This window comes from Ruegeria sp. CL6 (assembly GCF_056536465.1).
On sequence record NZ_JBQFPR010000005.1, the window covers coordinates 287,948 to 344,733 of the forward strand.

Annotated in this window: 54 protein-coding genes (1 of these 54 cut by a window edge); 30 read left to right on the forward strand and 24 right to left on the reverse strand. The window is 56.9% G+C overall.

Annotation, left to right across the window (positions count from 1 at the left end):
- The 6 genes in view from ACR0LH_RS15875 to nqrF are tightly spaced (at most 10 nt apart) and all read left to right on the forward strand, a layout consistent with a single transcriptional unit that may run on beyond the window.
- Positions 1–281, forward strand: the final stretch of a protein-coding gene (locus tag ACR0LH_RS15875; protein ID WP_480721675.1) for a Na(+)-translocating NADH-quinone reductase subunit A. 1,063 nt of this gene lie to the left of the window's left edge; only the last 281 of its 1,344 coding nucleotides appear in the window; its start codon lies beyond the left edge, outside the window; its stop codon occupies positions 279–281.
- Between the two features lie 5 nt (positions 282–286).
- Complete coding sequence (locus ACR0LH_RS15880; protein WP_170389340.1) at positions 287–1,495, forward strand: NADH:ubiquinone reductase (Na(+)-transporting) subunit B; 1,209 nt, start codon at positions 287–289, stop codon at positions 1,493–1,495.
- Positions 1,488–2,303: a Na(+)-translocating NADH-quinone reductase subunit C gene (locus tag ACR0LH_RS15885; RefSeq protein WP_170417135.1), complete on the forward strand. Its 816-nt coding sequence runs from the start codon at positions 1,488–1,490 to the stop codon at positions 2,301–2,303. The genes ACR0LH_RS15880 and ACR0LH_RS15885 overlap by 8 nt, the downstream gene beginning before the upstream one ends.
- Positions 2,303–2,956 (forward strand): NADH:ubiquinone reductase (Na(+)-transporting) subunit D, encoded by a 654-nt coding sequence (locus tag ACR0LH_RS15890; protein ID WP_170417133.1) that lies wholly within the window; start codon positions 2,303–2,305, stop codon positions 2,954–2,956. Before ACR0LH_RS15885 ends, ACR0LH_RS15890 begins: the two co-directional genes overlap by 1 nt.
- On the forward strand, positions 2,956–3,564 hold the full coding sequence (gene nqrE, locus ACR0LH_RS15895; protein WP_170389343.1) for an NADH:ubiquinone reductase (Na(+)-transporting) subunit E: 609 nt from the start codon (positions 2,956–2,958) through the stop codon (positions 3,562–3,564). The genes ACR0LH_RS15890 and nqrE overlap by 1 nt, the downstream gene beginning before the upstream one ends.
- Positions 3,565–3,574: 10 nt before the next feature.
- Positions 3,575–4,798, forward strand: a complete 1,224-nt coding sequence (gene nqrF / locus ACR0LH_RS15900) for an NADH:ubiquinone reductase (Na(+)-transporting) subunit F (protein ID WP_170417131.1) — start codon at positions 3,575–3,577, stop codon at positions 4,796–4,798.
- Between the two features lie 36 nt (positions 4,799–4,834).
- On the opposite strand, the gene tviB is transcribed toward nqrF, so the two are convergent.
- The 3 genes from tviB to ACR0LH_RS15915 form a co-directional block, all read right to left on the reverse strand.
- Complete coding sequence (gene tviB, locus ACR0LH_RS15905) at positions 4,835–6,118, reverse strand: Vi polysaccharide biosynthesis UDP-N-acetylglucosamine C-6 dehydrogenase TviB (protein WP_170417275.1); 1,284 nt, start codon at positions 6,116–6,118, stop codon at positions 4,835–4,837.
- A gap of 5 nt (positions 6,119–6,123) precedes the next feature.
- Positions 6,124–7,137, reverse strand: coding sequence for an NAD-dependent epimerase/dehydratase family protein (locus ACR0LH_RS15910; protein ID WP_170417129.1), 1,014 nt, complete (start codon positions 7,135–7,137; stop codon positions 6,124–6,126).
- 71 nt (positions 7,138–7,208) lie between these two features.
- A complete protein-coding gene (locus tag ACR0LH_RS15915; RefSeq protein WP_170417127.1) occupies positions 7,209–7,733 on the reverse strand; it encodes a CBS domain-containing protein in 525 nt (174 codons plus the stop codon).
- 110 nt (positions 7,734–7,843) lie between these two features.
- On the opposite strand from ACR0LH_RS15915, the gene ACR0LH_RS15920 reads away from it, so the two are divergent.
- The 7 genes from ACR0LH_RS15920 (at position 7,844) to ACR0LH_RS15950 (ending at position 15,213) form a co-directional block, all read left to right on the forward strand.
- On the forward strand, positions 7,844–8,029 hold the full coding sequence (locus tag ACR0LH_RS15920) for a hypothetical protein (RefSeq protein ID WP_170389425.1): 186 nt from the start codon (positions 7,844–7,846) through the stop codon (positions 8,027–8,029).
- Positions 8,030–8,096: 67 nt separating this feature from the next.
- Positions 8,097–9,122 (forward strand): FAD:protein FMN transferase, encoded by a 1,026-nt coding sequence (locus tag ACR0LH_RS15925; RefSeq protein ID WP_480721654.1) that lies wholly within the window; start codon positions 8,097–8,099, stop codon positions 9,120–9,122.
- Positions 9,123–9,137: 15 nt separating this feature from the next.
- Positions 9,138–9,380, forward strand: coding sequence for a (Na+)-NQR maturation NqrM (gene nqrM / locus ACR0LH_RS15930; protein WP_480721655.1), 243 nt, complete (start codon positions 9,138–9,140; stop codon positions 9,378–9,380).
- 65 nt (positions 9,381–9,445) lie between these two features.
- On the forward strand, positions 9,446–11,119 hold the full coding sequence (locus ACR0LH_RS15935) for a sulfatase-like hydrolase/transferase (RefSeq protein WP_480721656.1): 1,674 nt from the start codon (positions 9,446–9,448) through the stop codon (positions 11,117–11,119).
- Positions 11,120–11,221: 102 nt separating this feature from the next.
- A complete protein-coding gene (gpmI, locus tag ACR0LH_RS15940) occupies positions 11,222–12,739 on the forward strand; it encodes a 2,3-bisphosphoglycerate-independent phosphoglycerate mutase (RefSeq protein ID WP_480721657.1) in 1,518 nt (505 codons plus the stop codon).
- Positions 12,736–13,866: a peptidoglycan DD-metalloendopeptidase family protein gene (locus ACR0LH_RS15945; protein ID WP_170417120.1), complete on the forward strand. Its 1,131-nt coding sequence runs from the start codon at positions 12,736–12,738 to the stop codon at positions 13,864–13,866. The genes gpmI and ACR0LH_RS15945 overlap by 4 nt, the downstream gene beginning before the upstream one ends.
- 6 nt (positions 13,867–13,872) lie before the next feature.
- The gene (locus tag ACR0LH_RS15950; protein WP_170417118.1) at positions 13,873–15,213 is read left to right on the forward strand and encodes a S41 family peptidase; all 1,341 of its coding nucleotides are present in this window, start codon (positions 13,873–13,875) and stop codon (positions 15,211–15,213) included.
- 38 nt (positions 15,214–15,251) lie between these two features.
- On the opposite strand, the gene ACR0LH_RS15955 is transcribed toward ACR0LH_RS15950, so the two are convergent.
- The 4 genes from ACR0LH_RS15955 to ACR0LH_RS15970 form a co-directional block, all read right to left on the reverse strand.
- The gene (locus tag ACR0LH_RS15955; RefSeq protein WP_480721658.1) at positions 15,252–15,542 is read right to left on the reverse strand and encodes a hypothetical protein; all 291 of its coding nucleotides are present in this window, start codon (positions 15,540–15,542) and stop codon (positions 15,252–15,254) included.
- 33 nt (positions 15,543–15,575) lie between these two features.
- Positions 15,576–16,778 (reverse strand): MFS transporter, encoded by a 1,203-nt coding sequence (locus tag ACR0LH_RS15960; protein WP_480721659.1) that lies wholly within the window; start codon positions 16,776–16,778, stop codon positions 15,576–15,578.
- Positions 16,779–16,866: 88 nt separating this feature from the next.
- Positions 16,867–17,226, reverse strand: coding sequence for a hypothetical protein (locus ACR0LH_RS15965; RefSeq protein WP_170417115.1), 360 nt, complete (start codon positions 17,224–17,226; stop codon positions 16,867–16,869).
- A gap of 11 nt (positions 17,227–17,237) precedes the next feature.
- The gene (locus tag ACR0LH_RS15970; RefSeq protein ID WP_170552698.1) at positions 17,238–17,999 is read right to left on the reverse strand and encodes a DUF6478 family protein; all 762 of its coding nucleotides are present in this window, start codon (positions 17,997–17,999) and stop codon (positions 17,238–17,240) included.
- A 246-nt stretch (positions 18,000–18,245) separates the two neighbouring features.
- Here ACR0LH_RS15970 and ACR0LH_RS15975 point away from each other — a divergent pair, with 246 nt between their 5' ends.
- The 4 genes from ACR0LH_RS15975 to ACR0LH_RS15990 are packed head-to-tail and all read left to right on the forward strand — an operon-like array spanning position 18,246 to position 24,496.
- Entirely contained in the window at positions 18,246–21,344 is a 3,099-nt protein-coding gene (locus ACR0LH_RS15975) for an ABC transporter transmembrane domain-containing protein (protein WP_170417272.1), read from the forward strand.
- Positions 21,325–22,233 carry a CPBP family intramembrane glutamic endopeptidase gene (locus ACR0LH_RS15980; protein ID WP_480681581.1) on the forward strand — a complete coding sequence of 303 codons (909 nt, stop codon included), beginning with the start codon at positions 21,325–21,327 and terminating at the stop codon, positions 22,231–22,233. The genes ACR0LH_RS15975 and ACR0LH_RS15980 overlap by 20 nt, the downstream gene beginning before the upstream one ends.
- 59 nt (positions 22,234–22,292) lie before the next feature.
- A complete protein-coding gene (gene accD / locus ACR0LH_RS15985) occupies positions 22,293–23,225 on the forward strand; it encodes an acetyl-CoA carboxylase, carboxyltransferase subunit beta (RefSeq protein ID WP_170417111.1) in 933 nt (310 codons plus the stop codon).
- Positions 23,222–24,496: a bifunctional folylpolyglutamate synthase/dihydrofolate synthase gene (locus ACR0LH_RS15990; protein ID WP_170417109.1), complete on the forward strand. Its 1,275-nt coding sequence runs from the start codon at positions 23,222–23,224 to the stop codon at positions 24,494–24,496. Before accD ends, ACR0LH_RS15990 begins: the two co-directional genes overlap by 4 nt.
- A gap of 63 nt (positions 24,497–24,559) precedes the next feature.
- Here ACR0LH_RS15990 and zapE read toward each other — a convergent pair whose 3' ends face one another.
- Positions 24,560–25,618, reverse strand: coding sequence for a cell division protein ZapE (zapE, locus tag ACR0LH_RS15995; protein WP_480721661.1), 1,059 nt, complete (start codon positions 25,616–25,618; stop codon positions 24,560–24,562).
- 146 nt (positions 25,619–25,764) lie between these two features.
- Between zapE and ACR0LH_RS16000 the strand changes: the two genes are divergently transcribed.
- Positions 25,765–27,000 (forward strand): MFS transporter, encoded by a 1,236-nt coding sequence (locus tag ACR0LH_RS16000; RefSeq protein ID WP_170417105.1) that lies wholly within the window; start codon positions 25,765–25,767, stop codon positions 26,998–27,000.
- Between the two features lies 1 nt (position 27,001).
- On the opposite strand, the gene ACR0LH_RS16005 is transcribed toward ACR0LH_RS16000, so the two are convergent.
- From ACR0LH_RS16005 to ACR0LH_RS16025, 5 genes are all read right to left on the reverse strand, one after another.
- Positions 27,002–27,622: an HAD family hydrolase gene (locus ACR0LH_RS16005; RefSeq protein WP_170417103.1), complete on the reverse strand. Its 621-nt coding sequence runs from the start codon at positions 27,620–27,622 to the stop codon at positions 27,002–27,004.
- A 142-nt stretch (positions 27,623–27,764) separates the two neighbouring features.
- Positions 27,765–28,220 carry a YaiI/YqxD family protein gene (locus ACR0LH_RS16010; RefSeq protein WP_480721662.1) on the reverse strand — a complete coding sequence of 152 codons (456 nt, stop codon included), beginning with the start codon at positions 28,218–28,220 and terminating at the stop codon, positions 27,765–27,767.
- A complete protein-coding gene (gene sthA, locus ACR0LH_RS16015) occupies positions 28,217–29,665 on the reverse strand; it encodes a Si-specific NAD(P)(+) transhydrogenase (protein WP_170417099.1) in 1,449 nt (482 codons plus the stop codon). The genes ACR0LH_RS16010 and sthA overlap by 4 nt, the downstream gene beginning before the upstream one ends.
- 3 nt (positions 29,666–29,668) lie before the next feature.
- Positions 29,669–30,502 carry an S-formylglutathione hydrolase gene (gene fghA, locus ACR0LH_RS16020; protein ID WP_170417097.1) on the reverse strand — a complete coding sequence of 278 codons (834 nt, stop codon included), beginning with the start codon at positions 30,500–30,502 and terminating at the stop codon, positions 29,669–29,671.
- 105 nt (positions 30,503–30,607) lie between these two features.
- Entirely contained in the window at positions 30,608–31,537 is a 930-nt protein-coding gene (locus tag ACR0LH_RS16025; RefSeq protein WP_170560287.1) for an AEC family transporter, read from the reverse strand.
- Positions 31,538–31,738: 201 nt separating this feature from the next.
- On the opposite strand from ACR0LH_RS16025, the gene ACR0LH_RS16030 reads away from it, so the two are divergent.
- Both ACR0LH_RS16030 and ACR0LH_RS16035 read left to right on the forward strand, forming a co-directional pair.
- Complete coding sequence (locus tag ACR0LH_RS16030; protein ID WP_170417093.1) at positions 31,739–32,356, forward strand: TetR/AcrR family transcriptional regulator; 618 nt, start codon at positions 31,739–31,741, stop codon at positions 32,354–32,356.
- A 132-nt stretch (positions 32,357–32,488) separates the two neighbouring features.
- Entirely contained in the window at positions 32,489–34,234 is a 1,746-nt protein-coding gene (locus tag ACR0LH_RS16035; RefSeq protein ID WP_480721664.1) for a sugar phosphorylase, read from the forward strand.
- Here ACR0LH_RS16035 and ACR0LH_RS16040 read toward each other — a convergent pair.
- Positions 34,218–35,447: a glycosyltransferase family protein gene (locus ACR0LH_RS16040; protein WP_170417089.1), complete on the reverse strand. Its 1,230-nt coding sequence runs from the start codon at positions 35,445–35,447 to the stop codon at positions 34,218–34,220. The two genes, ACR0LH_RS16035 and ACR0LH_RS16040, sit on opposite strands and share 17 nt — an antisense overlap.
- Positions 35,448–35,465: 18 nt before the next feature.
- Positions 35,466–36,227, reverse strand: coding sequence for an HAD-IIB family hydrolase (locus ACR0LH_RS16045; RefSeq protein WP_170417087.1), 762 nt, complete (start codon positions 36,225–36,227; stop codon positions 35,466–35,468).
- A 490-nt stretch (positions 36,228–36,717) separates the two neighbouring features.
- On the opposite strand from ACR0LH_RS16045, the gene ACR0LH_RS16050 reads away from it, so the two are divergent.
- The 6 genes from ACR0LH_RS16050 to ACR0LH_RS16075 all read left to right on the forward strand — a co-directional run bounded on the left by ACR0LH_RS16050 (position 36,718) and on the right by ACR0LH_RS16075 (position 43,309).
- Positions 36,718–38,301, forward strand: a complete 1,584-nt coding sequence (locus ACR0LH_RS16050) for an ABC transporter substrate-binding protein (protein ID WP_170417085.1) — start codon at positions 36,718–36,720, stop codon at positions 38,299–38,301.
- 69 nt (positions 38,302–38,370) lie between these two features.
- Positions 38,371–39,465 carry a M24 family metallopeptidase gene (locus ACR0LH_RS16055; protein ID WP_170417083.1) on the forward strand — a complete coding sequence of 365 codons (1,095 nt, stop codon included), beginning with the start codon at positions 38,371–38,373 and terminating at the stop codon, positions 39,463–39,465.
- Positions 39,465–40,472: an ABC transporter permease subunit gene (locus ACR0LH_RS16060; RefSeq protein WP_170389381.1), complete on the forward strand. Its 1,008-nt coding sequence runs from the start codon at positions 39,465–39,467 to the stop codon at positions 40,470–40,472. The genes ACR0LH_RS16055 and ACR0LH_RS16060 overlap by 1 nt, the downstream gene beginning before the upstream one ends.
- Positions 40,472–41,374, forward strand: coding sequence for an ABC transporter permease subunit (locus tag ACR0LH_RS16065; protein WP_170417081.1), 903 nt, complete (start codon positions 40,472–40,474; stop codon positions 41,372–41,374). Before ACR0LH_RS16060 ends, ACR0LH_RS16065 begins: the two co-directional genes overlap by 1 nt.
- A gap of 4 nt (positions 41,375–41,378) precedes the next feature.
- Positions 41,379–42,356 carry an ABC transporter ATP-binding protein gene (locus ACR0LH_RS16070; RefSeq protein ID WP_170417079.1) on the forward strand — a complete coding sequence of 326 codons (978 nt, stop codon included), beginning with the start codon at positions 41,379–41,381 and terminating at the stop codon, positions 42,354–42,356.
- The gene (locus ACR0LH_RS16075; protein WP_170486196.1) at positions 42,353–43,309 is read left to right on the forward strand and encodes a dipeptide ABC transporter ATP-binding protein; all 957 of its coding nucleotides are present in this window, start codon (positions 42,353–42,355) and stop codon (positions 43,307–43,309) included. Before ACR0LH_RS16070 ends, ACR0LH_RS16075 begins: the two co-directional genes overlap by 4 nt.
- A 9-nt stretch (positions 43,310–43,318) precedes the next feature.
- Here the strand turns inward: ACR0LH_RS16075 and ACR0LH_RS16080 are convergent, their stop codons facing one another.
- Positions 43,319–43,996: a GntR family transcriptional regulator gene (locus tag ACR0LH_RS16080; protein ID WP_170417075.1), complete on the reverse strand. Its 678-nt coding sequence runs from the start codon at positions 43,994–43,996 to the stop codon at positions 43,319–43,321.
- A 151-nt stretch (positions 43,997–44,147) separates the two neighbouring features.
- Here ACR0LH_RS16080 and ACR0LH_RS16085 point away from each other — a divergent pair, with 151 nt between their 5' ends.
- A complete protein-coding gene (locus ACR0LH_RS16085; protein WP_170486195.1) occupies positions 44,148–45,155 on the forward strand; it encodes a GlxA family transcriptional regulator in 1,008 nt (335 codons plus the stop codon).
- A 114-nt stretch (positions 45,156–45,269) separates the two neighbouring features.
- Here ACR0LH_RS16085 and ACR0LH_RS16090 read toward each other — a convergent pair whose 3' ends face one another.
- From ACR0LH_RS16090 to ACR0LH_RS16125, 8 genes are read right to left on the reverse strand one after another with little or no spacing between them, the layout of a single operon-like run.
- Positions 45,270–46,112, reverse strand: a complete 843-nt coding sequence (locus ACR0LH_RS16090) for a fumarylacetoacetate hydrolase family protein (RefSeq protein WP_480721665.1) — start codon at positions 46,110–46,112, stop codon at positions 45,270–45,272.
- Positions 46,113–46,130: 18 nt separating this feature from the next.
- The gene (locus ACR0LH_RS16095; RefSeq protein ID WP_170417069.1) at positions 46,131–46,886 is read right to left on the reverse strand and encodes an SDR family oxidoreductase; all 756 of its coding nucleotides are present in this window, start codon (positions 46,884–46,886) and stop codon (positions 46,131–46,133) included.
- A gap of 8 nt (positions 46,887–46,894) precedes the next feature.
- Complete coding sequence (locus tag ACR0LH_RS16100) at positions 46,895–48,397, reverse strand: aldehyde dehydrogenase (NADP(+)) (protein WP_170417068.1); 1,503 nt, start codon at positions 48,395–48,397, stop codon at positions 46,895–46,897.
- Positions 48,398–48,410: 13 nt separating this feature from the next.
- Positions 48,411–49,523, reverse strand: a complete 1,113-nt coding sequence (locus ACR0LH_RS16105) for a fumarylacetoacetate hydrolase family protein (RefSeq protein ID WP_170417066.1) — start codon at positions 49,521–49,523, stop codon at positions 48,411–48,413.
- A 1-nt stretch (position 49,524) separates the two neighbouring features.
- Positions 49,525–50,355 carry an amidohydrolase family protein gene (locus ACR0LH_RS16110; RefSeq protein WP_170417064.1) on the reverse strand — a complete coding sequence of 277 codons (831 nt, stop codon included), beginning with the start codon at positions 50,353–50,355 and terminating at the stop codon, positions 49,525–49,527.
- Positions 50,352–50,780, reverse strand: a complete 429-nt coding sequence (locus ACR0LH_RS16115; RefSeq protein WP_170417063.1) for an RbsD/FucU domain-containing protein — start codon at positions 50,778–50,780, stop codon at positions 50,352–50,354. The genes ACR0LH_RS16110 and ACR0LH_RS16115 overlap by 4 nt, the downstream gene beginning before the upstream one ends.
- On the reverse strand, positions 50,770–51,822 hold the full coding sequence (locus ACR0LH_RS16120; protein ID WP_170417061.1) for an aldo/keto reductase: 1,053 nt from the start codon (positions 51,820–51,822) through the stop codon (positions 50,770–50,772). The genes ACR0LH_RS16115 and ACR0LH_RS16120 overlap by 11 nt, the downstream gene beginning before the upstream one ends.
- A complete protein-coding gene (locus ACR0LH_RS16125) occupies positions 51,819–52,556 on the reverse strand; it encodes a GntR family transcriptional regulator (protein ID WP_480681596.1) in 738 nt (245 codons plus the stop codon). The genes ACR0LH_RS16120 and ACR0LH_RS16125 overlap by 4 nt, the downstream gene beginning before the upstream one ends.
- Positions 52,557–52,639: 83 nt before the next feature.
- On the opposite strand from ACR0LH_RS16125, the gene ACR0LH_RS16130 reads away from it, so the two are divergent.
- The 3 genes from ACR0LH_RS16130 to ACR0LH_RS16140 are packed head-to-tail and all read left to right on the forward strand — an operon-like array spanning position 52,640 to position 56,766.
- Positions 52,640–54,193: an altronate dehydratase family protein gene (locus ACR0LH_RS16130; protein WP_170417059.1), complete on the forward strand. Its 1,554-nt coding sequence runs from the start codon at positions 52,640–52,642 to the stop codon at positions 54,191–54,193.
- 42 nt (positions 54,194–54,235) lie between these two features.
- Positions 54,236–55,762, forward strand: coding sequence for a sugar ABC transporter ATP-binding protein (locus ACR0LH_RS16135; RefSeq protein WP_480721666.1), 1,527 nt, complete (start codon positions 54,236–54,238; stop codon positions 55,760–55,762).
- Positions 55,759–56,766 (forward strand): ABC transporter permease, encoded by a 1,008-nt coding sequence (locus tag ACR0LH_RS16140; RefSeq protein ID WP_170389408.1) that lies wholly within the window; start codon positions 55,759–55,761, stop codon positions 56,764–56,766. Before ACR0LH_RS16135 ends, ACR0LH_RS16140 begins: the two co-directional genes overlap by 4 nt.
- Positions 56,767–56,786 lie beyond the last annotated feature (20 nt).

The window sequence follows — 56,786 nt, forward strand, 5'->3', positions numbered from 1 at the left end:
CGGCCTTTGCCAAGAAACTGTTTGCTTTCACCTCTAACCTGAATGGCGGCCGTCGTGCGATGGTGCCAACGGGGACGTTTGAAGAACTGATGCCGCAGGATTACCTGCCGACACAGTTGCTGCGATCGCTGCTGGTGATGGACACGGACACGGCACAGGCGCTTGGGGCGCTGGAGCTTGACGAAGAAGATCTGGGCCTGGTCGGTTTTGCCTGCCCAGCGAAATATGAATATGGGCTGGCGCTGCGCGACTGCCTGACCAAGATTGAAAAGGAGGGCTGAGCCGAATGGGTTTGCGCAGCTTCTTTGATCGGATTGAGCCGAACTTTACCAAAGGCGGCAAGTACGAGAAGTATTTCCCCATCTATGAGATGGTCGAAAGCTTCATCTACACTCCGAAAACCGTAACCACCGCCGCACCACACGCGCGGTCTTACGTGGATATGAAACGGATCATGACATATGTCGTGATCGCGACCATCCCCTGTATTCTTTGGGGGATGTGGAACACGGGCTATCAGGCGAATTCGGCAATTGCCACGCTTGGCCCGGACGCCGCGACTGGATGGCGGATTGCCCTGCTGCAGATGTTCGGCATCTCGCTGGATCCCTCCAGCATCTTTGCCAATGTATTGCACGGGTTGCTTTATTTCCTGCCGATCTACATCACGACACTTGTCGCGGGCGGTATTTTCGAGGTCATCTTCGCCACCGTGCGCGGCCACGAGGTGAACGAAGGCTTTCTTGTCACCTCGATGCTGTACACGCTGATCCTGCCCGCAACCACACCGCTGTGGCAGGTGGCTTTGGGGATCATCTTCGGCGTCGTTATCGGCAAAGAGGTGTTTGGCGGCACCGGTAAGAACTTCCTCAACCCTGCATTGGTGGGGCGGGCGTTTTTGTACTTCGCGTACCCTGCGCAGATGTCAGGGGATTCGGTTTGGACGCCGGTAGACGGGTTTTCCGGGGCAACCGCGCTGGGTATCACCGCAGCCGAAGGCGTTCAGGCGCTGGCCGCTGACGGGATCACTTGGGCCAACGCGTTCTTCGGCACCATTCAGGGCAGCTTTGGCGAGACATCGACCCTGGCCTGTATGATCGGTCTGGCCTTCCTTCTGACAACGAAGATTGCCAACTATCGCCTGATCGTGGGCTGTCTGGCGGGTACGATCGGCTTTACCCTGCTGCTGAACCTGATCGGGTCGGACACCAATCCGATGTTTGCAATGCCCTGGTACTGGCATTTGGTGCTGGGTGGATACGCATTCGGCCTGGCTTTCATGGTCACGGAACCCGTTTCCGCCAGCCACACCAATATGGGCCGCTATATCTATGGCGCGCTGATCGGCGTCATGGTTGTGATGATCCGCGTGATCAACCCGGCTTTCCCCGAGGGTATGATGCTGGCCATCCTGTTCGGAAACGTCTTTGCACCTCTGATCGACTATTTCGTCGTTCAGGCAAACATCAAACGGAGGGCGCGTCGCCATGTCTGATACGCAATCCCCAGAGCCGAAAGGCGCGATTGCCAAGTTCCTTGCGGCCTCGCCTGATACAGTCGGTAAAACGATCTTTGTCGCGGTTGCCGTGTGTCTGGTGGCGTCAATGGTCGTGTCCGCCGCCGCTGTCAGCCTGCGCCCGGTGCAGGAAAGCAACCGCCTGAAAGACAAGCAGGTCAACGTTCTGCAGGTTGCGGGCGTCTATGAGCCCGGTATCGACGTGACCGAAGCATTCGCGGCGTTTGAACCGCACGTGCTGGAGCTGTCGACCGGCGAGTTCGTCGATGATCAGTTCGACGCGGCGACGTTTGACGATATCGCCGCGGCCAGTGATCCCGAGCTGAGCGTTGCTTTGGATGATGACCCAGCGGGTATTGGGCGCAAGTCCAAGTACCGGGTGATTTACCTGCTGCGCGATGATGCGGGCGATCTCGACAAGGTGATCCTGCCGCTGCATGGCTATGGTCTGTGGTCCACGCTCTATGGCTTTATCGCGCTGGAGAATAACGGCAACGATATCTACGGCCTGCAATTCTATCAGCATGGTGAGACGCCGGGTCTTGGGGCCGAGGTCGACAATCCGCGCTGGAAAGCCCTATGGAATGGTAAGAAACTGCGCGACGACGCGGGTGATCTTCAGATCACCGTCGCAAAATCGCAACCTGCGGCGGGACCTGACTTTTATGTCGATGCGCTGGCCGGTGCCACGCTGACATCGGTCGGTGTCGATAACCTTGTGAAATTCTGGATGGGCGACGCGGGCTACGCTCCGTTCCTGGCCAAACTGCAAGCAGGAGAGCTCTGATGTCCCAGACCAAGAAAGAGATGCTGGTCGATCCGCTTGTCGACAACAACCCGATCACACTTCAGGTGCTGGGCATCTGTTCGGCGCTGGCGGTGACCTCGTCGCTGCAGGTGTCGATCGTGATGGCGATGGCGGTGATCTTCGTGACGTCGTTTTCGTCCTTTTTCATCTCATGCCTGCGCAACCAGATCCCCGGCTCGATCCGGATCATTGTGCAGATGGTGATTATCGCCTCACTGGTGATCCTGGTGGACCAGATACTGAAAGCCTACGCTTTCGAGATATCGAAAACCCTGTCCGTCTTCGTCGGCCTGATCATCACCAACTGTATCGTGATGGGCCGCGCCGAGGCGTTTGCGATGAAGAACCCTCCGGTTGCGTCGTTCATCGACGGCATGGGCAACGGAATGGGTTATGGCCTGATCCTGCTGCTGGTTGGCTTCATCCGCGAGTTGTTCGGCGCGGGATCGCTGTTCGGCGTCACCATTCTGCAGACCGTCAACAATGGTGGCTGGTACGTGCCCAACGGCATGCTGCTGCTGCCGCCCTCGGCGTTCTTCATCATCGGTCTGATCATCTGGGCCTTCCGCACGTGGAAGCCGAACCAGGTGGAAGAACGTGAATACAAAATTCAGCAGGTAGAGGCCCACTGATGGAAGGTCTGATTTCACTGGCTGTAAAGGCCATTTTTGTCGAAAACCTTGCGCTTAGCTTCTTTCTGGGGATGTGTACCTTCATCGCCGTCTCCAAGAAGATTTCGACCGCGCTGGGTCTGGGGATTTCGGTCATGGTCGTGCAAGCGATCACCGTGCCCACCAACAACCTGCTGTTGAACTATCTGCTAAAGCCGGGCGCGCTGTCCTGGGCCGGGTTCCCGGATGTGGACCTGACCTTCCTTGGTCTGATCTCGTATATCGGCGTCATCGCGGCGATGGTTCAGATTCTGGAAATGATCCTCGATAAGTACTTCCCACCGCTTTACAACGCGCTTGGGATCTTCCTGCCGCTGATTACGGTGAACTGCGCCATTCTTGGTGGCTCGCTGTTCATGGTTGAGCGCGACTACAACTTTGCCGAGGCAGCGACCTATGGTCTGTCTTCCGGCTTTGGCTGGGCGCTGGCAATCACCGCGATGGCAGGTGTTCGGGAAAAGCTGAAATACTCGGATATTCCCGACGGCCTGCAAGGTCTGGGGATCACCTTCATCACCGCGGGACTGATGGCGATGGCCTTCATGTCCTTCTCGGGCGTGAAACTGTAAGGAGGGCGCAATGGAAACTTTTACCTTAGGCGTCATTCTTTTCACCCTGATCGTTGTCGCGCTGGTGACGGTCATTCTGGCGGCGCGCTCGAAACTGGTGTCGACCGGGGACGTGAACATCACCATCAACGGTGAGAAAACCATCTCGGTCCCCGCCGGTGGCAAGCTGCTGCAAACGCTGGCGGCAGAAAAACTGTTCGTCCCTTCTGCCTGTGGCGGCGGCGGAACCTGTGCGCAGTGCCGGGTGAGGGTGCATTCGGGGGGCGGGTCGATCTTGCCGACCGAAGAAAGCCATATCACCAAGCGCGAGGCCGCCTGTGGCGACCGCCTGTCCTGTCAGGTGGCTGTAAAGCAGGACATGGATATCGAGGTTCCGGAAGAAGTCTTTGGCGTCAAGAAATGGGAATGTACCGTTCGGTCGAACGAGAACGTGGCGACCTTCATCAAGGCTCTGACGCTGGACCTGCCGGAAGGCGAAGATGTGAATTTCCGCGCTGGTGGATACATTCAGATCGAAGCCCCTGCGCATGCGTTGAAATACACCGATTTCGACGTGGAAGAGGAATACCGCGAGGATTGGGATAAATTCAATCTGTGGCAGTATGAATCCGTTGTGGCCGAACCGATCGAGCGCGCCTATTCGATGGCAAACTACCCGGACGAGAAAGGCATGATCATGCTGAACGTCCGCGTGGCCTCGCCGCCTCCGGGTGCCGAAGGTATTCCGCCGGGCCAGATGTCGTCTTACATCTTTAACCTCAAGCCGGGCGACAAGGTCACAATCTCGGGTCCGTTTGGCGAGTTCTTCGCCCGCGACACGCAGAAAGAGATGGTCTTTATCGGTGGTGGTGCAGGCATGGCGCCAATGCGCAGCCACATCTTCGACCAGCTCAAGCGACTGGAGAACCGCGACCGCAAGATCAGCTTCTGGTATGGCGCACGGTCCAAGAAAGAGATGTTCTTTGTTGAAGATTTCGATCAGCTGGCCGAAGAATTCGACAATTTTGAATGGCATGTCGCCCTGTCGGACGCCCAACCCGAGGATGACTGGAAAGGCTATACCGGCTTCATCCACAATGTGCTGTTCGAGGAATACCTCAAGAACCACCCAGCCCCCGAGGACTGTGAGTTCTACATGTGTGGCCCGCCAATCATGAACCAGTCGGTCATCAACATGCTGCTGGATCTGGGCGTGGACCGCGAAGACATCATGCTGGACGATTTCGGCGGATAAGAATTGAAAAACCGGCGCAGCGAGCGCCGGTTTTTTTTACAGCCGCAGGTCGCTGGCCTCGGGCGGCAGGCAGGATTTGACGTCGAACAGCACGCTTTGATCCTTGCCAAAGCCGCGCACCTGCGCCGGGTCGAGCGCCAGAAACTCTCGATGTGCAACCGCCAGAACGACGCCGTCATACGCACCGGTTTCCGGCTGTTCTATCAATGAAATTCCGTATTCCTGTTGTGCGGCGGCGGCATTGGCATGAGGATCATAGACGTCAACCGTAACACCATAATCCTGCAACTCGCTGATAATATCGACCACGCGGGTATTGCGCAGATCGGGGCAGTTTTCCTTGAAGGTCAGCCCCATTACCAGCACGCGGGCGGCGGCAACATTGATCCCGTCGCGCATCATCCGCTTGACCAGTTGCGAGACCACATAGCCGCCCATGCTGTCATTCAACCGCCGTCCGGCCAGAATGATTTGCGGGTGATGGCCGACGGCCTCGGCCTTGTGGGTCAGGTAATAGGGGTCCACACCGATGCAATGCCCGCCCACCAGACCGGGGCGGAAGGGCAGGAAGTTCCACTTAGTCCCTGCCGCGCGCAGAACCGCATCGGTGTCGATCTCCATCCGACCAAAGATCATCGCCAGTTCATTTACCAAGGCAATGTTCAGATCGCGCTGCGTGTTTTCGATCACCTTTGCAGCCTCGGCCACGCGGATGCTCTCGGCCTTGTGGGTGCCTGCCGTGATGATCCGGGCGTAAAGCGCATCGACCAGATCGGCCACTTCGGGGGTCGAGCCGGATGTAACTTTGCAGATGTCCGCGATCCGATGGGTCTTGTCACCGGGATTGATCCGCTCGGGGCTGTAGCCTGCAAAGAAATCGCGGTTGAAGGTCAGACCTGAGATACGCTCAAGAACCGGTACGCAGTCTTCCTCGGTCGCGCCGGGGTAGACCGTGGATTCATAGATCACCAGATCGCCGGGTTTCAGCACATGGCCTACGGTTTCCGACGCGCGCAGCAGTGGAGTCAGATCAGGCTGCTTGCCTGCGGTGATCGGCGTGGGAACGGTAACGATATAGGTGTCGCACGCCGCAATCTCTGACGGATCAGAGGTAAAAGTCAGGCCAGTTGCGGCTTTTAGGTCATCGGGTTCGACCTCTTGCGTGGAATCATGCCCGGCACGCAATGCGCCAATCCGGTCGGGGTTAATATCAAACCCAACCACCGAAGCCAGCTTCCCGAACGCCACGGCCAGTGGCAGGCCAACATAGCCCAGTCCGATCACGGCAATTCTGCGCGAGTTTGGGTCGGTTTCAAGCATATGCGTCATTTTCCATGATAATCCCGGAACCACTCGACAAAGCGCGCAATCCCGTCTTTGAAATCTGTTTGCGGCCGATAACCCGTCAACTCCTGCAACAGATCGTTGTTCGCCCAGGTTGCCGGGACATCCCCCATCTGCATCGGCATGTAGTTGCGAATGGCCTTCTTGCCGACGGCTTCCTCGATGGCTTCGATAAAATCCATCAGCCGCACCTTGTCGCCATTCCCGATATTGACCACGCGCCACGGCGCGGCGGGGGACAGGCTGTCGCCCTCGGCAATATCTTCGGCGCTGTCCGGACGCACGGGGGGCACGTCGATCAGCAGCCGAATACCGCGTACCAGATCGTCCACATAGGTGAAGTCGCGATACATGTCGCCGTGGTTGTAGATGTCGATCGGGCGGTCATCCAAAATCGCGTCCACGAATTTGTACAGCGCCAAATCGGGCCGCCCCCAACTGCCGTAGACGGTGAAAAACCGGAACATCGTCGTCGGCAGGTTCCATAGGTGGGCGTAGGAATGACCCATCGCCTCGTTCGCCTTTTTGGTGGCGGCATAGATGGTCAGGGGGGTATCGGCCTTTTCAACCTCGCTAAATGGCATCTCTTCGTTCGCACCATAGACAGACGACGTCGACGCCATCAGCAGGTGTTCGACCTTGTGCTGGCGCGCCACCTCCATGACGTTGAACGTGCCCACCACATTCGAGTTGATATAGCTTCGCGGGTCCTCGAGGCTGTAGCGCACCCCGGCTTGCGCGGCGAGGTGCACGATGACTTCAGGCTGAAACTCGTCCGCGATCTGCACAAGACGGTCGTGGTTTTCCAGCAGGTCTTCGGTGGTCGAGAAACCTGGCGTTTGCAGCAGCATCTGATGGCGGCGCTGCTTGAGAGTCACGTCGTAGTAATCGGTCATCCCGTCATAGCCGTGTACCCGAAACCCTTCGGATAACAGCAGCTTTGCCAGATGAAACCCGATGAATCCCGCCGTGCCGGTGACCAGAACCCGTTTCATGCAACCCTCGAACCTATCGCAAACTTTGTCGCATCAGGGATACTGTCGCTGGTCCGAGGTCAAGGGGTTTCTCAGCCCACAATCATTTGCTTCATGCGTAATGCTTCGTATTCCAGCTCTTTCAAGCGAAAGTGGACGACGTCACCGATGGTAATGACACCGCGCAAATTCCCATCGCTCAGAACTGGCATGTGGCGGAATCGGCCTTCGGTCATGGTTTTCAATACGTCGTTCAACATGTCATCCGGGGCGCAGGTTTTGACCTCGCGGGTCATCAGGTCTTCGACGGATTGCGGGAGTGTTTGACCGGGGGTATCTGCCATCCGGCGCACGATGTCGCGCTCGGACAGAATGCCGTGCAGTTTCCCGTTCTGATCGGTCACGACGACAGCCCCGATCCGCTTTTCCTTGAGGATGTTTACAACCGAGTGGATCGTATCATTCGGGCGCACTGCGAAAACGGCGTCGCCTTTGCCCTCCATCAACTTCGCAACAGTCGTCTGGGAATGGGACAGGTTGGATTCCACGGACTGGCTGCGCGTTGCGGTTTCGGCCTTGTCGCCGCGCGTTGGGGGCTGATAAGAGCTTGGTGCCATGGGAAATCTCCTCTTCCTTTGTAGTTTACCTTACCGCAGCTTTGCGACCTGTATAGGGTTCAATTGCGTCAAGCGTGAAAAACCGCCTAACACACGGGATATTCTATCTTTTGTCTGACCTTTACCTGACACCTCCTGTTGCTGTGTTGATCTTCTTCGTTGTGGTCGTGTGTGGCCATAATTTCCGTATGGCGTGGAAACAACAGGCACCGGGCTGGCGAAAGAAGGCTTGGCTGTTCGGCGTTCCGGCAGGAATTGGCCTGCTTGTGCTGGGGTTTATGCCTTTGAAGCTGTAAGGCTGGTTTGACTCTGGCAAAGGCCACTGGCATACGCCGATCACGCTTTTCCACAGGAGATTCCCGCATGCGTCTTTTGCCTGTTCTGGCTGTTGCGACACTTCTTTCTGCTTGTTTGTTCGACAAAGAGCCGGAAGTCGTGCGTTTGTCTGGTGAGACGATGGGAACGACCTTCAACATCACGGCGATTGGTGTGGATGTCGACGAAGAAGCCCTGGCCGTTGCGGTTGAGGAAACCTTGGCAGACGTAAACGCCAAGATGTCCAATTGGGACAAGAATTCAGAGGTTTCCCAGTTCTCCAAGTCGCAGAGCACCGAGCCGACGCAGGTTTCAGAGGAATTTGCCCTGGTCATCGCGGCAGCCAATGACGTCCATGAAAAATCTGGCGGCACGTTCGATGTAACGCTTGGGCCGCTGATTGAACTCTGGGGATTCGGACCGCGCAAACCCGAAGACCCGGTGCCATCGGATGAGGACATTCAGGCGGCATTGAACAGTGTCGGGCAGGCGCGTCTGCTGACACTGGATCGCGAGGCTGGAACTTTGGCCAAGTCGGATGCCGGTGTCGGGATCAACTTGTCGGCCATCGCAAAGGGCTATGGAATTGATGCCGTCGCAGACACCCTGCGGGATGCAGGGATCGAAGATTACATGGTCGAGATCGGCGGCGATCTGGTCACGATGGGTGAAAACGACAAGGGTGAGGCTTGGCGGATCGGGATCGAGAAGCCCGAAGCAGGGTCGCAGAACTTGCAGCTGATCGTGCAACTCGACGATTTGGGCATGGCAACGTCCGGCGACTACAAGAATTTCTTTGAACAGGACGGTGTGCGCTATTCGCATATCATCGATCCGATCACCGGGCGGCCAATCACGCACCGGACCACATCGGTGACCGTTCTGGCCGAAAATGCAATGATGGCAGACGCGTGGGCGACTGCGATGCTGGCATTGGGTCAGGAAAAAGGTCTGGAACTGGCCGATAAGCATAAACTTGCCGTGTATTTCATCTCGCGGGATGTGACAGGCGGCGAAGATGCCTATATCACGGTACACAGCACCGCGTTCAAAGACGCCTTGGGCACCAACTGACAAGCAGGGACTGATATGAGTACCTTTATTCTGGCATTTATCCTGTTGGCCCTTGTGATGGTGGGCATGTCGCTGGGCGTCATGCTGATGGGAAAGACCATCAAGGGCAGCTGCGGTGGTCTGAATGCAATCTCGGGCGCGGATAAATGCGTGGTTTGCAAAAAAGACGTCGATCTGAACAGCCCTCTGCGCGATCAGTTGCAGTGCAAACGCGCCAAGAAAATGCTGGAACAGATGGAACGCGAAGCGCAGGCGTAATTTCCGCTTAACCGGGCGGCAGGGGTTGGCTAGTCTGCGACCCTGACGATCGGGGAGGCATCGGGTTGGGCAAAGCCAAAAACATTCTGTTCATCATGTTTGACCAGCTCCGCTGGGATTACCTGAGTTGCTACGGCCACCCACACCTGCACACCCCAAATATTGACCGATTGGCGGCCCGTGGGGTGCGGTTTGATCGTGCTTATATCCAGTCGCCGATCTGCGGGTCGTCGCGCATGTCCACCTATACCGGGCGCTATGTGCATTCGCACGGCGCGTCATGGAACGGCATTCCGCTCAAGGTGGGTGAAATCACAATGGGGGATCATCTGCGCAAAGCCGGGATGGAGTGCTGGCTAGTCGGAAAGACCCATATGCGGGCAGATGCCGAGGGTATGGCACGGTTGGGTTTGGAGCCCGACAGTCTGATCGGCGCGCGTGTCGCAGAATGCGGTTTCGACGTGTTTGAACGCGACGACGGGATGCTTCCAGAGGGACCGGATGGTTATTACGACCCTCACGGAGCGAAGGAATACAACAAGTTTCTGACCGCTAAGGGTTATGAGAGTGACAATCCTTGGCATGACTTCGCCAATTCCGGTTTGGATGCGGACGGCAATGTCCTGTCGGGTTGGTTCCTGAAAAACGCGGCCGCGCCTGCCAACATCGCCGAGGAGGACAGCGAAACGCCGTACCTGACCGGGCGGGGGATCGCGTTCATGGACTCTCATGACGGTCCTTGGTGCTGCCATCTGAGTTTCATTAAACCCCACTGGCCTTACATTGTGCCGGAACCTTACGCCTCGATGTACGGGCCTGAACATGTGCTTCCCGTTGTTCGCTCTGAAGCCGAGCGGCAAAATGCCCATCCGGTCCTCAGGGCATTCATGGGCACCAAGGTTGGGCAAGCCTTTTCACGTGAGGACGTGCGGGACGCGGTGATCCCGGCCTATATGGGGTTGATCAAACAGGCAGACGATCAGATGGGCCGTTTGTTTGAGTGGATGGAAAAAACCGGCCGGATGGACGATACCATGATCGTGCTGACCTCGGACCACGGGGATTTTCTGGGCGACCACTGGATGGGTGAAAAGACATTCTTCCACGACGCCTCGACCAAGGTTCCGCTGATCATTTACGACCCTTCACCCGAAGCTGACAGCACGCGCGGGACTGTTTGCGATGCTCTGGTCGAGTCCATCGACCTTGCCCCAACTTTCGTTGACGCAACGGGCCATAAGGTTTCGGATCACATTCTGGAAGGTCATTCACTGCTGCCCATACTACATAGCCTGCGCACCGACACGCCGCGGGATGTGGTGATCTGCGAATACGACTATTCTGCCTCTCCGATTGCGGAAAAGCTGAATGCGTCGGTGCGGGATGCCGTGATGTTCATGGTCGCCGACAAAAAGTGGAAGCTGATCCACTGTGAAGGCGGGCATCGCCCATTGTTGTTCGATCTGGAGAATGACCCGAATGAGCTGAACGATCTGGGCGACTCTGCCGCGCATGAAGACGTGATCGCGGTCATGTATTCTCATCTTTTCAAATGGACGCGTCGTCAATCGCAGCGCACCACCCGGTCCGAGCAGCAGTTGATTGAAATGCGCACCAAGAGCCGTGGGCGCGGAGTCGTGGTTGGGGTTTACGATGAAAACGACGCTCCGCTGGAGCTGACTGTGAAATACCGGGGTCGGACAACGCGGCCCTACAGCGATTTCACCGGCAAAGACTAGCGTGCCGGATGAATTCTTGGGTTTGGCGGAATAAAGGCGGTTCACCCGCCGCTGGCCAGACGATACAAGACCACGCAAGAGCAGATAATCCGGAGAGCCGAAATGACCGCCCCCAAACCAGTTGTCCTTTGTATTCTTGATGGTTGGGGACTGTCAGAGGACACGACCGCCAATGCTCCCTTGCTGGCAAACACGCCAACCTTTGACGCGATCATGGCCAACGGGCCGCATGCGACCCTGATCACGCACGGCCCGGATGTCGGGCTGCCCAGCGGTCAGATGGGTAACTCTGAGGTCGGGCACACGAATATCGGCGCCGGGCGCGTTGTGGCGATGGATTTGGGGCAAATTGATCTGGCGATTGAAGATGGCTCATTCTTTGAAAACGAGGAGCTGCAAGCATTCATTGCCAAGGTGAAAGCGTCAGGCGGCACGGCGCATCTGATGGGTCTTGTGTCAGATGGCGGTGTCCATGGGCACTTGAACCATATCGTTGCGGCAGCCAAGGCAATCACGGATGCCGGTGTTCCGGTGGCTCTGCACGCTGTGACCGACGGCCGAGATGTTGCCCCAAAATCCGCGTTTACTTACGTTGCCGAACTGGAAGACCGTTTGCCGGAAGGTGCGCGGGTTGTGACTGTCAGCGGTCGTTACTTCGCCATGGACCGGGATAACCGTTGGGAGCGCGTCAGCGAAGCCTATAACGCGATGATCAAAGGGCAGGGGCGCACGGCAGCTACGGCCCACGGTGCAATTGACCATGCATACAACCAGTCGGAAACCGACGAATTCATTGTGCCGACGGTGTTGGCTGGCTTTGACGGCATCAAGGATGGCGACGGGTTTTTTTGTCTGAATTTCCGCGCCGACCGCGCGCGCGAGATATTGCGCGCGATCGGAGAACCCGGCTTCAGTGACTTTGATACGGTTCCGCGCCCGCAGCTATCTGCGCTTTTGGGCATGGTCGAATATTCCGACGGCCACAACGCATACATGACAACGGTATTTCCGAAACGGGATATCGTGAACACGTTAGGCGAGTGGGTCGCAAAACAAGGCTTACGCCAGTTCCGTCTGGCCGAGACCGAGAAATACCCGCACGTTACGTTTTTCCTGAACGGCGGCAAGGAAGTCCCGGAGGAAGGCGAGGATCGCTTCATGCCGAAATCTCCCAAAGTTGCGACTTATGATTTGCAGCCCGAAATGTCGTCGGTCGATGTCACCGCCAAGTTCGTCGACGCGATTGAAGAAGGTTATGACCTGATCGTAACCAACTATGCCAACCCGGATATGGTCGGGCACACAGGCGATCTGCAGGCCGCGATCAAGGCGTGTGAGGCGGTGGATCAGGGGCTGGCAAAGGTTGTTGCCGCACTTGAAAAGGCAGGCGGGGCGATGATCGTGACGGCTGATCACGGAAATTGCGAGGTGATGGTCGACCCCGAAACCGGTGGCCCGCACACAGCACACACGCTGAACCCGGTCCCGGTCGCTTTGGTTGGTGGTCCTGAAAATGCATCGTTGCGCGATGGCCGCCTATCTGATCTAGCGCCTACTTTGCTGGATTTGATGGGCCTTGATCAGCCCGAGGAAATGACCGGCCAGAGCCTTTTGTCATGATACTACGCGCGCTCATTTTGGCGATGTTTTTTGCATCGCCTTCCAGCGCACAAACCAGCCCGTCTACGGCGGCCCTGAATGCGGCGCGCAAGCTGGAACAAGCCTCGATTGCTTTAAGCGAGGCCGACAGCGCACGTGACCGAGTGCGCGCTTTGACCGTGACAATACAGGCTTATGAGGAAGGGCTTGCGGCAATGCGGGATGGCTTGCGCAAAGCCGCCACGCGAGAAGCACAGCTAACAGCGGAGTTGCGCGCGCGGGAAAAGGATGTCGGGCAGTTGCTTGGCGTGTTGCAGACGATAGAAACAACTACGCCACCGGTTCTTATGTTGCATCCGTCAGGCCCGCTTGGGTCCGCGCGTGCGGGGATGATGCTGTCGGAGGTCACCCCGGGCCTCAATGCACGCGCGCAGGCGCTGGCCGAGAACCTGCAAGAGGTTCGGACGCTGCGCCAACTACAGCAGAACGCCTCGGAAACCCTGACAGAAGGATTAATGGGTGTGCAGACTGCGCGCACCAAGCTGAGCGAAGCGATTGCTGACCGCACAGACTTGCCCCGCCGCTTTGACGAAGATCCGATACGCACGGCCATCCTGATCTCGTCAACCGAGACTCTGGAAGGGTTCGCCAGCGGATTGTCAGAGATTTCAGAAGGAGAGATCGCGGAAACCGACGCGGATGTATCGGCCCGTAAAGGTCAGATTGCGTTGCCGACCTGGGGAGTCATACTGCATCGCGCCGGTGAGACGGATGCGGCCGGAGTTACCCGACCGGGCATAGTGGTCGCCACCCGACCACGTGCGATCGTTACATCACCCACGGCGGCCACTATTCGCTACCGAGGGCCGCTGCTGGAACTTGGGAATCTGGTGATTTTGGAACCTCAGCCGGGGCTATTGTTCGTTTTTGCTGGCTTGCAAGAGGTCTATGGCGAAACGGGTCAGGTGATCCCCGAAGGGTCTCCGATCGGTTTGATGCCCGGTGAAACGCCGGAAATAGGCGCTATTTTGTCAACAAGCGGTGATGGCACTGGAACTGACCGGTCAGAAACGCTCTATATAGAGGTAAGACAGGATAACAGCCCCGTGGACCCGGAATCGTGGTTTCGGACCGACAAGGATGGATAAACGAGTATGAAGAAATTTGTGATGGCCGGTCTTGCCGGAACTTTGGCAGGTATAATCGCAACCACTCAGGTCGCCGGCCCCTTGCTGGCGCAAGAGGCTGACCGCAAGGCCAGCGTTTACGAGCAGCTTGACCTGTTCGGGGATATTTTTGAACGCATTCGCGCGCAATACGTAGAGGAAGTCGAGCCCGAGGATCTGATCGAGGCCGCTATTGATGGCATGCTGACCTCTCTGGACCCGCACTCAAGCTATCTGTCGCCGGACGATGCCGAGCAGATGCGGGTACAGACCCGCGGTGAATTTGGCGGCTTGGGCATCGAAGTCACGCAAGAGGAAGGCTTTGTCAAAGTTGTGTCACCGATCGACGGCACTCCGGCGGATGAGGCGGGGATCGAGGCTGGGGATTTCATCACCCATGTTGACGGCGAAAGCATTCTTGGACTGACGCTGGACAAGGCGGTTGACTTGATGCGCGGGCCGGTTGGATCCGAGATTATCATTACCGTCGTGCGCGAAGGCGAATCTGATCCGTTTGATGTCACAATCATCCGCGACACCATCAAGCTGACGGCCGTCCGTGCCCGGACGGAAGGCACAAGCGTTGTATTGCGCGTGACCACGTTCAACGACCAGACATTCCCCAACCTTGAGGAAGGTCTGAATGAACAGATCGAAGAAATTGGTGGATTGGACAAGGTGAACGGAGTTGTTCTGGATCTCAGAAACAACCCCGGCGGATTGCTGACTCAGGCGATCAAAGTGTCCGATGCCTTCCTGAATGAGGGCGAGATTGTTTCGACCCGCGGCCGCGATCCCAGCGATGGTGAGCGGTTCAATGCCACACCCGGCGACCTTGCCGAAGGAAAACCCATCGTCGTGCTGATCAATGGTGGATCGGCGTCGGCGTCCGAGATTGTGGCAGGTGCCCTTCAGGATCACCGCCGTGCGATTGTCGTGGGGACAAAGAGCTTTGGTAAAGGGTCGGTTCAGACCGTCATGCCTTTGCGGGGCGATGGTGCCATGCGGTTGACCACATCGCGCTATTACACACCGTCGGGCCGCTCGATTCAGTCACTTGGGGTTAGCCCTGACATTATCGTAGAGCAGCCGCGCTCGACACCTCCGACAGACGAGGAGGAAGACGATGCGCGCACACGGTCCGAAGCTGATCTGCGCGGCAGCCTCAACAACGACAGTCTGAGCGAGGATGAAGTTCGCCAGATCGAGGAGGACCGCGCCAAGGCCGAAGCAACGGCTGAATTGCGGGAAGAGGATTATCAGTTGGCTTACGCCATCGACATCCTCAAGGGGCTGTCCGCGTTCAATCCGAACGGTCCATCCCAGTAACGGATGAGGGTCGCCAGAGGCGGCTCTTTTTCTTTGGTTCAGCTTTCGACTTTGCGCAGCTTTTCTTCGTCCAGAAGCAACGCCAGAACGACGCCCACTGATACGGATATAGCCGCAAAAACAAATGCGGTATTCATACCTGCGTCAAAGGCGGTGGCGATGGCGGCCTTTACCTTTTCCGTTTCGCCCGAGTTGAGCTTTGCCATAACTGATTTCGCGGACTCTGTCGTGAGGGTCCCGCCATTGATTGTTCTCTGATCGGCCTCGGACATGGTAATTCCTTCAGCCGCAAGTTGCTTGCCAAGGCTGGACAGGCTGGTGACATACATAAGAGCGGTTGCGCAGGCGACCGAGATTGCACCTTAGACCAAGTGGGTCATGAAACTTAGCCCTCCGACCAGTCCCGCGCGTTCGGGTTTTACGGCACAGACGGCAGCTGTTCCTGACGGTCCAACCGTCAGTGTAGCGCCGAGCCCGATCATGGCCATGCCGGGTAGGATCTGAAAATATCCAAAGCCACTCGGCATCACGACAATGCTGATCGCGCCGATCGTGGCGATCAGGTAGCCCCAGAACAGCAGACGTTTCGGACCGAAGTCATTGTACAGCGTGCCAGACACTATTGACCCGACGGCCAGAAGAACCGTCAGCGGGGCAAGGCCAAGCGCCGAGTGGAAGACCGACCATCCCAGAACTTTTTGCATGTACTGAGGGAAATACAGCAATCCTACAAAGGCCGCCGACACATTGAACATGTTCAGCCCCAGCGTGATCCGAAATTCCCGGTTCTGCATCATCTGGGGCAGCAGCAAGGGTTCCTTCACGCGCTTTTCGACTTTGGGAAATGCGAAGAACAGGACCGCGCTGACGAAGAACAGCATCAGCAAGGGGGCCGAGCCCCAGCCCCAATCTGCTCCAACGTCCAACCCGTAAAGCAGCAGCAAGACCGCAAAGGACAGGATGCCCATGCCTGCAAAGTCCAGGTGCTCGCCCTTTTTGTGTTGGGTTTCGCGCTCCATCAGGATGAGCGCGGTCAGCATAGAAATCGTTGAAAATACAACATTTGCCAGAAAGAACAGTCTCCAATCCCCAGAGCTTACGGCCCACCCGCTGATAAGAGGGCCAAAAACATTGCCGCTGGTGACTCCGGCAAGGATCAGCCCCATGATCATGGCCCTATGCTCCGGTTTTGAAACCTTCGTGGCACCGAAGGCCAGGGTGCAGGGCCACACACATCCAGCGCCAACCCCTTGCAAGGCGCGCGCTGCGATCAGGAAGTCCAGGCTGGGGGAAACGAAACACATCACCGAGGAAAACAGGAAAATCGAAAGGCCGATCAGCATCATCTTGCGATGGCCAAACATGTCGCCCATGCGACCGCCCGCGACCATGGTCATGGCAAAAAACAGGGCATAGATATTCAGCACCCATTGCGTGCTGGTAATGTCGGCGTCAAAACTGTTCTCGATGGCCGGCACCAATATCAGAGCACCAGTAAAGTCGATGCCGATACCAAAACCAGTCACCATCAACGCGATGACCTTGATTATGCTGGCGCGATCCATACGCTCATCCTGATTGCCTGGAACGGCAACAATGATGCATGGATTTCAATCGAAAGATAGGGGCGCGTGGGGCTTTGACTTGGGCTGGTTACTCGTCAGCTACCTGCGCGCGCCGAAAGGCTTGCTTCAACATATCCAGTTCGGCACGCAGCAGGTCGACTTCTGCCCGCAGGTCATCCGCGGCTGGGACACCGGCTATAACCGTGAAGTCGGCGAGTTTTCGGGACGTTTCCGCATCCACAATCAAGAAGCTGTGAACCCCGTCCGACAAAGCCGCGACGGGGACGGGAACGCTCAGATCCCACCCGCCATTACTTGGCGAGAGGACTACACCATCCAATGTCTGATCCAGATAACGCACCTCGATCCGGGGCTCGTTCTGTGCTGACAGATGCCCGTGCCAGATGCCGTTTTCCAAACGAAGAGGTGTCAGAGTCGGGTGCGTCATGTTTTCAAAGCTCACAAATCAGCGCGGTAGTGGCGGCAAAAGGTCAGGTCGCGCAGCGTGACGCGGTTCATCCTTGGGCTTTCCAGGATCAGGTCCATCCAGACCTTATCGATGCGCCGTTCGTTCAGTGGCAAATGCGCCAGGTCGAAATCGACCACGTTAGTGGTATTGGTCGGATCAAGCGCCCGCAGAACCTGATCGGTGTTGGGGCCGTGCTGGATGTTCAGTCGCGCCAATATGTTCAGCGGACGCTCAGTTTCGGTATGAATATCTGTTCGGATCAGGTGCTGCTTGGTCAACCCTTGCGTAACCTCGACCGGCAGATCGACGGTCAGGGACAGGAAAGATCCATTGAACCCGAACACTTCGATCCCCAGCCCGAACGCCGCCAAGTCTTTGTCACGGGCGTTTCGCGTTTGACGCAAGCCGATTTCGGACAGGGTACAGTCATGGAACAAGGTCACATGCGAATCCATGACGGCCTTGCGAGGCGCCGACGCAACACCTGACCTTGGCAGGGGGGTGCGCCAGAGGTCGGGCCGCCAGCACCAATCTGTGCCGAGTGGCTTGGGAAATTGGGTTGATCCGATCAACGGCCGCATCAAGCGGCCATCGGCTTCATGTATCAACTTGTCCAGATGGGCGCGCAGTCTGCGCGCTTCGTCGCGTTGCTTGCGCAAATTCGACGGAGTCGCATCCGGCGCGTCCTGCGCTGCCTGACGCCATCGCGCAATGACCTTGCGGTGAATATAGCGATCCAGAAGTCTGCCCATGATCCTATCGTCTGAACTCTGTCCTTCTTTAGTCAAATACGGTGATCGGGATAAAGCGGAATTCGCGTCTTGCGGGATTAATTTTCCGTCTTCAAGGATACGGTTATGGCTGGGCAGCTCTGCCCGGCTCTGGTAGGGCAGGTGCCGTTCTTGCAATCACCCGAGTCTGTGCTTACCGTCCGGCACCTGATTGCTGTGGATCATCCGCAAAACCGCATACCCAAATTCTCGATACAAGGCCGGGGCATGGAACCCACTCTATTTTCATTCATCTGGAAGTATTCAAAGAAACAACAGCTTGTGCTGCTGGTCCTGACCGTTCTTTCATTTCCGTTCCTGTACGCCTCGCTCGAATTGCCCAAGCAGATCATCAACGATGCCATCGGCGCACCGGGTGATAGCGTTACAGTGATGGGGATCACGTTTACCCAGGTCCAGTATTTGCTGATCCTGTGTTTTGCTTTTCTGGCAACCGTGATTGCCAGCGGGTTGATGAAGATGCGGATCAACACGATGAAGGGCGTGCTGGCCGAGCGGATGCTGCGCCGCCTGCGCTTTACGCTGATCCATCGTACCATGCGGTTTCCCAAGTCTTATTTTGCCACCACCAGTCAGGGTGAGTTGGTGTCCATGATCACCTCTGAGGCCGAGCCGATGGGCGGGCTGATGGGCGACGCGATTGCCCAGCCGGTGTTTCAGTTTGGTCAGATGATGACAATCGTCACCTTCCTGTTCATGCAAAGCGTCTGGTTCGGGCTGGCCAGCATCGCCTTGATCCCGCTGCAGGCATGGTTGATCCCCAAGCTGCAGCGCCAGATCAACCTGCTGAACAAAGATCGCATTCAAGAGGTGCGGAGTCTCAGTTCGGAAATCGGCGAAAGCGCGGCGGGGATCAGTGACCTGCGCGCAAATGGCGGCTGGCGATATCGTCTGGCGCAGTTCAGCCACCGTTTGGGAACCTTGTTCGAGATCCGCTTCAAGATCTACAACAAGAAGTTCTTCATGAAGTTCCTCAATAACCTGATCACACAGATCACGCCGTTCCTGTTCTATTCGGTCGGCGGCTATCTTGCGATCAAGGGTGAGGTCACGGTTGGGGCGCTTGTCGCTGCGCTTGGTGCCTACAAGGACCTAAGCGGCCCGTGGAAGGATTTGCTGACCTACTACAATCAGGTTCAGGACATGTCCCTGAGGTGGGAAATCGTGACCGAGCGGTTCGCCCCAGACAACATGATCCCAGAAGACCTGTTCGTGGGTGAACCCGAAACAATCCCGCACCTGACCGGTGATATCCAGTTGCACAACATCACGGTTCGTGACGATGACGGCAAAACGATACTTGAGGATATCGACCTGACTATTCCAAAAGGCGCGCGCGTGGCGATTCAATCGTCAAACGCTGCCGAACGCAGCGCCCTGGCGCAGTTGCTGACGCGAGAGATTTTACCTGTGCAAGGAGAGGTCATCGTTGCTGGGCACGATCTGCAGGAATTGCATCAGGCCGTCATCGCGGCCCGGATCGGGTACGCCTATTCTCGTCCTTACCTGTTTGATGGGACACTGGGCGACAACCTGTTGATGCCGCTTCGGACACATCCGCAAAGCCAGGAGGAAACGCAACAGGCACCCACCCGCTGGCAGATTGAGGCCGAGCGTGCCGGAAACCCCGTGGATTCACTGTCTGAGGAATGGATAGACCCGGGCTTGGCCGGTTTGGAGGACATCGACGACATCCGTGACTGGTGGTTCCAACTGGTCGAGGCGATGGGCATTGACGAGTTCATGTTCCGCCGCACGTTGCGAAGTCAGTTCGACCCAGTACAACACCCCGCGCTGGCGCGGGACATTGTGGGGCTTCGTGGACTGATTGCCGAGCGGCTCAGGGAAAAGGGGCTAGACCGTTATGTCTACCGTTTTGATCCGGAACTGTTCAATCCGACTGTTCCGCTAGGCGGGAACTTGCTTTACGCCGCGCCGTCGCGGGATATTTCGCCGGATATTCTGGCCGGTGACGGGCGGTTCATGTCGATGTTGCGCGCCCATGATCTGGATGATGACGCGATGGGCATTTCAAGCGCTGTATTGAAAACCCTGAACCAGACGTTTGGGCGTGATGGCACGGACCACCCGCTGTTCCTGCGGCTGGGTATGACCAAGGACATGTATTACCGGCTGCTGGACATCGAGGAACGACGCACGGCCAAGGGTGACGACGCGATCAGCGAACGCGAACGGGCTCTGCTTTTGACTGTCCCCTTCCTATTGACGGCCGAACAGATCGGCCCGGATTTCCCTGATGAATACAAGGATAAAATCCTCTCGATCCGAAGCGGTCAGGCGGAAAGGCTGCGTGCCTCGATGAACGGAATGTTTATCCCGGTTGATCCCGACGCCTATATCGAGCGGATGACGGCAATGGAAAACGCGTTGTTCGGGCGTATCTCGCTGACGGCCGGTGCGCATGCGGACGAAATTGAGGATGTTGTCGCCGAGGCAATGAATGAGGCGGGACTGCGCCGTCGCGCGGCTGCCATAATCTATGACCTCCCCTCGGGGCTGGGTGGAAACAACCTGCCGACGGTTTTCCAGGAAAGGGCTGCGTTCTCGCGCGCGGGTATCAAGCGGCCTGATGTGCTGATCCTCGACAAGGCGCTGGCCAGCCACGATTCGGAAAGCCGCCTGCGCACCCGGCTGAAACTGCGCGAATTGCTACCAGACTCCATTATGATTTTCATGGAGGATCACTTCGCGCATCCAGAGGCATATGACCTGTTTGTCGAAATCAAGGATGGGCGCATCGACGGTGTCTCGAAAACGCTCATCGAGGACGAAGCGGGCGCGATCGCCGATCTGAGCCGCAAGCTGAAGATCATATCTTCGACCGAATTGTTCTCGGGTATTGATGGTAAAAACCAACGTCTTCTGGCGTTTTCGGCGCAGTGGTACGAAGTCGCTGCGGGTCAGGTGATTTTCTCGCGGGGTCAGGCACCGGATGCCGCCTATCTTTGCATCTCGGGTGAAGCCAGTCTGGAATGGCCCGAGGACGGCGGAGGTTCCAGATCGATCTCGACGGTCGAGCCCGGTCGCCTGATCGGGGACTTGTCGATCATCACAGGTGATCCAAGACAGTTGAACCTGGTTGCGATCAGCGATTGTTCGTTCCTTCGGATCGGCGCTGAGGAATTGCGCGCGGTGGTGGAAAGCGATGCGAGTGTCGCGGTTCAACTGCTGGAAACGGTTGCAGGTTATCTGACTACGCTTGCGGATCGAATAAACGCATCCAAAGATTCGACCGTATTCTTCGACGAGTCGGAGCAGACAGAAAGTGAAAGCGAACGTGCCTGAATCCCGCCCCGCCTCATACGCTGCTCACGAAGGTCTTGTCTCTGGCGTCCGGGCAAGGCCCGAGCTTTGGCGGCTGCTTGTTGGTCTCGGTATTGTCGCGGCAGTCGTGACTGTCCTGAACCTTGTTCTTTTCAGCGTTGTGGTCGGTTTTGCGTCCCATGAGTGGACCGAAGCGTTTCTAACGGGTTCTTCACCCTTCGCGATGCTGATTCTACTATCCAGCTTTTGTTTTGTTACCTTGGGTGTCTGGCTGGCGGTCCGACGACTTCAGCGAAGAACCCTGAGTTCGGTTCTGGGACCATTTCGCGAAACTGTTGCGCAGTTCTGGCTCGTTTTCAGGGCACTTTTGATTCTTGGCGTCGCGGTTGTTGTTTTGCCGCCCTATGACATGGGCGCGGCGCTGACACCAAACGTGGAATTAACGACTTGGATCCTTCTTCTTCCTCTATCGCTGATCGCCGTGCTGATTCAGACCAGTGCCGAAGAAGTGCTGTTTCGGGGCTATATACAGCAAAGCCTCGCCGCACGTTTCCGATCTCCGATCATTTGGATGGGCCTTCCGTCGCTTTTGTTTGCTCTTGGTCACTACGCGCCCGCCGCAGCCGGTGAAAACGCAGGTTTAATCGCGCTTTGGTCCTGTGTGTTCGGGCTTTTTGCGGCTGACTTGACAGCTCGGTCCGGCACGTTGGGTCCGGCTATCGCCATGCATTTCTTCAATAATATGGTGGCTTTGCTGATTATTTCCCTGCCAGACAACCTAAGCGGTTTGGCACTGTTTATTTTGCCCTATGATATGTCGAATACCAGTGCGCTGCGGGCGTGGTTGTATGTGGACTTCGCGGTTATGCTTGTTAGCTGGCTGACTGCGCGCCTTGCGCTCAGGCGCTGATTGCATTTCTTTCCGTAGCGTCTTATTTGACCTCCAAGCCGCACTAGCAAGGTTCCGATATGAACTGGATCACAAATTACGTCCGCCCCCGGATCAACTCGATCTTCTCGCGTCGGGAAGTGCCCGAAAACCTTTGGCACAAATGCAATGAGTGCGGGACGATGCTGTTTCACCGCGAGCTGGCGGAGAACCAGAATGTCTGTACCCAGTGTGACCATCACATGGCCATCACACCGCGGGACCGATTCCAGCATTTGTTTGATGGCGGAATCTTCACCGAAGTAGACGTTCCCGCCCCAAAGGACGACCCGCTGCAATTCCGGGATCAGAAAAAATACCCGGACCGCATGAAGGCGGCTCAGAAAAAGACCGGCGAAAAAGAAGCGATGCTTGTCGCCAAGGGTGAAATCGGGCGCACGCCGATCGTTGCTGCGGCACAGGACTTTTCTTTCATGGGCGGGTCGATGGGCATGTATGTCGGCAACGCCATCATTGCCGCCGCTCAAGAAGCGGTAAAGCTCAAGCGGCCGTTGATCCTGTTCTCGGCTGCAGGTGGCGCACGGATGCAGGAAGGTATTCTAAGCCTGATGCAAATGCCGCGTACCACGGTGGCGGTTGAAATGCTAAAGGAAGCCAACCTGCCTTACATCGTCGTCCTGACCCACCCGACCACAGGCGGGGTCACGGCGTCATACGCGATGCTTGGCGACGTGCATATCTCGGAACCCAACGCTCTGATCTGCTTTGCCGGGCCGCGCGTGATTGAACAAACCATCCGCGAGAAACTGCCCGAAGGGTTCCAACGCGCGGAATACCTGTTGGATCACGGGATGTTGGATCGGGTGACCAAGCGTACAGAAATGCGTGAGGAACTGATCACCATCACGCGGATGTTGATGAACCAGCCTCCTGCTGTCAAAGGTGATCTTCCAGCTCCCAAACCTGAAGAAGCCCAGCCTGATAATTCGGCTGACACTGCGGAAGATAAATGACTCCTCAGTCCTCGGACCTCATCCTCGAACGGATGATGGCGCTTCATCCCAAGATCATTGACCTGACCTTGGATCGCGTCTGGCGTTTGCTTGGTGCTTTGGACAATCCGCAGGAAAAACTGCCGCCCGTCATCCATATTGCTGGAACAAACGGCAAAGGGTCGACGCAAGCCATGATCCGAGCCGGGTTGGAAGGGGCCGGGCTGAAGGCTCATGCCTATACTTCACCCCACTTGGCGCGGTTTCACGAACGGATTCGTCTCGCCGGAGAGCTGATTTCCGAACCCGCACTGACCGAAGTGCTGGACGAGTGTTACGCCGCGAATAACGGTGAAAACATCACGTATTTTGAGATCACAACATGTGCCGCGCTTCTGGCCTTTTCGCGCTCGGCTGCGGACTACACCCTGCTCGAAGTCGGGCTGGGCGGACGTCTGGATGCGACAAATGTTGTGCACGAACCCGCGGTGACAGTGATCACGCCAATATCCATCGACCATGAACAATTTCTGGGGAATACCCTTGGAAAGATCGCGGCCGAGAAAGCGGGCATCATCAAACCCGGAGTCCCGTGTATCGTTGGGCCGCAACAGGATGAAGCGCTGGAGGTGATTGAATACACCGCCGCACGCTTTGGCGCGCCCCTGTTGGTTCACGGCCAACACTGGCATGTCGTCGAAGAAAACGGGCGTCTGGTGTATCAGGACGAAACAGGCCTGCGTGACCTGCCGCTGCCGAATCTTCTGGGCGCACACCAGATTCAGAACGCAGGCGCTGCCCTTGCCGTTCTGCGGCATCTGGAACTGGGCGACGACGCGTACGAAGCTGCGGTCACAAAGGCCGAGTGGCCCGCCCGGATGCAACGCTTGAAATCCGGCCCTTTGGTCGAGCAAGCCCAAGATGCTGAACTATGGCTGGACGGAGGCCACAATGCCGCCGCAGGTGCCGCGCTCGCGGATGTGCTTGCGAAACTGCCATCGCGTCCGACGCATATGATCTGCGGTATGCTGAACACAAAGGATGTGACCGGGTACCTGAGGCCGTTGGCTGATCAATGTCAAAGCCTGACCGCGGTATCAATTCCCGGCGAGGCAGCAACCCTAAGCGCGGATGAGACAGCAGCCGCAGCCTCACAAGTGGGATTGACATCAACCACGGCAGGCAGCGTCACAGAGGCTCTCAAGTCCATTGTCGATAGTGATCCACAGGCCCGCGTCCTGATCTGCGGCTCCCTTTATCTGGCCGGGAACATTCTCCGCGAAAACGCCTAGCACTTCACCTGGCCTAAAAATATCCCGGGGGAGGCGCGCAAAGCGCGGCGGGGGCAGAGCCCCCTATTTCCCCCAATCCTGATCCTGCATCTCTCGCAGGCGCGACGCGGTACGCTCAAACTCAAAGGTTCCCTCTCCCTCGACATACAGCATCTCAGGCTCGGCCGCTGCCGAACAAATCAGTCGCACCCGGGCCTCGTATAACGCGTCGATCAATGTCACAAAGCGCTTGGCTTCATTGAAGTTGTTGCGCGACAGGCGCGGAACATCTTCGAGTACCAGAACCTTTACGACTTCAGCGATGGCAAGATAGTCCGCCGGCCCCAGCATTCGTCCGCAAAGATCATAAAAGCTGGCCCGCGCGACGCCGTTCCGAAAGGCAGGCAACTCAACGGATCGTCCATTGACCTGCAAAATCAACGGCTCGGCGGCTCCTCCGGACAGATCGTTCCAGACAGACTTGATGCTCTGCCGCGCTTCCGGTCCAATCGGAGTGAAATAGACCGGAGCACCTTCCAGACGGTTTTGGCGGTAGTCAGTCGGCGAGACCAATTCCCACACCTGCAACTGTTCTTTGATATGCGCAATGAATGGCAAGAAAAGCTGCCGGTTCAGACCATCCTTGTACAAGTCATCCGGATGGCGGTTTGAGGTTGTAATAACCACGACGCCACCTGCGTGTAACAGATCGAACAGGCGACCGACTATCATCGCGTCCGTGATGTCAGTAATCTGCATTTCGTCAAACGCCAGCAGTCTAACGGATTTGACCACGGCGTCAGCGACAGGGGCCAAGGCATCCTCTACACCTTCATTGCGGGCTTTGTGCATCCCTGCGTGGATTTCCTGCATGAATGCGTGAAAGTGCACCCGCCGCGCTGGGATGTTTTCAAGCGCCTCGACAAACATATCCATCAACATCGATTTGCCGCGCCCAACACCACCCCACAGGTATAACCCTTTGGGCGGCGGAGGAGCCTTGCGGAGGAAGCCTCGTTTGACCGGTGTGGACAGCGCTGATCGGATTCGTTCAAATTGGGGAAGAACTGCTTCTTGTGCGTCATCCCGTGTCAACGAGCCGTCAGCGACGCGCGCCTCGTAAAGCCTAATCAAATCCGTCATATCCCGAGGCATACCCTCCGCTCTGTCCGTTGAAAAGCAGCCATTTGAACGTCATATCAAATTTGCTTATCTGATGTCTCAAAACTCCTGAATTGACCCGCGGATGATTTCGGCTACCGTCCCGCTTTCCAGAGTTCGAGGATCCAATGCCGCAATCTGCCCGCCTGATAAATCCAATCCTGGTCGTGGGATGTATCATAGTCACGGTCAGTTTCGCCGTTCGTGCGTCTTTTGGTGTTTTTCAGATTCCAATCGCTGACGAGTTCGGTTGGCTGCGCACGGACTTTTCGATGGCGATCGCGATCCAGAACCTTGCATGGGGGATAGGTCAGCCGATTTTTGGAGCCATTGCCGAAAAGGTAGGAGACAGGCGTGCAATCTTCTTGGGCGCGTTGACCTATGCGGCGGGTATGGTGCTGTCGGCCTGGTCCGTTACCCCCTTTGAGCACCAGATGTATGCATGGCTGGTGGGCTTTGGCATTGCTGGTACTGGTTTCGGCGTCATTCTGGCTGTGGTTGGCCGCGCCTCCTCGGATGAAAACCGGTCGATGTCGCTTGCGATCGTGACGGCCGCGGGCAGCTTCGGGCAGGTTTTAGGCGCTCCGGCGGCAGAGTGGATGTTGACGTTCCTGCCCTGGCAGCAAGTCTTCATCGTATTCGCCGTCGTTATTCTGGCTTTGGTGGTGACCTTGCCTTTCATGCGCGCACCGCAAGCCATCAGCAGGGACGAGCTGAAAGAAAGCATGGGCCGGATTTTGACCAAAGCCTTCAGGGACCCATCCTATACGCTGATCTTTTTGGGCTTTTTTAGTTGCGGCTATCAGCTTGGCTTCATAACCGCCCACTTTCCTGCTTTCGTGACCGAAATGTGTGGCCCGATCCAACCGGGAGGTGTTCTTCATTCAATCGGCATTACGTCCACTTCGGCTTTGGGGGCCGTATCAATTTCTCTGATAGGAATGGCAAATATAGCCGGCACACTTTTGGCAGGCTGGGCTGGAAATCATTTCCCTAAAAAGTACCTCCTGGCCGGGATCTATACCGCTCGTACGCTGGCGGCGGCGGCCTTCATAATCTTTCCGATTACGCCGGTTTCCGTTGTGGTCTTTTCGCTGGTAATGGGGTCTCTCTGGCTGGCGACGATACCGCTTACATCAGGGCTGGTCGCACACCTCTACGGCCTGCGCTACATGGGCACTCTCTACGGGATCATCTTTTTCAGCCATCAGCTTGGCAGCTTCCTGGGTGTTTGGCTGGGTGGCCGTTTATATGACCAATACGGAGACTACACCTTTGTCTGGTGGATCGGAGTCGCCATTGGCGCGTTCAGTGCAATCGTCCACTTGCCAATACGCGAAAACAGAGTTGCAGTCGCTGCCTGATCTAAACGGCTTCGCTCGGCTTCAATAATCCTTCGGCTACCAGTCGCTTTGCCCAACCCTGCGGTCCGTCGAAATGGTGTGTCTGCCAGCCCCGTGATTGTGCCGTTTCGATATTTTCCATCCGATCGTCGGTGAACAGCAACGTCTCAGGTGGCAGCCCACAATCTTCCTCGACCATCTGGTAAATTGGGATATGCGGTTTCACGGCCCGCATCCTTCCCGAGACATAGTGCCGGTCGAATTCGTTTAAGAACGGGTAAACAGTTGTAGCAAAGTCAAAATTCTGGACCCCGAAATTTGTAAGAGCATAAACCGGGATACCGTTTGCACGCAGCGCGCGCTGGAGGCGAACAGAATGAGGGATTTCAGGTGCGGCAAGCTCGATCCACTTGTCATGCCACATTCGGATTTCTTCGCGCCAGTCGGGGTAATTCTCAGCCCAGTCATAAATCGTTTCGGTAAAGTGATGGCCCTGATCAACAAGGTCATTCATTCCGTGCAAATCCACTTCGGCAAACATTGCCCGGCGACGATCTTCTCCGATCACCTTGTCGTAGTAACGCTCGGGCTGCCACTCGATTAGAACATTTCCAATGTCGAAAATTACGGCTTCAACCGGCATGAGCGCACCTGTACTGCGAAATTCTATCGCCACCGACTGAACCAATATAAACAAGGATTTACAAGGCCCAACCGCAGCGCGCAGCGCTGCACGGCCCAACCGGACGAGCGCATCTTTGATGTGCGTCTGACGGGCGGGAGTGCTAACCCCTCAACGCGCTCCTGAGTTCTCGTTCCAAAGCATCCAGAAACCGAGACCGGTCCGCCTTGCCGAACGGCTTACCACCGCCGCCCGTACCCAACGGATTGGCCGCGCGCAGGTCGGCCATCAGGTCGCGCATCGCCAGTTGCTGCCCGATATTTGCCGCAGTGAAGGTTTCGCCGTTGGGTCGCAGGACCCGCGCGCCAGCCTCCACACATTTTGCGGCAAGCGGGATGTCGGATGTGACGACAACGTCGCGTGGCCCACAACGCTTGGCAATCCATTTGTCAGCCACATCCGCGCCCTCCGGCACGATCACAGTCTGCACCAGAGGGTTCGAGGACGGGCGCAGCCCTCCGTTCGACACCAGCTTCAGGGGCACTTTGTGCCGGGTGGCCACACGTTCGGCTTCGGCCTTCACCGGGCAGGCGTCTGCATCGATGTAGAGAGTCGTCACGCTTTTTTCGCCTGTGTCTGGACCGGCTTTTTGCGCACCTTGAACTCCTCGGGAATTGGCATGCGGTTGAAGGCATCCAGCCCCGCGATCTTGTAGGCTTCGGCCAGCGTGGGATAGTTGAAAGTGTTCTGCACGAAATAATCCACCGTGCCTTTCAGGTTCAATACAGCCTGGGCGATATGGATCAGTTCTGTGGCACCTTCACCCACGATCTGCACGCCCAGAACCCGACGTGTTTTCAATGAAAACAGCATCTTCAACATTCCGTGCTCTAACCCCATTATGTGCCCGCGCGAGGTCTCGCGGAACCGCGCGACACCGACCTCATAGGGGATTCCGCGTTCCTGCAACTCTTCCTCGGACATGCCGCAGGTGGAAATTTCGGGCACCGAGTAGATGCCATAGGGGTACCAGGGGCTTTCCGGCAGGGTAGGGGTTTCAAGCGCATGGCACGCTGCGACGCGCCCTTGCTGCAACGAGGTAGAGGCCAGCGAAGGGTGTCCGATCACGTCACCGGTTGCGTAGATATGGGGCACGGCGGTCTGATAGGTTTTGCGGTCCACTGTGATTCGGTTGCGGTGGTCCGTCTCCAATCCAACGGCCTTTAGGTTCAGGGCGGATGTTGCGCCCATTCTACCGGCAGCGAACAACAGCATCTCGGCGCGAACATGACGCCCGTTTGCCATCGTCACTTCAACATGCCCCCCGGCATCTTCGATTTTCTCAACCGCCGAACCCAGCCGCAGGTCGACACCGTTTTCGCGAATCTGGTGGGTAAAGTCGTGGATTAATCGGCTGTCGATGAAATCCAGGAAGGTATCGCGCGGTTCGATCAATGTCACCCGCACGTCCAGCGCCGAGAACATGGTTGCGTATTCGACACCAATCACTCCGGCCCCGATCACGACCAGAGAACGCGGAATCTCGGCCATTTCCAGAAAGTCGTCGCCGTCAACGACGGTCTTGCCGTTAAATGGCACATAGTCGGGGCGGTACGTTTTTGTGCCTGTGGCAATCAGGAATTTCGAGGCCGTCAGACGCGTGGTTTCGCCTGCATCCGTGGCTACCTCGACCTCATGCGGCCCTACAAACCTTGCCAGACCATTCAGGGTTTCAACATGGTTTCGGTTGAACTGATGCTCTAGCACATCAACCTCATGGTCCAACGTCATGTGCAACCGGGCCTTCAGGTCTTCGGCGCGGATTTGATCCTTTACCCTGTAGGACCGGCCATAAAAGCTGCGTTCGCGCCAGCCCGAGAGGTTCAGCACTGTCTCGCGCAGGGTTTTCGACGGAATCGTGCCGGTATGAACCGAGACGCCTCCGAAGCGGTCCTTTCGGTCGACAACCAATACACGCCGTTTCAGCTTGCCTGCCTGAATCGCAGCCGCACGTCCTGACGGGCCTGATCCGATGATGATCAGGTCAAAATCATATTCGCTCATGCCTCAGTCTCCGTATAGCGCCTCGGCGTGGAATGAGATGTGGTCTTCCATGAAGGTCGACACAAAGAAATACGAGTGGTCATAGCCGGGCTGTAGTCGAAAGGTTGCCTGTTGGCGACGCTCTGCAATGGCCTGCGCCAGTTTTTCCGGTCGCAGCAGGTCGATAAACTGATCGTTGGCCCCCGTATCGATCAGAATGGGGCCGTCAAAGCCCTTTTCTTTCATCAATAGCGCTGCATCATGTTTGACCCACTTCGCCTCGTCCTCGCCCAAATAGGCGCTCAATTGCTTGCGGCCCCAATCTGCTCCGGTTGGGTTGGAAATTGGTGCAAAGGCGGAAACTGACCGGTATCTTCCGGGCAGGTTCATCGCGAGGGTCAGCGCGCCGTGACCCCCCATTGAATGGCCCGTGATTGCTTGTCGGTCGCCGTCAATGGCGAAACGATTGATCAGCAATGCCGGCAATTCCTCGGCCACGTAGTCCCACATGTTGAAATGCGGTGCCCAAGGTTCCTGTGTTGCGTTCACGTAGAACCCGGCCCCTTGCCCCAAATCATAGTCGTCATGGTCGGCGATGCCTTCGCCGCGCGGAGAAGTGTCGGGGAACACCACAGCGATACCCTGTTCTGCGGCCCACGCCTGTGCACCTGCCTTGGTCATCGCATTTTCGTGGGTGCAGGTCAGGCCGGACAGGTACCACAAAACCGGGACGGGGCCGTCCTTGGCCTCGGCAGGCAGAAACAGGCCAAATGTCATATCGCACTGGCAGGCGGTAGAGGCATGGCGGTAGACGCCTTGAACGCCTCCGAAGCAGGCGTTTTCCGAAAGGGTTTCCATCTGGCTTGTGTCCTTACGTTAGGTTCGCGGCATGGCTATCCTTACCAAGCTCTTGCGTAAAGCCCGAGCGTGGCCGAGGGCAAGAATTCTTGGCGAATAACAAGACTAAGGCGCTCCGACCCAGGCTATGACCGCAGGTACGGTCAGGATACTTGCGACCGTGGACAACAAAATTGCTGCCGATGCCCTATGAGGGGCCACGCCATAATGTGCGGCCAGCATATAGACATTGCCAGCCACCGGCAGGGCGGCTGCGGCGATGGCAATGGATGCCGGGAAAGTGGCGACAGGAATTATCCAGATCAGAACGACGGCGACGCAAGCGGGGTGGATCACCAGCTTGCAAAAGCTCAGCCAGCCTGCGATCTGCACACGCTCGGCGGATTTGCTGGCCAATGATGCCCCGATAGCAAACAGGGCTCCGGGTGTCGCCGCTCCGCCGAGAATGGTCAGAAAATCGTTCAAGGGCGCGGGTACCGGAACTTGAAAGGCAGACCAAAGCAGCCCTGCCGAAATCGAAACGATCATGGGATTCTTGAGCAGCCCCAGACCAATCAACCGGAAAGTGGAAGGTGTCAAACGCCCGTCACGTCCGCCATTGATCAGGATCACAATCAGCGAGGAAAACACCACCAGATCAACGGTAAGAACCAGCATGACCGGTCCAATAGCGGCTTCGGTGAACAGGAGGGCCAACATCGGCAGGCCCAAAAAGCCGACATTGCCGATTGCCGCGCATTGCGCTTCGACCGCAGCGGTGGGGATATCCAGCCCCCTGATCCATGCAACGCACGAAGCCAGAGCGTAAACCGCCGCTGTGCCAACAAGATAGCCAACCACCAGCCGCGCGTTGAAAATTTCCGCGAAGGGAAGTGTGGCCGCGAATCGAAACAGCATCGCCGATAACGCAAAGAAGAAAACGAACTTGGTCAGGTATGCCGTTGCTTCTTCTGAAAAGAACCGGCTGCGCCCAGCCCAGAATCCCAGGCCGATGATCGCAAAAAAGGGAAGCGTGCGCAGAAAGATATCGACCATGCCCAGAGTGTTAGCATGGTTTGTCTCAGCGACAAGGCACGACGCACCCGTTGATCTGGCTGACAGCCCCCAACGGCCAGTCCATTCTCCGGCATGGTAAAATTGCCGTGCTCAACCGTTCCAAAAGGGAGCAGCCTGTGCGAATCGTTGAATCTGAACTGAACGGTTTATAAACTCGAAATCCGCATCCGAGGAGAGATCATGTCCGAAACAGCCGCCATTCTGCGTACAGGTCGAAAGTTCGATCAAGTGGTGCGCGGAGCCCGAGAGGTGTTCATGGCGGATGGCTTTGAAGGGGCAAGCGTCGATGACATCGCGCGCGCGGCCGGAGTTTCCAAGGCCACGCTTTACAGCTATTTCCCCGACAAACGCCTGTTGTTCATGGAAGTCGCCCAGACAGAATGCAGTCGAATGGCGGAAAACGTCGTGTCGATGGTCGACGATTCCAAGCCTGTGCGCGAGGTTCTGACCCTTGCAGCAACCCAGTTGACCACTTTCCTTGTTTCCGAATTCGCGCAGCAAGTATTCCGCATTTGCGTAGCCGAGCGTGACAGGTTTCCTGAACTGGGACAGGCGTTTTACGAAGCGGGTCCCAAGAACGGCGCGCGTCACTTGGTGGAATATCTGCAAAAGGCGGTGGACAAGGGCGAATTGGCGATTGAAGACCTGCAGATTGCAGCCGAGCAGTTCTCCGAGCTTTGTAAAGTGCGGGTTTGGTCGCGTGCCGCTTTCGGTATTCAGACCAGCTTTTCCCAGGCTGAGATAAACGAAGTCGCGTTGCAAGCGGTGGACATGTTCATGGCGCGCTACGCGGTTTGAACCCAGTGATCCCAAACGATGTCTAAAAAATGTGCATGCACCTGCGGGTGTGGCGCTGGAACGACTGTTCGATTTGACAGGCTGACAGTTCTGGAAAAACATCGGGCGGACGAAGCGAAGGGCATGTAACTTTTGACGACCGAGAATTCCAGCTTTTCCCGACGCCTGAACGACTTGCTTGTTCAGATATACCCTGAACACGATCAATCAGAGTTGGCGCACCAGATCGTTGAAGCCTTCTGGCCTCCTGAAACTCACAGGCGCAAGCAGGGGCGTAAGCCCGGCAACAAGCTGTGGTCGGAAAAGGACAGCGTTCTAATAACCTACGGCAATTCGATCGAGGATCAGGCACACAAGCCCTTGGACCTGCTGCACGATTTCCTCGTGCGACACTTGAGCGGGGTGGTAAACGGCGTTCACATCCTGCCATTTTTCCCGTTTACATCTGACGACGGATTCGCGGTTTCCGACTACTACAGCGTCAGTGCTCAGCTGGGTGACTGGCCAGACATCACCCGTATCGCGGATGATTTTCATCTGATGTCCGATCTTGTGTTAAATCACGTCTCAAGTCAGGGCGCGTGGTTCACCAACTACCTTCAGGGCAAGTCACCACACGACCGGTTTTTCTTTGAAGCATCACCCGAGGACGATCTTTCCGAAGTTGTGCGGCCTCGTACCACGCCTTTGCTGCGACAGGTCGAAACAAGTGATGGTGAGAAGTACGTATGGTGCACCTTCAGCCACGATCAGGTTGATCTGGATTTTTCGAACCCAGAGGTTCTGGTTGAAATGCTACGGATCATCCGCCTGCATATCGACAAGGGTGTTCGGATATTACGACTGGATGCTGTGGCCTTTATCTGGAAGGAAATCGGCACCAACTGCATTCATTTGCCGCAAACCCACGCGATCGTCCAATTACTTAGACTGCTGTGCGACTACGCCACTGAAACACTTGTACTGCTGACCGAAACAAACGTCCCGCGCACCGAGAACCTGAGTTACTTCGGCAACCGGAACGAGGCGCATGCCGTCTATAATTTCCCACTCCCCCCCTTGATCCTGCACGCAATGCAGTCGGGCACGGCGCAATATTTGTGTGAATGGCAGGCTGCGATGCCACCGGCCCAGTTGGGGTGCGCGTATTTGAATTTCACCGCCAGTCACGACGGAATAGGAATGCGCCCGGCAGAAGGATTGCTGCCGCCCGACGAGAAAGAGCGCATGATCGACACGGTGTGCCGGATTGGTGGTCTGGTTTCGATGCGTACCCTTCCGGATGGGCGCGAGGAACCCTACGAGTTGAACTGCGGCTATTTTGAAGCCATGCGCGAGACGTTCCATGGCGAAGATCGCTATCATCTGGCGCGGTTCATATGCTCACAAACCATCGTGATGTCGCTTGAGGGTATTCCGGCATTTTACATTCATTCGCTTCTGGCGACTCCGAACGATCACGCGGCCGTGGAACGTCGCGGTATGAACAGGGCGATCAACCGTCACCGCTGGCACTATCCTGACCTTTTGGCGCGGCTTGCAGATCCAGGCTCTAATCAGGCGCTTGTGCTTTCGGAATTGTCCCGTCGTTTACGTTTGCGCGCTCAACAGCCTGCGTTCCACCCGAATGCCACGCAGTTCACCCTGCGGCTGGATGAACGCGTGTTTGGCATATGGAGACAAAGCCTGGACCGCAGCCAGTCAATCTTTGCGCTGCACAACGTCTCGGCCGAACAGGTCCACGTCAGTCCTGCCGAGATCAACATGATTGCCGAAGAAGTATGGACCGATGCCCTAACCGGAGAGATCCTGCCCACAAATGGGCCAGATATCGTTCTGGCCCCTTATCAGTGCCGCTGGATCACGAACGCGGAGTAAACTCGTCGAGATCGCTGGATACGGCAGCCTTCAACCGCAAAAGAAACTCTGGGTCGGCTGAATGAACGCGGTTCCATGTTGGAATGAACGGAGTCTCGTGCGGGTTGTCCAGGAATACCTGTCCGGCGCGGATGATGTTTTCGGCGAACAGCTCGATGGACTTTTCTTCTTTGTGGCGGTCCAGCTCAAGCCCGTTCATTTTGGCATCGGTGTAGTAACCCTCGAGCAGGTCCAGCGCGGATCGGTAATACGTCGCCTTGAGTGTGCGGAAAGTGTTCGGCGTAAACACCGTGCCATCGGCGGCCAGCTTTCTGAAAATCGCCTTGCAGATATCGGTGGACATACGGCTAAGGCCGCGATTGGCGTCCTCGGGCGAAAGGTCCTGATGTTTGTGGTCGTAATTGTCGGCAATCTCGACTTGGCAGACCGATTTGGGCGCAAGGTTGCGCCACGCCTCAGACAGAACGCCTATCTCAAGCCCCCAGTCCGAAGGGATACGCAAATCAGGCAAGGTGGGAGTGCGGATCGCAAACTCACCGGACAGTGGGTAACGGAAGCTGCGCAAGTAATCTAGGTAATCTCGGTCGCCAATCACCTTTTTCAAAGCAATCAGCAGGGGGCTCACCAGCAAGCGCGTCACACGACCGTTCAGCTTGCCATCCCCAATACGGGGGTAGAACCCTTTTGCCATCTGGAAAGGAAAGGTCGGGTTCACCACCGGATATACCAACCGGTCCAGCATTTCTCGGTTGTAGGTCACGATATCACAGTCGTGGATCGCCATAACGGAGCTGTCGGCGCAGGCCAGAAGGTAGCCGATGCAAGACCAGACATTCTTGCCCTTGCCGGGTTCCTGCGGTGCCAGCCCCAATTCGCTAAGATGTGTTTGCAGATGCGTCAGTCGGGGGCTGTCGTTCCAGATAACGGCGTGGTTCTGCGGTAGGTCAGAAAAGAACTCACGCGCTTTGCGGTATTGTTCTTCATCCGCTTGATCCAACCCGATAATGACACGATGAAGATACGAAACCTGCGACAGTTCCTTCAGGATTCCGGCAAGCGCGGGTCCTTCCAGTTCGGAATACAGGCATGGCAGGATCAGAGTGATTTTTCGGGTCTCCGCAAAGACAGAAATCTCGTGCGACAGATGACCGGTGGGCCTGCTGCGCAAATTGTGCAGGGTCGTGATGTTTCCGTTCTGGTGGAAGTCTGCCATGTCTATAGCCTCGTTTTCTCAGAGGTCCGCGGTCAGTGTCAGGATTGCATCCGACCAGCCGCGGGGACCACTGTGTTCTGTTCTCAGTATGCGCGTTTCGATCTGTGGCGGGAAAGGTGGAATGCCCGGACCGTCCGGATTTGCCACCACAACACCTTGATCTGCCGCCTTCAGCATTTCTGTGTCATTTGGCGCGTCACCCAACGCGATAGAGCGCGCAGGTTTCAACTTGCGAACGACGTCGCGCAATGCGTCGGCTTTGGTCTTGCCGAATGACAGCGTCAGAAATCGCCCGCCCTGGCGGGCGTGGACACCCAACTTCAGAGCTTCTGCCTTGAAGTGGTCCAGTTCGGCACTGCTCGTTGCCCACAGCCCAGGTTCGCTGAATTTTCGCATGCGCGCACGGGCCGCCTGCGTGAGGTCAAGACCAGTTATGTCTGCCACGTCCTGGTCTGACATGTCACCAAACCCCACAAACCCCGCCGGCAATCGCTCAAGCGCAGTGCGAAGGTCACGATAACTCTCACTCTCGATATCGGGCGCATCAGGCCACAGGACACCCGCGCCGTTTTCGATGATTGCGGGCACATGGGCATAGCCGAGCTCGTCCTGCAGAGGAGTGATTTCAGCGGCTGTCTTGCTGCTGGCCAGAACAAGCCCTGCGCCGATCTCGGACAAGCGCATCAGCCCCGGTTTTGCCGCTGTCCAGCTATAGTCATGATGATCCAGCAAAGTGCCGTCCAAATCGGAGAATACGAGCAGTGGACAGGCAGTGGTCATGAGAGTGGGTAGTCAATTCGTTCGTTCATTGGTCCAAAGTAAAGGTCTGGGCGGGCCGGATGTAAATCCGCAGTGGTGAAACTCCGGTCAGATACTAAGCGTATGCCTAATTTTTAAGCGCAACTTTGTGCTAGCAAAGGTCGTTCAGTTTAGTTCGCACTAAAACGGGACGACGCAAAGACTCAGCGATGTCTGGCGCAGTTTCGAGATTTGCATTCTTGGTCTTACAACAAAATTTTTTGTGCGTAAGCCGCATCAAGGCGCGGTCCGTAGTCTCAACCTTCAACTAAGATCAGGAAAAGCCTGCCCTATTTCGACCGCCCTGTCTGAAAGCTGCCGCCGGTATTGAAGTCTTGATCTGAGTTGACAATGGATTTTGTATTTTGGATACATTGGGCGCAGATTTCGCAGCGATGAAAGTCGCCAAAGAATGTTCTGACCAAAGAGAGCAATGCGAAAATCCGACAAAAAATTTTTCTGGGAGGAACTCATGAAACTTAGATTATTGGCAGCGACCGCAGCGATTGCGTTGTCCAGTGCTGCGGCTCAGGCAAACACATTGGTGTATTGCTCGGAAGGGTCGCCCGAAGGTTTTGACCCCGCACTTTTTACGGCTGGCACCACTTTTGATGCCTCCTCGCATCCGATCTACAACAGACTGCTGGAATTTGAGACCGGCACAACCAATGTCATCCCCGGGTTGGCGGAAAGCGTTGAGGCCAGCGATGACGGTCTGGAATACACATTCAAACTGCGTGAGGGCGTAAAGTTCCACTCGAACGACGAATTCACCCCGACGCGCGATTTCAATGCCGATGACGTGATTTTCTCGTTCATGCGCCAAAAGGACGAGGGCCATCCCTACAATCAGGTTTCGGGCGGAACCTGGGAATATTTCCAAGGCATGGGTATGCCTGACCTCGTAGAGTCGATCGAAAAAATTGATGACTACACCGTGAAATTCACCCTTTCCAAGCCCGAAGCACCTTTCGTCGCAAACATGGCGATGGATTTCGCTTCGATCCTGTCTGCCGAATATGCGGATGCGATGATGGAGGCCGGGACACCGGAAAAGTTGAACACAGCACCGATTGGCACTGGTCCGTTCTCATTCGTGGCGTATCAAAAAGACGCTGTGATCCGCTATGCCCAGAACGCCGACTACTGGAAGGCACCGGCAGATGTGGAAAACCTGATTTTTGCGATCACACCGGATGCATCAGTTCGCTATCAAAAACTGAAGGCGGGCGAATGCCACGTGATGCCTTATCCAAACCCCGCCGACATTCAGGCGATGAAGGATGACGCCGACATCAACATGATGGAGCAAGAGGGTCTGAACGTCGGGTATCTGGCCTACAACACCACCGTCGCGCCGTTTGACAACCCAAAGGTGCGCAAGGCGCTGAACATGGCGATCGACAAGCAAGCGATCATCGACGTCGTGTTCCAAGGTTCGGGCCAGGCGGCCAAGAACCCGATCCCGCCGACCATGTGGGGGTACAACGACGCGATCACCGACGATCCATATGATCCCGAAGCGGCCAAGGCGATGCTGGAGGCCGAGGGTGTTTCGGGCCTGTCCATGAAGGTCTGGGCAATGCCTGTGCAGCGTCCGTATAACCCGAACGCCCGCCGTATGGCCGAATTGATCCAGGCGGATTTCGCCAAGATCGGCGTGGATGTCGAGATCGTGTCATATGAATGGGGCGAATACCTGTCGCGCTCGAAAGAGTTGAACCGCGACGGAGCCGTTCTGCTGGGCTGGACGGGTGACAATGGTGACCCGGACAACTTCCTCGCTGTTCTGCTGGGTTGCGACGGCCGCGAAGCCTCGAACCGCGCACAATGGTGCCACCAGCCGTTTGAAGACCTGATCCTGCAGGCCAAGCAAACCACCGATCAGGCCGAGCGCACAAAGCTGTACGAAGATGCGCAGGTCATCTTCAAGGATCAGGCACCCTGGGCCACCATCGCGCATTCGGTCGTTTACATGCCGATGCGGAATGAGGTGCAAGGCTACAAGGTGCATCCGCTGGGCGGTCACATCTTCTATGGCGTAAGCGTCGAATAAAACACCACTCACAGGCCGGAGCTGCCCGATGCGGTGGCTCTGGTCTACTATTTTGGGAGGTCGGCGCTCATGCCGGATTTGTCCGAATACCGTCAACTGGCAAAGGACATGTCAGTAGATGCCGTTGCACTCGTGCCGGGCCCGAATTTTACCCGCGCATTGGGAAAACCGTTCATGAGCCACGAACGGCCGTTCGTGGTCGTGATCCCGGCCAAAGGAACGCCGGCCGCGATTGTTCCCAATCTGGAACTTGGAACATGGGGCTTAGTTGGTTTTGACGGAGCTGTTTTCGACTGGATGGATCAAACGGGATATGACAATGCCTTTGCTGCATTGGCAGAGCATATGCCTTTGAGTTCGGTCGCCGTTGAAGGGCAAGTGATGCGGGTTTTTGTGTCCAAAGCCCTGACCAATGCGATGCCCAACTTGCAGATCGTGGACGCCGAACGCGAGATTTCAGGCTTGCGGGTCATCAAGACTGACGATGATATTGCCGCTTTGCAGGCCGCCATCAATATCTCGGAACGCGCCCTTGAACGGGTGATTTCCGAGGTCCGTATCGGTCAAACCGAAAAACAGATTGAACAGGCGCTAGTCCAGGCGCTGTTTGCCGAAGGCGCAGCTTCGCTGGCTTTTGCGCCGATAGTCGCCGCCGGGGATAACTCGGCGCAACCGCATGGCAAAGCACGCGCGGACTATCAAATCAAACCCGGCGACGCGTTGCTGTTTGATTTCGGAGCGCGCAAGCATGGCTTTGCCGCAGACATCACGCGCACTTTCTTCGTAGGTGAGGTCTCGGACGAGGGAAGGGAAGTCTATGATACCGTTCTGCGCGCCAATCTCGAAGGGTTCAAAGCCTGCCGTCCCGGCGTGACGGCCCATGACATCGACGACGCGGTGATCAGCGTGCTAGAGGCTTCGCCCTATGCCGATCGGATACGCACCAAGACCGGCCACGGTCTGGGCCGCGACGTGCACGAAGCGCCATATATCATGCGCGGCAACGACCAGAAAATCTTGCCGGGCATGGTCTGGACCAACGAGCCCGGCCTGTACGATCTGGGCAATTTTGGTGTTCGTATCGAAGATGATGTACTTGTTACCGAGGATGGCTGTCGGTCTTTGACCAGTTTTCCCAAAGATCTCACAATTATAGGTCGCTGATGTTTGGCTACGTACTTACACGCCTTGGCATGTTCGTTCCGACATTTCTGGGCGTGACACTGATTTCCTTCATGTTCATCCGGGTGCTGCCGGGCGACCCCATCATCGTCATGGCTGGTGAACGCGGCATGACCGAGGAACGCTATCAGGAGATGGTGGTCAAGTTGGGCTTCGATAAACCAGTTCTGCAGCAATACTGGGACTACCTTGTCGGCGTGATGCATGGTGATCTGGGCGAAAGCTTTGTCACCAAGAAACCGGTTTGGGATGAGTTCTTCGCCCTGTTCCCCGCCACGCTGGAACTGTCGATCTGCGCGATGATCTTTGCGGTGGCTTTGGGCCTGCCCGCAGGTGTGATCGCGGCGGTGAACCGAGGCAAGTTTTTCGATCGGGCACTGATGTCTTCGGCATTGGTTGGCTATTCGATGCCGATTTTCTGGTGGGCGCTGCTGCTGATCATCGTGTTTTCGGGCAATCTGGGCTGGACGCCGGTCTCGGGGCGGATTGACCTGCTGTATTACTTTCCAAGCGTGACCGGATTCATGCTGATCGACAGCCTGTTGTCCGGGCAGGAAGGCGCGTTTGGCTCTGCCGTCCGCCACCTGATCCTACCGACAATTGTTTTGGGCACTATCCCGCTTGCCGTCATCGCACGTCAGACTCGGTCAGCCATGCTAGAGGTGCTGGGCGAGGATTACATTCGTACCGCCCGCGCCAAGGGACTCTCGCCCACACGGATCAACGGGCTGCACGCGCTGCGCAACGCTCTGATCCCGGTGATCACGGTGATCGGGCTTTCTGTGGGCACTCTGTTGGCAGGCGCGATCCTGACCGAGACGATCTTTAGCTGGCCGGGCATTGGCAAATGGATGGTCGACAGCATCTTTCGCCGCGACTACCCCGTGGTGCAGGGCGGGCTGCTCATGATCGCCGTGATCGTCATGCTGGTAAACCTGCTGGTCGATGTTCTTTACGGCATCATCAACCCCAAAATCCGGAGGCGGTGATGACTGAAGTGTCTGCAAACGCACCCAGAACCGAGAACCGCCCCAGCGCCCTGCGCGAGTTCTGGTTCTATTTCAGCGAAAACCGGGGGGCTGTCATCGGTCTCTATGTGTTCGCGGCCTTCGTCCTCTGCGCGGCTTTTGCACCGTTGCTGGCGCCCTATGACCCGACCGAGCAGTTCCGCGACCACATTCTGCAACCTCCCTCTTGGCAGGAGGGCGGAAGCTGGGCCTTTCCGCTGGGTACCGACCCTCTGGGCCGGGATATGCTGTCGCGGCTGATCATGGGCTCTCGCTATTCCTTCTTTGTCGGCATCGTCGTGGTCTGTGTGGCCGTGACGGGTGGCGTGATCATCGGGCTGTTGTCTGGTTTTGCGCCGAAATGGGTGGATACGCTGATCATGCGGGTGATGGATATCATCCTGTCCTTTCCGTCTCTGCTGCTGGCGCTGGTTCTGGTGGCGATCCTTGGGCCGTCACTGACCAACGCGATGATCGCCATCGCCATTGTGTTCCAGCCGCATTACGTGCGCCTGACCCGCGCCTCGGTTCTGGCCGAACGGCAAAAGGACTATGTCACATCGGCCCGTGTGGCGGGCGCAGGCAAGGCGCGGCTGATGTTCAAAACCGTGCTGCCCAACTGTCTGGCTCCGATCATCGTGCAGGCGGCGCTGTCGTTTTCAACCGCTATTCTGGACGCCGCTGCGCTTGGCTTTCTGGGCATGGGCGCGCAGCCGCCCACTCCGGAATGGGGCACCATGCTGGCCGAAGCGCGCGAGTTCATTCTGCGCGCCTGGTGGGTGGTCACCTTCCCCGGTCTTGCCATTCTTGTCACGGTGCTTGCCATTAACCTGATGGGCGACGGTCTGCGCGACGCGCTGGACCCGAAACTGAAGCGGAGTTGACGACATGAGCCTGTTGGATATCCGAAACCTCACCGTCGAATTCGCCACCGCCTCGGGCAAGTTCCGCGCCGTGGACGGGGTGGACCTATCCGTCGACAAGGGCGAGCTGATGGCGATCGTCGGCGAAAGCGGCTCGGGCAAGTCGGTGTCGATGCTGGCTTTGATGGGACTGCTGCCTTGGACAGCGACGATCACAGCCGATCAGTTAAGTTTTGAGGGCATCGACCTGACAACAATTTCGGCCCGTGACCGCCGCAAGATCATCGGCAAGGACATCGCCATGATCTTTCAGGAGCCGATGTCCTCGCTGAACCCCTGTTTCACCGTTGGGTTCCAGATCAAGGAAGCGTTGCGTATCCATCTGGGACTAAACCGCAAGGATCGCCATCAGCGTGCGATTGAGTTGTTCGATCTGGTTGGCATCCCAGCACCCGAAAGCCGCCTGAACACTTTCCCGCACCAGATGTCGGGCGGGATGAACCAGCGTGTGATGATAGCGATGGCTATTGCCTGCAACCCAAAGCTGTTGATCGCGGATGAACCGACAACAGCGCTGGACGTAACCATTCAGGCGCAGATTCTGGACTTGCTGGTGCGGCTGCGGGACGAACAGGGGATGGGTCTGGTCCTGATCACCCATGATATGGGCGTTGTTGCCGAAACCGCTGAAAGTGTTCAGGTGCAATATGCGGGCCAAAAGGTCGAGGAACAGCCTGTGCGTGATCTGTTCCGCACTCCGCGTCATCCCTACACCTCGGCGCTGCTGAGTGCGTTGCCCGAACGGGCGACATCAAAAATGCTGCCGACTATTCCCGGTGTGGTGCCGGGGCAGTTCGACCGGCCCAAGGGATGCCTGTTCAGCCCGCGCTGTCAATTTGCGGATGATGTCTGCCGCAACTCGCCACCTTTGCCGCATAGCGCAGAGTTTGGCAAAGCGCGCTGTCACCATGTAGAAAAGATCGCCGCCGGAGAGCTGGTATGACTTCACCCATCGTAGAGGCGCGCGCGCTGGCTCGGCATTATGAAGTAAAGGGCGGGCTGTTTTCAAAGCCCGTCACGGTCAAGGCTCTGTCCGGTGTGGATTTTGAACTTGAACCAGGCAAGACCCTTGCCATTGTTGGCGAGTCCGGTTGCGGCAAGTCCACGCTGGCGCGGGTGGTCACGATGATCGAGGAACCCACTGCAGGCGTCCTGTCCATCGAAGGTGTCGAAATCACTCCGTCTCAATGGGCGCAAATGCGCGAGACTGTGCAGATCGTGTTTCAGGATCCGTACGGCTCGCTCAATCCGCGCCAGCGCATCGGGCAGATCCTGCAAGAGCCGCTGATTATCAACCGCCCAGATATGTCCGCCGCCGACCGTGAGGCGCGCGCACGCGAGATGATTGAGCTTGTCGGCCTGCGCCCTGAGCATTACGACCGCTATCCGCATATGTTCTCGGGTGGGCAACGGCAGCGGATCGCTATCGCGCGGGCGCTGATGCTGAACCCTAAGGTGTTGGTGCTGGACGAACCTGTCTCGGCCTTGGACGTCTCAATACAGTCACAAATCCTGAACCTTCTGGTTGAACTGCAAGAACGCCTGAACCTCGCCTATCTGTTCATTTCGCATGATCTGTCCGTGGTGAAGCATTTTGCCGACGATGTGATCGTCATGTATTTGGGTCGAGCGGTTGAGAAAGCTCCGAAAGAGCAACTTTTTGCAGCACCCCGGCATCCGTATTCAAAAGCACTGTTGTCGACAACGCCGCGCGCGGACCCAGAGGCCCGCAAGGAGCGTATCAAGCTGGAAGGCGAGTTGCCTTCACCGATGAATATCCCGCAAGGATGTGCTTTTGCACAAAGATGTTGGCTGGCGACGGACGCGTGCCGAGCGACTCCGCCGGAACTGAGCGGACAAGAGCATCAGGTGGCCTGTCTGCATCCACTGGATTGATGGTACTGGCTAGTCCTCGGTTTGGCGGGTTGCGACAACCATTGCCAGCAACTGCTCCTTCGTTCGCTGAATGTGATTGGTCAGCAATTCGCAAGCGGCATCGACTTGGCCTTTCTGCGCCAACGAGAGCAGTAGGCGATGGTCTTTCTTCGCAGGCTCACGTTGCTCCATCACGCTGAGATGCATCCGAACGTAACGGTCAGACTGTAGGTTGACGCGTTGAAGGATCTCGTTGGTGATCCCGCGATCCGCCGCCGCATACAGGGCTTTGTGATACTCGTAATTCAAACTACCCCACCGGCCGACGTCATAGGCTTCGTATGATTTCTCCATATCGTCCAACAACTGTTCACAAGTGGCGAAATCAGAATCTGTCATTTGCGGAATGGATCGTCTGAACAGGTCCACCTCTAGCAGGATGCGCAGATCAAATATCTCTCCGATTTCTGACAGGGAATGAGTCGTCACGGACGCACCGCGATTGTTGGTCAACTGGACAAGTCCCTCGGCATCAAGCCGTTTCAACGCTTCGCGGATCGGCATGCGCGATACATCATAATCTTCGGCCAATGCCTCTTGGCGGATGGTTTCCCCTTCGATCATCTCACCGCTCAGTATTCGCTCTCGCAGATCGTTTGTTATGACTTCGGGCAGGCTTTGACGTGGGATCGCGCGCGTTCTGGGCATTTGACAGTCTCAGGAATTACAGATTTGTATCCAAAATACAAAATGAAGTGACTATTTCCAAGAGTCTTGAATATGCTGTCTAGAATAGTCTGTATTCAAGACGCAGCGTTGGCGATTGAACCGCTTTTTGACCCGACGAACGGAGGAGGCAATGGACAGTCAGCGTTTCTTACCCAGAGGAGCGATTTCTGTAGACGTGCCCTATGACGGGCCGCCAAAAAGGTTCTACTTTTTACTGCTACCCAATACCACAATGCTGGCTTTCAGCGCAGCAATCGAACCGCTGCGTATTTCAAACCAATTGGCAAGAAAGCAGTTGTTTGAATGGTATGTTCTGACACCCACCGGGGCACCAGTAACCTGTTCAAACGGGATACGTATTCAAGCGGATCAGCCGATGCGCGATCTGGAACAAGGCGCCTATACATTCGTATGTTCCGGAACTGAGCCGATGTCATCGTTTGAAACCTCGGTCCTGAACTGGATACGCAAGCAAAAGGCGCATGGCTGTGATTTCGGCGGCATCTGCACTGGCGCTTTTGCATTGGCCAAGGCTGGCTTGATCGGAGACAAACGGTTTACCGTCCATTGGGAAAATCGACCCGGGTTCTGCGAGAACTTTGCGTCAATGGAACCAACGCAAAACCTGTACGAGATTGATGGCAAATTACGCACCTGCGGCGGAGGACATGCCAGTACGGACATGATGTTGGAAGTCATCGAGGAACTGTTCGGAAACGCTCTGGCGGTAAGTGTGTCCGAGATGTGTCTGCACCGTCGTGTAGGTGAAAGCGGCAGCAAGCAGGTTTCGCCTGTCTCGCCATTGCTTGGCACCCGGAACGCGAAACTGATCGAAGCCGTTCAGATCATGCGCGACAACATTGAAACTCCGCTCAGCCTTGAGGCGGTTGCCGACCAAGCATCACTGTCGCGCCGACATATGGAACGCCTTTTCAGGCAGCATGCCAATATGTCGCCGGGTCGGTTTTACAACGATTTAAGACTGGATCGCGCTTTCGCGCTTTTGAATGAAACCGATCTCAGCGTCGCGGAAATAGCCTTTGCGTCCGGGTTCACCAGCGCTGACAGGCTTTCGGTCCATTTCCGAGCGCGCTACAAAATTTCTCCGCATAATTTTCGGCGGTCGTGGTCTCACTAGCTCTCAAAGACGGCGACCTCTGTGCGAGCGATCAAGGCCGCGGTAGGTGAAAAACATGGTCCCGGAGCGCCTTTTGAACCGGGACCATGCAACGGCTATAGGGCAGGGGCGGGCCTATCCTTGAATGACAGCCTGTCGCTGTACGCCCAATCCTTCGATCCCAAGTTCCATCGTATCACCGGATTTAAGATAGGTTTGCGGTGTTTGCCCCATACCAACACCCGGAGGTGTCCCTGTCGAGATAACATCCCCCGGCTGCAACGACATGAACTGCGACAGGTGTGACACGACTGTAGCGACGCCGAAATGCATCGTTTCGGTCGAGCCGTCCTGATACCGGTGGCCGTTAACCTCAAGATACATTGGCAGTTTTTGCGGATCACTCACTTCGTCCCGCGTCACCAGCCAGGGACCGATCGGCCCAAACGTGTCTGCCGACTTGCCTTTGACCCATTGCCCCGAGCGATGGAGCTGAAAGTCCCTCTCGGACAGGTCGTTGACCACACAATAGCCCGCCACGTGGTTCATTGCTTCGGCCTCGGACACGTATTTCGCCTCTGTCCCGATGACGACACCCAGCTCAACTTCCCAATCGGTCTTGCGCGAACCTCGCGGAATTTCCACGGTGTCATTCGGGCCGATGATCGCTGAGGTTGCCTTGAAAAAGATCACCGGTTCGGCCGGCAATTCCATTCCACTTTCAGCAGCGTGGTCAGCGTAGTTCAGACCGATGCAAATGAACTTGCCGACCTGACCCACACAGGCGCCGATACGGGTATCCGCACCAACGGCCGGTAACGTCGCCAAGTCCAATGCGCGCAGTGAGGAAAGACCCCCGTCGCTCAGGACCGCGCCCGAGATATCATCAACAACGCCCGACAGATCACGGATCGTTCCATCATCGTCGAGAATTCCGGGTTTCTCCGCGCCTGCGGGACCATGCCTTAGCAGCTTCATTTCTAGTTCCTTTTCGGTTCAGATGGTCCAACCGCCATCAATGGAAAACGGTTGTCCCGAGGTGTATTTGCTGGCGTCACTGGCCAAATACAGCGCAAGTTCCGCAATTTCGTCCGCCGTTCCAATGCGCCCCATGGGTTGACGCGCGATGAAGTCGGTCATTGCCTTTTCATAGTCGCCGGTCGCCCTCAGGCGGTCATGCAGGCTGGGGCTGTCGACCGTTCCCGGGCAGATAGCGTTGCAGCGAATTCCTTGTGTCACAAAATCGGCGGCAACAGATTTTGTCAGGCCGATCACGGCAGCCTTGGACGCGCAATAGGCGAACCGGTTCGGAACACCCTTTATGGACGACGCGACCGAAGACATGTTGATGATCGATCCGCCACCGTTTTGCAGCATACCCGGCAGGACCAGACGGATCAGCCGGTACATGGCTTTGACGTTCAGATCAAAGCTGAAATCCCAGTCCTTTTCTTCACATTCAAGGATCGAACCGCTGGCCACAAATCCGGCACAGTTAAACAGAATATCCAGAGACGGCAGGCCCGCCGCTACTGATTGAACGGCGTTTGCATCCGTTACGTCCAGCTTCAACGCAGTCACACCTTTCAGATCATTCAGTTCGGCCAGAGCGGTGTCATTGATGTCACTGGCGATAACGTTGGCGCCTTCTGCCGCAAACAGCTCGGCCGTGGCACGACCTATACCCTGACCCGCAGCGGTAATAAGAGCCGTTTTTCCGGCAAGGCGACCGTTGGAATGTGAATCTGTCATGACGTACCTCACGCTTGCTCGGTCAGAAGTTCTGCCGGGATGTCCTGATAGCAAACCGGACGCAGGAAGCGCCGGATCGACAATGTGCCGACCGAGGTTGCGCCGAAATTGGTTGATGCAGGGTAGGGGCCGCCATGCACCATACTGTCACAGACTTCGACGCCGGTCGGGAAGCCGTTGGCAAGCAGCCGCCCTGCCTTTCGCTCGAGCACTGCAACAAGTTTACGGGCCAGAGTTTTATCGCCATCGTCCATATGCAGGGTGCAGGTCAACTGCCCTTCGACCGCGTTGGCGATCTGAAGCATTTGATCATCGTCACGGACTCGCAGGACAATCCCCATTGGCCCAAAAACCTCTTGGTGAAGGACCGGGTTGTCCATCCAGTCGTCACCCGAAACCACAAAAAGGTTTGGCGCGGCACTGCGTGGTTCGCTGTCGTTGGTCACGACCTGCGTAACACCCGCCTGATCCGCAATTTGCGAGACACCGGCGCGATACGCCTGCGAGATGCCCTCTGTCAGCATCACCTGCCCGGAGATTTGGTTCAGCGCGTCCTGCGCTGCCGTCTGAAACGCATCCGCATCTGGTCCGTCGATGACAACGGCAATACCGGGATTGGTGCAGAATTGCCCCGCGCCCATTGTCAACGAGCCAGCCCACCCTGTACCAACGTCCGCACCCCTTGCCGCCATTGCTTGCGGAAGCAGGAACATCGGATTGACAGATCCAAGCTCTCCGAAAAAGGGAATGGGCTCGGGGCGCGCGGCGCAAAGGTCAAACAAGGCGCGGCCTGCTTGCAGCGACCCGGTGAAGCCGACCGCTCGGATCAAGGGGTGTTGAGCAAGTGCAGAACCGACTTCGATACCGTCGCTTTGAATCAACGAGAATGTGCCCGCCGGAACCCCCGTTGCGCGGATCGCGGCATCAATGGCTTGCGCAACGATTTCCCCGGTGCCGGGATGCGCCGGATGGCCCTTAACGACCACAGGGCAGCCTGCGGCCAAAGCCGAAGCCGTATCACCACCGGCCACCGAAAAGGCGAGCGGGAAGTTGGACGCACCGAACACAGCAACCGGGCCGAGCGGTCGTTGGATCATGCGGAGGTCCGGCCGAGGTAAGGGCGCGCGATCCGGCAAAGCGGGATCATGGCGCTGGTCGAGATATTCGCCCTGCTCAATGTGGTCGGCAAACAGCCTTAGCTGGCCGACAGTTCGACCGCGCTCGCCCTGCAAACGCGCCTCGGGCAGGCCGGTTTCCCGGCAGCCGATCGCGGTTATGGCATCACCGCGCAGATCGATCTCATCGGCAATTTGGCGCAAAAACGCCGCGCGTTCAGTCCGTGTGGACCATCCGTAAGTCACAAAGGCATCTTCGGCGGCCTTCACTGCGGCATCCACATCCGCGGGGGTTCCGCTGGCAAAACTGTGACCCGGTCCGTGCGCCGGGGTTGATTGAAACGTCTTGCCCCCGCCGGTCCATTCCCCGGCAATCAAGTGTTTTCCACTCAGCATTTATCGGTCTTTCCTACAGTAGGCCACGTTCGGCCAGATTTCGCATCAGATGAGATGCCCCGAAACGCCATTCAGGACATTCTGTCGACAGGCGAACCGTGTTGGTCAACGCGCCGAGTTTGTCGTTTGAAATTGTGACGATATCGCCCAGCTTGTGAGTAAAGCCTCCGCCGGGTGTATCGCGATCCTGTGTGGGGGCAAAAAGCGTTCCGAGAAACAGCATAAGCCCGTCAGGATACTGGTGATGACGCCCAATAGTCTGGCGAACCAGATCAGCAGGGTCACGGCTGATCTGCGACATCGAAGATTGGCCGTTCAGCACAAACCCGTCCTCGCCGGTCACGGTCAGGGTCAAATCTGTGTCCCGGACATCGTCCAGCGAGAACCGGTCGTCGAACAGCCGGATCATCGGGCCGATCGCGCATGACGCATTGTTGTCCTTGGCCTTGCTGAGAAGGAGCGCCGACCGTCCCTCGACATCGCGCAAATTGACGTCGTTGCCTAGCGTCGCACCCTTGATCTCGCCCTGCGAAGTCACGGCCAGAACGACCTCGGGTTCGGGGTTGTTCCACGTCGAAATCGGATGCAGGCCGACATCCGCACCATGGCCCACGGACGACAACACCTGTGCTTTTGAAAACACCTCGGCGTCGGGGCCGATGCCGACTTCAAGGTACTGACTCCACAGCCCTTCCGCGATCAGCGCCTCTTTGACCTTCGCGGCATCTTCGGAACCCGGCACGATACAGGACAGGCTTTCTCCGATGCGAGTGCCTATGCGATCACGAATGGCATCGGCCTTGGCGGGGTCACCTGCGGCTTGCTCTTCGATTACACGCTCGACCATGGAACCTGCGAACGTGACTCCGCAGGCTTTGACCGCTTGCAAATCGCAAGGCGCCAACCATTGATGCCCTGAGTCCAAAGTTCCGATTGCAACGCCGGGCACCGAGCGGACATAGTTCGCCGCATCGCCCCGCTCCAGAACGTCCCTTACGGTCGGCGCGGTTTTCGACGTAATGTCAAATACTTGACCGTCTCGAATTGTCACCACAGCCGGACCAATCCCCGGGCGTTCCACACGCCCCAGCCATAGACCTTCACTGTCCAAATTAGGAAAAATCATTTCAGTCCCTGAGTTTATAGGCTCGGGCGGCGTTGTCCCCCAGAACCGCATTGCGTTCGGTTTCACTCAATGCGCCTAGCAGAGCATCCGTTGTTTCCAGCCAGCGCTCATAACTGCTGGCCAACGTGCAGACCGGCCAATCGCTGCCCCAAATCAGCCGCGATGGACCGAACGTGTCCAGCAAAAGCTGCACATAGGGGCGCAGGTCTTCGATGCTCCAGCTCTCAGCCGCTTCGGTGACCAGGCCGGACAGTTTGCAATAGGCCTTGGTGTTTCTGGCGAGCGCGCTCATATCTTGAGCCCATCCGTCGATAACGCCGTCCCGTATCAAGGGTTTAGAGCCGTGGTCGATGACCGTGCGCAAATCTGGGTGGCGATCCAATAGCTGGCTCAGGGGTGCAAGATGCTGGGGCAGGGTCAGCGCATCGAAAGTCAGATCATTCTGTTGCAGCGCTTCAAACGCCGGTGTCAGGCTGTCTTTGATCATCCACTCGGGGTCGGCAATATCCTGAATCATCGGCCGTAGCCCAACCAGAACAGGGTTTGCGGCCAGTGCCCCCATTCGCGAAGGCGCATCGTCGGCCTCAAAGTCGACCCACCCGACGACGCCCTTGATAAACGGCGTCTGATCAGCAAGTGACAGCATGTATTCGGTTTCCGCCAGTGTCGGAGCGGCCTGGACCAAAACCGTGCCCTCGATCCCGGCCGCATCCAGCAGCGGGGCCAGATCGGTTGGCCCGAAATCCCTGTAAATCGTCGCCAGATCAGGTGTGAGCCAGCCATAATCCCCCCGGCTCAACGCCCAGAAGTGCTGGTGCGCGTCGATCCTCATCCAATCACACCTTTCTTGAGGATGATGTTGCCATAAAGCCGACGCTCGCCGGTCTGGACGATCGCGAAGGCTGTCGAGGCGCGGTCGTAGAACGCAAACCTTTCCAGCCCTTGAACCTGAACCGGATGGTCTGCGGTATCCAAGATAATCTGCTGAAAGTCTGCAACGGCCTCGGGGATGGCATCTGGGTCGCCTACAACCTGCATGATCAGTGCGGGGTCGGGGACGAAGCTGTCCAAGGGCATTACGGACAAAACAGCCCGCAGGATTTCGCTCGCACTGGAACCGTCAGCCCGAATGCACTGTGGCCCAGAACTGGAACCCGGAAAATTGGCGTCTGCGATCACGATCTCATCTCCGTGACCCATCGCACGCAGGGCATACAGCAATTCGGGTGACAAAACCGGGTCGATGTTACGCAGCATCGGCGGCCTCCACGGGCAGTGGGGCATCAGGCCGGATCAGACCTTCGCTGCGCAGGTCCGACCATAGACCCGCAGGAATTTCCCGGTCGAGCAATGCGACATTTGCTTGAACCTCCGCCGCGTTGACGGCACCGGGAACAACCGTTTTGACACATGGATGCCCAAGGACAAATTGCAAGGCGGCTGCTATCAGCGGAGTGTCATGCGCCGCACAAACCGCTTCTATCTTGCGCACATGATCCAGAATTTCGTCAGGGGCATCAGCATAGTTATACTTGGCGCCAGGCACGGACCCGGTCGCGAGAATCCCCGAGTTATACGGTCCGCCCAGTATGATCCCGACATCGCGCTTTTCGCACAATGGCAGAAAACTGTCCAAAGCCTCTTGTTCAAGAAGCGTGTAGCGACCCGCAAGAAGGAAACCGTCAAAATCGCCGAGCCCGAGAAGTCTTTCGCAAACCTGCCATTCATTCACCCCAGCCCCAATCGCCGCTATTTCACCGGCGTCGCGCAATTCGACCAACGCCTTGTAGCCTCCGCCATCGAACAATTCACGGACCTTCGCGTCCGACATTTCCTGGCTTCCCTGGCTAAAGACACACACGTCATGAACCAGTAGAATGTCGGCGTTGGCTACACCAAGGCGTTCTCGGCTGGCCTCGTAGGACCGCATCACGCCGTCATAGGTGTAATCAAACACAATGCGCTTTTGCGGAACGTCTACAAAGGCTTCGGGCGTGACTTCGTGCGGCTCACAGTCCAGCAAAAGTCGTCCGATCTTGGTCGACAACTGAATGTTCTCACGCCCGAACCGAGCGATAGCCTCGCCAAAACGAAGCTCGGACCGGCCCAGACCGTATTGCGGCGCGGTATCAAAGAACCGTATGCCCGCGTCATACGCTGCCTGCAGAGCGGCTTGCGCATCTTCGTCCGACACCTTGCGGTATAGGTTGCCCAATGGCGCACCGCCGAAACCCATGCGGGTCAAGGGTACGGGCCGCGCCGTGCGGCTGTTTAGAAGTTCAGTGCCTGAAGCTGTCATCCTGCCTCTCGTGCGGGTTGGGGAGTGAGGTTGAAAAGACCGGGCTGTTCCTGCAGCAATACTTCGATCCGAGGCATAAGCTGCCCAAGATGGCCACGCATTGCGTTCTGTGCAGCGGCTTCATCCCGATTTTTAATAGCGGTATAGATCGCGCGATGTTCTTCCAGCGTCTCTGCGATCCGCCCCGGCGTCGGCAATAGCAGCATCCGCGCACGGCTGACCTGCAGCGACACGGTCTGAGCAACATCGGCCAGCCGGTTGAAGCCCGTAAATTCCATTAGCAAAGCGTGGAACTCTTCATCCGCCTGATAGAAACCGGGGATGTCCTCGTCTTCGATCAACAGCTCTTGTAGGCGCATGTTGCGGCTCAGCTTCTTGCGCTGTTCTTCCGTCAGATCGCGCGCGACCTTGGCGACCGTTGCCAATTCAAGCGCCTCGCGGAGGAACATTCCCTCGCGGATTTCAGACATCGAAAAATACGACACGCGCGTGCCGGATTGCGGAACCACGTCGACCAGACCCTCTGAAGCGAGCCGGGCGATTGCCTCGGTAACGGGGGCGCGCGAAACCCCAAGACGCTCGCATATGGGTGCCTTTCGCAAGTTGGCCCCGGGCGGAAAATCCAGAGACAGAATTGCCTGCTTGATGGCCGCATAGACCCGCTGCGCAAGCGAGCCTTCGGCCGAAGAAATCTCGCGCAGAAGCTGCGCGTCTATGTCTTGCGGTCTACTCATATTCAATCATCTAGCATACTAACATGTTAGTTGACAAGTACTGGATTCACGTTTAGCACTCGATTCAGGCAAACGGGAAAACGATGCAAATAGACCATGAAATAAAGGCTCCTCAGGCCACGACTCGCGACACGGTGAGGTTAAATCCCGATGATAATGTCGTCATTGCGTTGCGGGAATTGCAGGCCGGCGAGCACCCATCCGGCCTGTCAGCGCCGTTGGCGAACCAGGTTCAGCGCGGACACAAAATCGCGGTTGAGCCGATAAAGGTGGGCGACAATGTTATTCGCTATGGGCAGATCATTGGTCAGGCCAAGTCGAACATATCTCCGGGCGAGCATGTGCACGTTCACAATCTGGGCATGGGGGCACATCAACAGGACTATGCTTACGCAAGCGCAAATGCCCCATTGCCAGCAATCGCCGAAAGCCGAACCTTTCAGGGATTTCACCGAGCCGACGGCAAAGTTGGGACACGGAACTATATCGGCATCCTGACAACGGTAAACTGCTCGGGATCCGTGGCGCGGTTTATTGCAGAGGCCGCCGCCCAGTCAGAATTGCTCAGGGATTATCCGAATGTGGACGGAATCGTGCCGATCGTGCACGGAACAGGATGCGGCATGTCCGGCAAGGATGACGGTTACGCAACCTTGTTCCGCACATTGGCCGGATACGCGCAGCATCCTAATTTTGCGGGCATCCTGCTGATCGGGCTTGGCTGCGAGGTCATGCAGGTTGCCGATTTGGTCGGCGGACGCCCGATCCGCAAGGATGGTGCGCTGCGATATATGACGATCCAGAATGAAGGCGGCACGCGTCGCACGATCGAACGCGGACTTGAAGAGTTGCGGGGCATCGCGGCCTTGGCCAATCAGGTGACGCGCAAGCCTGCTCCGATCAGTGAAATCACCGTCGGGATGCAGTGCGGCGGGTCCGATGGGTATTCCGGAATTACCGCGAATCCTGCGCTTGGGTATGCTTCGGACCTTTTGGTTCGGCACGGCGGCACGACAATTCTGTCCGAAACATCTGAGGTCTATGGCGCCGAACACCTGCTGACCAGACGGGCCGAGAGCCCCGAGGTAGGAGAAAAGCTGATCGACCGCATTCGCTGGTGGGAAGCATACACCGAGCGGAATGGCGGTGAGATGGACAACAATCCCAGCCCCGGCAACAAACGCGGCGGGTTGACCACGATCCTGGAAAAGTCGTTGGGAGCAGTCGCCAAGGGCGGCACCGCGCCAATGCGAGACGTCTACAAGTTCGGTGAGATCGTCGACAAAAAAGGCTTTGTCTTCATGGACAGCCCCGGTTTCGACCCGTGTTCTGTCACGGGGCAGGTGGCATCTGGGGCGAACCTGATCGTGTTCACGACCGGGCGCGGTTCGGTTTCGGGCTACCAGCCAACGCCATGCATCAAACTGGCAACCAATTCCGAGATGTATGCGCGCATGGCCGACGACATGGACCTGAATTGCGGGGACATCGTCACGGACGGTGTCAGCATCGAGGCCAAGGGTGAGGAATTGTTTGAAATCCTGATCCGTGTTGCCTCGGGTGAGAAAACAAAAAGTGAGGAACTTGGATTTGGAGGGGTCGAATTCGTTCCCTGGCAAATCGGCGCGGTGATGTAGCCCGCGCTTTGCCCAAGAGGAGACGGGCATATAGGAGGAGAAATGAAAAAACTGGTCCACATGACAGGGATCGACAAGCACTTTCCCGGAGTGCACGCGCTCAAGTCCGTGCAGTTCGATTTGAACAGTGGCGAAGTTCACGCACTGATGGGCGAGAACGGGGCCGGGAAAAGCACGCTGATGAAAATCCTGTCAGGGATTTACCAGCGTGATGGCGGTGATCTGACGATCGAGGGCAAATCGGTCAGCCCAACCACACCCCGCGAAGCGCAGGATCTGGGCATAGGCATCATTCATCAGGAACTGAGCCTCATGAACGATCTGACCGTCGCGCAGAACATCTTTATCGGCCGCGAGCCACGCAAAAGCTTTGGCCGACTGGACGAAGCCGCGCTGAACGAGAAGACGGCCGAAATATTCGCCTCAATGAACTTGAACCTCGACCCCAAGGCCTTGGTTGGCAGCTTGACCATTGCAAAGCAACAAATGGTCGAGATCGCAAAAGCTCTGTCTTTTCGCTCCAAGGTGCTGATCATGGACGAACCCACGGCCGCCCTGAATGACGCCGAGATTGCCGAGCTGTTCGTGATCATTCGCAGACTGAAGGACGAGGGTGTGGGCATCGTCTACATCAGCCACAAGATGGATGAATTAAAGCAGATCGCCGACCGCGTGACCGTGATGCGCGATGGTGAATATGTCGGCACCGTGGGTGCCTCAGAAACACCTATCAGTCAGATTATCGCGATGATGGTTGGACGGGAGGTAAACGAAAAGCCCCTGGACGTACCCGATCTGGGTGGCGCCGAGGTTTCGTTGCAAATCAGGGGCTTGAACCGAGGCAAAGACATCCGGGATGTCAGTTTTTCGGTTCAAAAGGGCGAGATACTAGGCTTTGCCGGATTGATGGGGGCAGGGCGGACCGAAGTCGCAAGGGCCATCTTCGGCGCGGACCCGAAAGACAGCGGCGAAATTCGCGTACACGGCAAAGAGGTTTTCATCAGATCGCCCAAAGATGCTGTGCGCGCAGGCATCGGATATCTGTCCGAAGACCGAAAACACTTTGGCCTCGCCACCGGCATGAACGTCCGAGACAATATCGCGCTGGCCTCGATGGACCTGTTCACAGGCACCGGAGGCGTGCTGAACGACAGTGAAATTAGCACAACGGCCAAGGGCTACATAGCCCAGTTGGGCATTCGCACTCCGTCTGACGTGCAAGAGGTGCGGCTGTTGTCAGGTGGCAATCAGCAAAAGGTCGTCATCGCCAAATGGCTACTGCGCGATTGCGACATCCTGATCTTTGACGAGCCGACCCGCGGCATCGACGTGGGCGCGAAATCCGAGATTTACAAACTGCTCGAAGACCTGGCGGAACAAGGCAAGACGATCATCGTGATCTCGTCAGAACTGCCCGAGATCATGCGCCTCAGCCACCGGATCGCGGTCATGTGTGAAGGCCGCCTGACCGGGATACTGCCCGGCGGAAAAGACACCACTCAGGAAGACATCATGCATCTGGCCACCCAACGAGAAGCGGCCATGCAGGTTACAGGGACAATACAATGACCACAGCAACCGATATCGACAAGAAAAAGCCCTTGGCGGGTTTGTCCGAAAGCGGCGCGTACCAAAAGATGCTAGCGTTTGCCAGCCTGATCGCCCTGCTGATCGGGTTCTCGATAGCCTCACCGAACTTCATGCAAACGTCGAACATGATCGCCATTCTGCAAGCGACTTCGGTCAACGGCGTACTGGCCGTTGCAGCAACTCTGGTCATCATCACCGGTGGGATCGACCTGTCTGTTGGCACGCTCATGACGTTCTGCGCCGTGATCGCGGGCGTGGTTCTTACCTATCTTGGCATGCCATTGCTGATTGGCGTCGCAGCCGCAATTGCAGCAGGTGCATTTTGCGGTCTGTGTTCCGGCACTTTCGTCGCCAAGATGAAGATCCCACCCTTTATCGCGACGCTGGGCATGATGTTGATTTTGAAGGGCTTGTCGCTAGTCATTTCGGGCACGAGACCGATCTATTTCAACGACACGCCCGGATTCGACCAAATCTCGCGCGGGTCTCTGATAGGAGAGGTCATTCCCGCGCTGCCCATCCCGAACGGTGTTCTGATCCTGTTTCTGGTAGCCCTTGCAGCATCTTACATCCTGAGCCGCACGGTTTTAGGACGATATACGTTCGCGCTGGGATCAAACGAAGAAGCGGTACGTCTGTCAGGCGTGAACACTGACGCTTGGAAAATGCGCATCTATGCGCTGGCCGGAGGCATCTGCGGGATTGGCGGCATCCTGATTGCCTCGCGCCTGAACTCGGCTCAGCCCGCCTTGGGTCTCGGGTACGAGTTGGAAGCTATCGCGGCGGTGGTCATCGGTGGCACGTCCTTGTCCGGTGGACGCGGTACGATTCTGGGCACCCTGATCGGCGCACTGATCATGGCAGTTCTGACCAACGGGTTGCGCGTACTTTCCGTTGCGCAGGAATGGCAGACTGTCGTGACCGGCGCAATCATCATTCTGGCTGTCTACGCTGACATGGCTCGGCGCAAGAACAGCGGCTGAATTACCGAACCAAACCAACG

Bases quoted from the DNA above. Each gene is read 5' to 3' on its own strand.
- ACR0LH_RS15880 (WP_170389340.1), top strand. From the start codon at position 287: ATGGGTTTGCGCAGCTTCTTTGATCGGATTGAGCCGAACTTTACCAAA.
- ACR0LH_RS15885 (WP_170417135.1), top strand. From the start codon at position 1,488: ATGTCTGATACGCAATCCCCAGAGCCGAAAGGCGCGATTGCCAAGTTC.
- ACR0LH_RS15890 (WP_170417133.1), top strand. From the start codon at position 2,303: ATGTCCCAGACCAAGAAAGAGATGCTGGTCGATCCGCTTGTCGACAAC.
- nqrE (WP_170389343.1), top strand. From the start codon at position 2,956: ATGGAAGGTCTGATTTCACTGGCTGTAAAGGCCATTTTTGTCGAAAAC.
- nqrF (WP_170417131.1), top strand. From the start codon at position 3,575: ATGGAAACTTTTACCTTAGGCGTCATTCTTTTCACCCTGATCGTTGTC.
- tviB (WP_170417275.1), bottom strand. From the start codon at position 6,118: ATGCTTGAAACCGACCCAAACTCGCGCAGAATTGCCGTGATCGGACTG.
- ACR0LH_RS15910 (WP_170417129.1), bottom strand. From the start codon at position 7,137: ATGAAACGGGTTCTGGTCACCGGCACGGCGGGATTCATCGGGTTTCAT.
- ACR0LH_RS15915 (WP_170417127.1), bottom strand. From the start codon at position 7,733: ATGGCACCAAGCTCTTATCAGCCCCCAACGCGCGGCGACAAGGCCGAA.
- ACR0LH_RS15925 (WP_480721654.1), top strand. From the start codon at position 8,097: ATGCGTCTTTTGCCTGTTCTGGCTGTTGCGACACTTCTTTCTGCTTGT.
- nqrM (WP_480721655.1), top strand. From the start codon at position 9,138: ATGAGTACCTTTATTCTGGCATTTATCCTGTTGGCCCTTGTGATGGTG.
- gpmI (WP_480721657.1), top strand. From the start codon at position 11,222: ATGACCGCCCCCAAACCAGTTGTCCTTTGTATTCTTGATGGTTGGGGA.
- ACR0LH_RS15945 (WP_170417120.1), top strand. From the start codon at position 12,736: ATGATACTACGCGCGCTCATTTTGGCGATGTTTTTTGCATCGCCTTCC.
- ACR0LH_RS15950 (WP_170417118.1), top strand. From the start codon at position 13,873: ATGAAGAAATTTGTGATGGCCGGTCTTGCCGGAACTTTGGCAGGTATA.
- ACR0LH_RS15955 (WP_480721658.1), bottom strand. From the start codon at position 15,542: ATGTATGTCACCAGCCTGTCCAGCCTTGGCAAGCAACTTGCGGCTGAA.
- ACR0LH_RS15960 (WP_480721659.1), bottom strand. From the start codon at position 16,778: ATGGATCGCGCCAGCATAATCAAGGTCATCGCGTTGATGGTGACTGGT.
- ACR0LH_RS15965 (WP_170417115.1), bottom strand. From the start codon at position 17,226: ATGACGCACCCGACTCTGACACCTCTTCGTTTGGAAAACGGCATCTGG.
- ACR0LH_RS15970 (WP_170552698.1), bottom strand. From the start codon at position 17,999: ATGGGCAGACTTCTGGATCGCTATATTCACCGCAAGGTCATTGCGCGA.
- ACR0LH_RS15975 (WP_170417272.1), top strand. From the start codon at position 18,246: ATGGAACCCACTCTATTTTCATTCATCTGGAAGTATTCAAAGAAACAA.
- accD (WP_170417111.1), top strand. From the start codon at position 22,293: ATGAACTGGATCACAAATTACGTCCGCCCCCGGATCAACTCGATCTTC.
- ACR0LH_RS15990 (WP_170417109.1), top strand. From the start codon at position 23,222: ATGACTCCTCAGTCCTCGGACCTCATCCTCGAACGGATGATGGCGCTT.
- zapE (WP_480721661.1), bottom strand. From the start codon at position 25,618: ATGACGGATTTGATTAGGCTTTACGAGGCGCGCGTCGCTGACGGCTCG.
- ACR0LH_RS16000 (WP_170417105.1), top strand. From the start codon at position 25,765: ATGCCGCAATCTGCCCGCCTGATAAATCCAATCCTGGTCGTGGGATGT.
- ACR0LH_RS16005 (WP_170417103.1), bottom strand. From the start codon at position 27,622: ATGCCGGTTGAAGCCGTAATTTTCGACATTGGAAATGTTCTAATCGAG.
- sthA (WP_170417099.1), bottom strand. From the start codon at position 29,665: ATGAGCGAATATGATTTTGACCTGATCATCATCGGATCAGGCCCGTCA.
- fghA (WP_170417097.1), bottom strand. From the start codon at position 30,502: ATGGAAACCCTTTCGGAAAACGCCTGCTTCGGAGGCGTTCAAGGCGTC.
- ACR0LH_RS16025 (WP_170560287.1), bottom strand. From the start codon at position 31,537: ATGGTCGATATCTTTCTGCGCACGCTTCCCTTTTTTGCGATCATCGGC.
- ACR0LH_RS16030 (WP_170417093.1), top strand. From the start codon at position 31,739: ATGTCCGAAACAGCCGCCATTCTGCGTACAGGTCGAAAGTTCGATCAA.
- ACR0LH_RS16040 (WP_170417089.1), bottom strand. From the start codon at position 35,447: ATGGCAGACTTCCACCAGAACGGAAACATCACGACCCTGCACAATTTG.
- ACR0LH_RS16045 (WP_170417087.1), bottom strand. From the start codon at position 36,227: ATGACCACTGCCTGTCCACTGCTCGTATTCTCCGATTTGGACGGCACT.
- ACR0LH_RS16050 (WP_170417085.1), top strand. From the start codon at position 36,718: ATGAAACTTAGATTATTGGCAGCGACCGCAGCGATTGCGTTGTCCAGT.
- ACR0LH_RS16055 (WP_170417083.1), top strand. From the start codon at position 38,371: ATGCCGGATTTGTCCGAATACCGTCAACTGGCAAAGGACATGTCAGTA.
- ACR0LH_RS16060 (WP_170389381.1), top strand. From the start codon at position 39,465: ATGTTTGGCTACGTACTTACACGCCTTGGCATGTTCGTTCCGACATTT.
- ACR0LH_RS16065 (WP_170417081.1), top strand. From the start codon at position 40,472: ATGACTGAAGTGTCTGCAAACGCACCCAGAACCGAGAACCGCCCCAGC.
- ACR0LH_RS16070 (WP_170417079.1), top strand. From the start codon at position 41,379: ATGAGCCTGTTGGATATCCGAAACCTCACCGTCGAATTCGCCACCGCC.
- ACR0LH_RS16075 (WP_170486196.1), top strand. From the start codon at position 42,353: ATGACTTCACCCATCGTAGAGGCGCGCGCGCTGGCTCGGCATTATGAA.
- ACR0LH_RS16080 (WP_170417075.1), bottom strand. From the start codon at position 43,996: ATGCCCAGAACGCGCGCGATCCCACGTCAAAGCCTGCCCGAAGTCATA.
- ACR0LH_RS16085 (WP_170486195.1), top strand. From the start codon at position 44,148: ATGGACAGTCAGCGTTTCTTACCCAGAGGAGCGATTTCTGTAGACGTG.
- ACR0LH_RS16090 (WP_480721665.1), bottom strand. From the start codon at position 46,112: ATGAAGCTGCTAAGGCATGGTCCCGCAGGCGCGGAGAAACCCGGAATT.
- ACR0LH_RS16095 (WP_170417069.1), bottom strand. From the start codon at position 46,886: ATGACAGATTCACATTCCAACGGTCGCCTTGCCGGAAAAACGGCTCTT.
- ACR0LH_RS16100 (WP_170417068.1), bottom strand. From the start codon at position 48,397: ATGCTGAGTGGAAAACACTTGATTGCCGGGGAATGGACCGGCGGGGGC.
- ACR0LH_RS16105 (WP_170417066.1), bottom strand. From the start codon at position 49,523: ATGATTTTTCCTAATTTGGACAGTGAAGGTCTATGGCTGGGGCGTGTG.
- ACR0LH_RS16110 (WP_170417064.1), bottom strand. From the start codon at position 50,355: ATGAGGATCGACGCGCACCAGCACTTCTGGGCGTTGAGCCGGGGGGAT.
- ACR0LH_RS16115 (WP_170417063.1), bottom strand. From the start codon at position 50,780: ATGCTGCGTAACATCGACCCGGTTTTGTCACCCGAATTGCTGTATGCC.
- ACR0LH_RS16120 (WP_170417061.1), bottom strand. From the start codon at position 51,822: ATGACAGCTTCAGGCACTGAACTTCTAAACAGCCGCACGGCGCGGCCC.
- ACR0LH_RS16125 (WP_480681596.1), bottom strand. From the start codon at position 52,556: ATGAGTAGACCGCAAGACATAGACGCGCAGCTTCTGCGCGAGATTTCT.
- ACR0LH_RS16130 (WP_170417059.1), top strand. From the start codon at position 52,640: ATGCAAATAGACCATGAAATAAAGGCTCCTCAGGCCACGACTCGCGAC.
- ACR0LH_RS16135 (WP_480721666.1), top strand. From the start codon at position 54,236: ATGAAAAAACTGGTCCACATGACAGGGATCGACAAGCACTTTCCCGGA.
- ACR0LH_RS16140 (WP_170389408.1), top strand. From the start codon at position 55,759: ATGACCACAGCAACCGATATCGACAAGAAAAAGCCCTTGGCGGGTTTG.